The organism is Shewanella subflava, from assembly GCF_025971955.1.
Taxonomy (GTDB): Bacteria; Pseudomonadota; Gammaproteobacteria; order Enterobacterales; family Shewanellaceae; genus Shewanella; species Shewanella subflava.
Genome location: NZ_JAPDMX010000025.1, coordinates 57,672 through 103,387 on the forward strand (window position 1 = coordinate 57,672; position 45,716 = coordinate 103,387).

Here is a 45,716-nt window from a genome sequence, read left to right on the forward strand (position 1 = left end):
CTCAAGGTGAGATAAACCCTGCTGCACTGCGTTTAGCGGCCAAGCAGCAGCAAAGTGCTTTGTCGGTTGTCGAATTAGTCGATTATTTGGATCAGCCTATCTCTGCGGCCCATTGGCATAATATTGCTGATTTACTCGATGCTCAGCGTGAACAGCATAAAATGACTTGGCGAGATGAAATTGTGCATCAGATTAGTCAGTTTTGTGCCGCTTATTATCAAAATAAAAGTCATCAGTCAGCGAGTTCAATTGATATTAATCAACAGGTTAAAGCCTCTAGTCTTTACTCTCATTGGCTTGAGATAACTCGTTATGACAAGGGATTGAGCATTTTGATGGATGAACCTGGGTTAAATCAATGGTTTGCCCAGCTACCCCAAGAGCCTGAATTATTATTGGCACAAGCCCTTGATGAATTGCACATCACTGATGAGTTGGTTGAGCCCTATGCCCATGCGTTACTGCTTGATATTAATGGTTGGGCATCCTGGATTGCATATTTGCGTTGGCAAGGCGAGTTATATTCAACCCCAAATAATGACATGTTGCAGCTAATCGCCATCCGGATGGCCTGGGAGTTAGTGATTTGGCGCTATGTAAAAGCGCAGCAACATCATCGTTTCACTGCATTAGCTGCGGCCTGGTTAACTGAGAAAAACCAGTTACCACATTTGATTAGGCAGCATGAACAAATTAATAAGCCCCTTTGGGTATGGGCGAAGGCCGCCGAACTCAGTTATCAAAACTGTCTAAATACTCAATTAGTCAGTGCTGATAAGCAAACTGTTACCACTGCAAAATTACAAGCGGCGTTTTGTATCGATGTGCGTTCAGAGGTGATAAGGCGCGCATTGGAGGCTCAAAGTAATGATATTCAAACCATAGGTTTTGCAGGTTTTTTTGGATTGCCAATTGAATATCAGCCTAAGGGCAGAACCTTGGCAAGGCCACAATTACCAGGATTACTGAAACCCATAATCAGAGTATCTCAAATAGCAGATACTCCAGTGCAAACAATAAATACTAAAGCCCGCTGGCAAGCCTGGACTCAATCCGCACCGGCAGCTTTTTCAATGGTGGAGTCGATGGGGTGGTTGTATGCCTTTAATTTGCTTAAAAAGTCCTTTTTTGCAAGTGGATGTGCTCATCCCATAAATCGATTAACCCATCAAACCCATTGGCATTTAGAAAAAGAGTCGCAGCCATTATCCGTGAGTGATAAAGCTCAGTTAGCACAGGGGATTTTATTGGCCATGGGCTTAACTGAATTTGCTACAACCGTGCTATTAGTGGGGCACGGTAGTCACACAACCAACAATTTACATGCCGCGGGGTTAGATTGCGGCGCCTGTGGCGGCCAAACCGGCGAGGTCAATGTGCGCGTTTTAGCCCAGCTACTAAACGATGTTGAAGTGAGGGTTGAGCTAGAGCGGTTAGGAATTCAGCTTCCTACCACCACCCGTTTTGTGGCCGCACTGCATAATACCACAACCGATCGTATTGAGTGTTTTGCCTCTGAGTTAGAGAGTGAAGTGGTTTTATGGTTACAAGGTGCAACGGCTTTGGCGCAACGTGAACGGATAGTGAATATCGCACCGCAGATGCAAAAGCGTTCTGCCCAAGCATTAGATAAATTTTATCAAAAGCTAAGCCGTGATTGGTCGGAAGTTCGCCCTGAATGGGGGCTGGCCAACAATGCGGCGTTTATTGTTGCTCCACGCAGTTGGACGCGTAACATTGACCTAAAAGGTCGTTGCTTTTTGCATGATTATCAATGGCAAAACGATCAAAAATTTGCATTGCTGACATTAATCATCACCGCACCTATGATTGTGACACATTGGATTAACATGCAATATAACGCTTCGGTTGCCGATAATCACAAATATGGCAGTGGCAATAAATTACTCCATAATGCTGTTGCTGGTCATATTGGTGTATTTGAAGGAAATGGCGGCGATTTGCGCATAGGCTTGCCTATGCAGTCGGTGCATGATGGTAAAAAGTGGATGCATCAACCACAACGCTTGAGCGTATATGTTGCCGCGCCAAGGCAAGCTATCGAACAGATTGTCGCAAAACATGACAATGTGCGTTGGCTAGTGGATAACGAATGGTTGTATTTACTTCGCTGGGCTGATGATGCGGTTATTGAGCGTTATTATCAGGGGCGGTGGCAGGTTCAAGAGGTTAACACTCACGAATCTTTGTACTAGGTTGCATCAGTTTGGTGAGTGAGTGTCCCTTGCTCACCTTTAATTCTATAAGGTGAAATAGTCGATTTATTTTTATAGTGACATGTTAAATTAATCGCGCCAGTAAAAAGTGATAAGTCATCTACATCCCTAACGGCATGCTGATTTAGGGCTAAAAGGCGGCCAAATTGACTCGATAATTCCAAAATATCTGTTTTCTGATTTTCACTTCAATGCCAGATTATCAAATAACGCCACTTAAATTGCGCGCAAAAATGAACCGTAATAAGTGATTAAGTTTCAGTTTTGTTATAAATTAACCATCATTTTTAGATGCCGCTCTGTTTACCTCAATGAATATCAAAGGGGTTATTAGCGCCCATATTGCGGGCGTTTTAAGCGAATTTACTCAAGATTTATTTATCAATTACTGCGATGATAAATCTTTTGCAGGGTAAAACATCGCGCCAGAGTGCTTAATGGATTCACCACATATTGAATGAGCCATTTAAGTCAAAAAATATCGAGTTGAATTAATTTCACCAGCATGGATGGGCAATGCAGAGCTTTTTGCCGTTTGAATTTATGCTAATATGCCAGAGTCTTTGATTAACGTTCATTATTGTTTTTTTATTGGGATAGTTATGCAAATTATTATTTTAGAAAATGCTCAGCAAGTTGCGAGCAATGCAGCGCAATGGGTTGCAGAAGTCATCAAACAAAAAACAAATCCGGTTCTAGGTCTTGCAACGGGTAGCACGCCGATTAGTTTATACAAATTGCTTGTTGAACAGCATCAACAAGCGCAATTAAGCTTCGAAAATGTGACTACATTTAATCTGGATGAATATCATAATATTGAAGCGGAAAATGCCCAAAGCTACCGTAGCTTTATGAAAGAAAATTTGTTTGATCATGTCAATATTGATCAAGAAAAGACATTTTTACCAACTTGTCGCAGCGATCAAAATCCTCGTGTTCAAGGTCTTGCATACGAAGAGCAAATTAAAAATGCTGGTGGCATAGATTTACAAATTTTAGGTATTGGTGCCAATGGGCACATCGGCTTTAACGAACCGACATCAAGCCTTGCGTCGCGTACACGCATTAAAACCTTAACCAAGCAAACGTTACAGGATAACAGCCGCTTATTTAAAAAAGATGAATACCAACCGACTATGGCAATGACCATGGGGATCGCAACGATTCTTGATGCGCGATATGTGTTGCTTATGGCAACGGGTAAAAATAAAGCTGCAGCGGTTAAGCAAATGATCACAGGTCCAGTTACGGCCATGTGTCCAGCGTCTGCCTTACAAATGCATGAAAATGCAATTATTCTTATCGATAAAGACGCTGCGAGCGAATTAACCGAGCAAGAATACTTCCAATGGGCAAACCAAGAGCACCAAAAAATTAATCAAACCTTTGGATTATTCATTTAATCGGTTTGACTGAATGTCAGGGTTAACCTGGCAAATCGCTTTCTAAAAAGTCATGTTGAATAACATGGCTTTTTTTTGGGGAAAATTTAATCGCTTTTATGCGTATTGCATCGTCTGCTTGGTAATTTTCGTTGCGGGCTTTCGGGCTTGATGGTTTAGACATTTAAGCATTGTTATTGAGCTTGCACCCTGAGTTATGAGTTCATCGCTACTTCAGAGGGGCTGATTGGCGTTACGATATCACGCATTCAATCGCAACAGATTAATAGTGTTTAACCCAACGCTTTGAACATGGGGTAGGAAATGAGGATTTTTGCCTTTGGCTTTCCCTCATCCTCGCTTACCTGATATTCTTAGCACACAATGGGTTTTTAGGCAGTGAACATGGAAAAATCAGCATTTCTTGATGCGATGAACATTACTCGTTGGCGCAGTGCCGATAAACCGGGTAAACCTTTTTTAGTATTGCATGATATTGATGCTGATTTGTCTGCGCAGTCGTTTATTGAACAGGTGCTTGGCCTGATCAATGTCACGCTTGAGCAATGTGATTTTGACTGTGAAATGCATAAAGGCCCACAGGTTGTTTGGGATATGCGTAAAACCAAACGTCGTCCACGGGTCGCTTGGCTTGTGAGTGCACCGCTTGATGATGTGATGCAAAATGGCGATGAAAAACGTCAACTTTGGCAGCAAATATGTCAGGTGGTAAATAAACAGCAAAATGACGGTTAAGTGGCAGGCACTTATATTACGACATACTCGTTAACCTTGGTGTTCATATTCTTTCATATTTATTTCTTGTCAGTTCATATCCATCCTAATAGCCATTCATAAGTTTTCCCTATAGTCATCCTATCAATAATAAGTAGTAAACATAGGGTGATAATTATGAACAAAATACATCAACTGACTCAATCGGTTTTAGTTGGCAGCTTACTATTATCAGCTGTGCCATTTGCATTTGCCGCAGATGATGCCGAGGTGTTTGGCGGTAAAATTAGCGGTAACATGACTTTCGCGTCTGATTATGTGTTCCGTGGTGAATCTGAAACCATGGACGGCGATGTTCCCGTGGTGCAAGGCACATTAGGTTGGGCTAATGATGATGGTTGGTACACGGGCGTTTTTGCTTCAAATATTAAGTTTGCCGATCCTAATTTGGAAATTGTGACCGCGCCATACATTGGTAAGGCTGGCGAGTTTGGTGAGAGTGGTATTACCTATGACGTGATGGTGTTTTCTTACCTTTACCCAGGGGCGTCGTACTCAAATTATACCGAATTATGGATTAAAGTCGGCAAGCAGTTTGGTCGTGCCAATGTGCAACTAGAAGTGACGCCAACGGTGGATGACTGGTTTGGTGTTGATGGTTGGCAAGGGGTGAATTACGCGATACACCCAAGCTATCAATTTGACAGTGGCTGGAAAGTATCTGGCAGCGTGGGTTATCAGGATTTAGATGGCGAGGGAGCAGAAGGTTGGGGGCATTGGAACCTAGGTGTCAGTAAAGCCTATGCAGGGATTAATTTCGATGTGCGCTACCATGGCAGTAACGTTGAGGCTGATCATAAAGTGTATGGCACCCAAACCGACATTTTTGATGATCGCTTGGTGTTAGGCATTAGCAAAAGCTTCTAAATCTAAATGGGTTTTATCTTAGGATCTGCTAGGCGCTGTAGTGTGTGCTGAACAGGTCCTTTTTTATCGTCATTTTATGGTTTTCCCCGCATTAGTTGATTATCGCTATATCCATATATGAAAAATTATGAATAATAACGGGTATCAATTTCACCCAATCTGGAAAATGAAATGGCACAAACTGGGTTAGCAAGTACTGTACTCGTTGTTGATGATGAAGCCGTGATCCGTGCACGCTTAAAAGGATACTTTGAGCGTGAGGGTTACCGTGTACTTGAGGCCGCAGATGGCGAGCAAATGTGGCAACAGTTTGCTAAACAACACATAGATTTAGTGATGTTAGACGTGAATTTGCCCGGGGTTGATGGGTTAAGCTTAGCTCGGGATTTACGTAGCCGCTCTGATGTCGGCATTATTTTGGTCACTGGCAGAGATGAAACCATAGATAAAATTGTTGGTCTTGAAATGGGGGCCGATGATTATGTGACTAAACCCTTTGAACTCAGAGAGTTGCTCGTTAGGGTGAAAAACTTACTGTGGCGGATTTCGTTAGTGAAAAAAGCCCAGCAGGAAGTGGTTGAGCAATTTGAAAAATGTGACGATTTAATTGTGTTCGACCAGTACGTTTTAGCATTAAATAGCCGCAAATTAACACGCGGCGATGAAGTAATTAAACTCACCAAAGCAGAATTTGAACTACTGACGGCTTTTGCTTTACACCCACAACAAGTTTTATCTCGCGAACGTTTAATGCAGCAAACTAGTCATCGCAATGAAGGGGTTAATGATAGAACCATAGACGTGATTATTCGTCGTTTACGCAATAAGCTGCAAGCCGATTTATTTGTTACTGTCCACGGTGAAGGATATTTATTTGCCACTAAGGTTGAAGACTAGGCGAAACTACGCGATAGACGGGATAGAAGTCAGCAGGCGCTAAACTATTTTCAAGCGCTTTAAAGGATATTTGACCTTGAAATCGCTGTTGTATTTGTGGACCTATGTCACCAAAGGGGCCGGCGCCTTCAAGCTCTTTGACAACAACATCAACGGCTAACTTACCTTGTAATACGACTTGATCATCTGTGCTAAAAGCCACTTTGTTTCGATATAATCCCCGTAACGTAGCCGGAGATAAATAGCTACTGACGAGCTTGACCTGTTTGGTGAGTTGTTTATGTTGCAAAGCGCCTATCGCAGCCTCAATCGCCACCGCACTTCCTAAAATATAGTCAGGAACATGATCATTGAGCAAGTGATGCAATTGGTCTCGGTAAAGATTACGATTATTATCCGTGTGGCGAATAGATGACACGGCTATCGAACTGTTTGCTATGGCATCAAGAATACCCAGTTCAACCCAACTGCTACCGCCCACACCTTCAGGGCCGGTTAATAGCGCCACTTTGACTGGTTTATCTGCCGAAGCCTTTGGTTGCGATTGGTGAATATAATTGCCAGCAATCCAGCCCATTTGATACCAATTGACACCAACGCGGGTAGTAATGATAGGGCTATTGAGCTGATTAACCAGTGCGATAATCGGTTTATTGATAGTACCTTTATAATGTTTGAGTAAATCAGGGCTAACAGTGCCCAGCAAAATTGCATCAAAAGGTGCTGTTAAACAGTGTTCTAGTTGTTTTCGTTGTTGGTCTTTGCGGTAATAACTGCCTGCCTCAAATAACTCTAGGTTTATCCCTAATTTTTTGGCATGTGATACCAATCCATAATTGATCCCTATCCAATAAGCATCTTTAAGGTGGGGAACTAAAGCACAAATGCGCCAGTTTTTTTGAACAGCGGTTAAGGCGTTATAGTGAATTTTTTCAGTGGTTTGAATTTTATGATTAAACGGTGTTCGTTGCTCTAATGACCAATGGGTGTCATTTTGGGCTTTAACTGGCGATGAAATTGTCCCTAAACAACAAATGAGTATATAAATGAGTTGTCGCATCTTATTGTCTCTATTAGGGTGTCTAAGCCGTTAAGTCAAACACGGTGATTTTTGTCGAGTAGATTGTAACAGTTTAAGGAATGAATGTGAGTGCTTTATCACTATCAGGTAAGAGCTTAGTTGGTCGCCTCATGTTGGCATTTAGCCTGTTAGGACTGCTATTACTGTTATTAGTGAGCTTAGGCAGTTTATCCTTGTATTGGGTAAAGTTAGCCGATCAGTATTTATACGAAGAAGCCTTACCAGCCTCGGAAGCTGCCAGGCAACTTATGCAGTCGTCTAATGCATTACTTGACAATGCTCAAGGGCTTGAGCGAGTTGAAGAAGAAGCCCAGCGAGCGTTTTTAGGGCGCAAACTCTCCTTAGAAAGCACTAATTTATTAGCGGCTATTGAACGGCTTAATGGGTTAAATTTGCAAGATAATCATAGCCGTAAAGATAATAATTTGGCCTTACTCGCGGCTGACATTATTCATGACCTATCTGTTTTAGGGCGTCAAGTCGGTGCACGTTTAGCATTAACCGCACTATTAGATGATCAAGGCCGTGACCTTGCCGAAGCGGCCAGTCGGAGCAGCGTATTACTTGAAGCCGAGCTCGCGGTAGTCGACTCGGCTATTTTAGCCAAATTAAGCTTAGCTTACCCGCAAGTGGCAGGTGAAGCGCAAAGTGCCCACTTGCTCGACACTATCATAGAACAAGATTTAGATATCAGAGAGCGCTTAAATAGGGCGTTAGCCCTGATCCACCATATTGCATTAGTGGGCCAACTCTTGCAGTCACCTGAGCAACAACTTGGATTGAATAAAGTTTTAGACAGCATGACGCGGGTGCTGTATCAGTCTGAGTTTCGCCCTCAAACCCGTGGTCAAAATCTGTCGGGTGAATCTCCCCATTCCGCCCCAGGATTTGATGTTTCAAATAATGCGATAGATAAGCAAATTGATTTGATGCCGCTTGAATTACTTAAGGGACTGATCCGCGATCCGGTAAGGGCGACAGAGCTTCAGCAAGAATTAATTGCGTTAAGGGAAGTGAATATTGGTTTAGGTTTACAACAACAATATGCCGTGGTTCTTGCAAAGCAAAATGCTCAGCTAATGCAGCTAACCGACAAATTAAGCCAATTGAATAAGTCGGTCGATGGGGCGCTGAAAGCCCAGCAAACCCAAGCTGATAATGCTCGGCGAGATTTTTTGCAACAGTTGTTTTGGGCAAAGTCCGGCCTGTGGGCAACGGGTGTATTGATGTTTATCATCATGATGCTGGTGGTATATCGGGTGATTTACAAGGGGATTGCCCTGCGATTGAATGAAGCGACCGTGGCCTTATCACAATTAAGCTTAGGGAATACTGAGGTTGTGCTTGATCCCCATGGTGATGACGAACTCACCGCAATGGCTTCTGCTATCGAAGCATTCAAGCAAAAAACCACCCAAAATCAAGTGCTGCAAGCCGAGTTGCAAACTACCGCTTCAGAATTGATCGTGCATAAAGCCTCATTAGAAAATACCGTTCAGGCACGTACCATTGAGTTAGCCGAAACCAATCGCCAGCTGGATGCTGAAGCAAAAGGACATTCGGCCGCAAGGGAAATGGCTGAACAGGCCAGTAATGCTAAATCATTGTTTTTAGCCACCATGAGCCATGAAATTCGCACCCCATTAAATGGGTTGTTAGGCACGTTAACCTTATTAAGTCATTCACCTTTACCGCCAGCCCAAAAGCAAATGCTGGCCTTGTCGCAATATAGCGGCACATTACTGCAAACCGTGTTAAACGATATTTTAGATTTTTCGCGTTTAGAACAAGGCAAGTTAACGAATGAGCCGCGACCTGTCGCCATCAATGATCTGTTAGATGAAGTGATGGCCGTGATGATGTCAGGCGCGGGCTTGGCCGGATTATCTTTAAAGTTAACCCGTCAAAACTTGCCGCACTGGATCCATGTCGATGGCCCTAAACTGCGTCAGGTGCTGTTTAATTTATTGGGCAATGCCATTAAGTTTACTGTAAAGGGGGGCGTTGAATTACAGGTTGCCGTGGTAGAAAAACAGCTCACTTTCGCCGTAATTGATACTGGTGTTGGTATAAGTGAATCGGCAATGGAGCAATTATTCATTGCTTACAGTGCTCAGCCTAATCAAGGGCGCACCCGTGGTACGGGGTTGGGGCTGGCAATATGTAAAGAATTGGTCGCCTTGATGAACGATTTTGACAACAACAGCCAAAACAAACTCGACAATACCGGCCAATCTATTCGCGTGGACAGCCAAGTGGGTATGGGCTCAACATTTAGCTTTAGCTTACCACTGATTATTTGTAATCAAGCCGATGAATTACACCGTATCGAGTTGCCCAAAGTGGCACCTAAAAATCTGCTGGTAATTGAAGATAACAAAGTCAACGCCATGGTTGCTCAGGGTTTTTTAGCGCACCTTGGGCATCAATCGATATTGGTTGAAAGCTGTGCGCAGGCAAGAGCGGTTTATCGCCAGGATAACGCTGCACAGTTTGATGCGATTATGCTGGATATTCAATTGGGCGATGGTTCGGGCATTGAGTTGTTAGCTGAGTTAATCCAGATTGCACAATCGGCACGGGTTGTGACGAATATTGCTGCGTTTACCGCACAAGTGCAGGATGATGATTTGCAAATCTATAAAGCCGCAGGGTTTGATTCGGTACTTGAAAAACCACTGAATATGCAGGCTTTAGCGGCATGGATTGGCGTGGCTAGTGAAGCGTTTAAAACCGAGACCCACAGTGTGGAAGTGGGATTTACGAGTACCGCCACAACGCCTGAACATAATGAGAAAAACCGCAATAGTAGCGCAGTAGATGCAGGCAGCTTTGTTAAAGATAGCCTTCTTAAAGACAGTTTGGTTGAAGAGAGCCCAATTGCAGGTAAGCCAATTAACGCAGAAACGAATGACTCCCCGATAGACAAAGCACAGACAAGTTTGCTTAATGAACAACAAATTGCTGAGGATTTAGCCTACCTAGGGGCTGATGCGTTAAACGAAATGCTCAGCTTGTTTAAAGCAAGCAGCAGCGCTCAATTAGCGGCATTAGTGCAATTGCCAGCGAACAGCAGTGAATTATTACATGGACTTAAAGGCAGCAGCGCCAGCATGGGGTTAGTGGCGTTAACTCAGCTATGTCAACAGCTTGAATCTTGTACGCTAACTATTGAAGAGTATCAAGCATTGCAACAGCTATGGCAGGACTCAATTGATGCAGTGTCGCTTAAGTTAGCTGAAACTGCCGGTTAATCCAATTTGCCACTAGTATCTTGTTGAGCCAAGCCGTTGTTTATTATTGTTGATTTAAACCTCAGGGTAAGCTTTAACTTAACAATCATCTCCTGTCATCCTTTCGATTCATCGTGAGTAAAGACATTAATTTCACCGATTGCGTGAATAAAAAAACACCGAGGTAGCTCGGTGTTTTGGTCTTTGGGGGGAAGGGTAAAACTAACTTGCTTGTAGAGCATCACAATCACTGGCAACCCAGGCTTGGGTCAGGCGGGCTAAGGCAGCATAAAAATTCCCGCTATCAACCGTCACTACCTTAGCGGTAAACTGAGGTAACCAAGCATTCAAATATTGGGCGATAAAGGCATGTTGTGTTTTATCGTCACAGCAACAGGCTTGGTGGGCAATATAAGCTAGAATGACTGCGATATGATCCGCAGGTTCAGGAAACTCACTTTGCACCATCAATTGACTTTGTTGTAAAAAAGTCTTCATTTGCTGATGTTGTTCACCAAATAACAAGACTTCATCTGTGGCGTCATTATTCCCTATATATAAGCTGGCATAGGGACTTGCGCTATGTTTGGTGCCGACTAAAAACAAGCCACAATAATCCGCGGCAAGTTCTAATAACGCCCTGTCAGTATTGAGTGTATTTAACACTGAATTTAGGCGAGTGATATCTTGTGCCAATAAGGGATCGCTGGCCAGTTGAGTAAAGAAGGCTTGAGCCTGACTGGATGTCAGTTCATGCAATAGTTGATGATCAAGCTCTTTAGCAAAAAGCGATGAGAGCAGTTTGTATACCATCGCGCGCCCCTGGTTCATTGGGGTGGCATATTTTTGCTTATCAGTCATCTATGTGATCTCCTTTGACCCAATTCAGGTCGATTTTATCTTGATGGTTATTTAGCGCGAGCGGAGCATGGCGCTAAATAACCGCAGTTAACTGCTAACTGGGTGAATTACAGTTTCGTTTCAATTGGGCCAGTAAACGAGCTGACTTCTGGCACTTTGCCCTGATACTTTTCAAAGTTAACTAAACAAGTATAGGCAGCACAGGCTTGGGCCAGCTTGGAGGTGCCGATATCTTGAGTCAAGGTATTGGGATCGCCATAACTGCATAACGCCCCTATTTCATTGCCGCCTTGTTTACTGCCATCTTTGCCAACAGGGCCGTACCAGGCACCTTCGTGGATACGAATAACGCCGCGTGGAAAGCTGTCTGACACAACGGCGCCAGCAAGCAATTGACCTCGGTCGTTAAATACCCGCACTATGTCACCGTCTTTAATGCCACGTTGCTGGGCATCGGTTGGGTTTAGGTAAACTGGCTCACGCCCTTTTATTGTGTAAGTTGCACGATATTCTTCAGACTCACACATTTGCGAATGTAAACGTTTATCTGGGTGACAAGATTGCATCCAAACAGGGTATTTATCTGAGCCGGGGCCGCCATGGCTGCGTTCAGATTTTTCCATCCAAGTAGGATGGCCGGGGCAATCATCATAGTTAAACTGCGCAATCTTACGACTGAATATCTCAATCAAACCCGATGGTGTACCCAGTGGTGCCATTTCGGGATCGTTTCTGAAATCAGCGTGACGCGTCCAAGGTTGACCTTCGCCAAAGTGAACATAACCGTCTTTCCAGAAGGTATCGAAATCTGGCATATCAAACTTGCCAGCATTATCGGCTTTACAGTCGTTATATAGCTTTTTAAGCCAATCAAACTCAGACATGCCGCGGGTGTATTCTTGCTCTTTACCCAAAATTTTGGCAAATCGAGTAAAGATTTCAAAGTCAGATAAGCTTTCAAATAATGGCTCAACCATCTTTTGCATCGCTAATACACCACGGTTAGCGTAACTGCCGTAGACGTCAATATCATTGCGCTCAAACGTGGTACATGCGGGTAACACAATATCAGAGAATCGGCATGTTGCCGTCCAGTTCATATCAATGGTGACCACACATTCAAGCTTTTTGAATGCTTGCTTCATTTTGTTTCTATCTTGATGGTGGTTCCAAGGGTTATTCCCCGAAAACACCATCATTTTGACATCTGGATAGGTGACTTTTGTGCCATTAGCATCGATGGTTTTCCCCGGCTCTAATATGGCATCAATCCAGCGGGCAACTGGTATAGTGCTGCTTGCGCCTTTGAAATCATTATTATCAAACAGCGGCTTTTGGCCCTCATCTAAATTACGTGGAAATGCCCCAGGTGCAGCAGCACCTGATGAGGGGACGCCAATACTTGAGTAGTGGTGACCATAGCTGATCCCGCCGCCGGGTAAACCTATTTGGCCAATCATAGTAGCCAATACCGCGGCCATCCAATAAGGTTGTTCACCGTGTTGTTGACGCTGAATACACCAGCCCATCATGATTTGGGTACGGCCTTTAGTCATTACCTTGGCTAAATCACGAATGATCTCAGGCGTGACGCCAGTAATCTTGCTTGCCCATTCTGGTGTTTTGGCAATGCCATCAGACTCACCTAATAGGTAAGGTAAAAAGTGTTCAAAGCCTAGGCTGTAACCTTCGATAAACTTTTTATCATGCAGGTTTTGGTTAACCATTTCATGGGCGATACCCAGCATTAATGCCACGTCAGTTTGTGGATTGACATACAGTTGCTCACAACCCAAATATTTCTGCGTTTTGGTGACCACAGGGTCGATGCTGATCACGCGGATTTTACCTTGTTTAACCTTTTCTTTTAGCTTGGCAAGGTAGCCATATGATTCATGGGTTTCTGCGTTCCAACCCACCTGCAGGTTTTTATAGGGGTCGTTAGACCATAAGATAATGGTGTCTGACTGTTCAAGGATTAATGGCCATGATGTGCCCTGAGCATAGACCTCAGTTGATCCTAAAATATACGGTAAAATGGTTTGCCCTGCGCCAGTCGAGTAATCACCAATTTTTTTAACAAAATTACCGTGCATGCCAACAGCGCGTTGCATATGGCTAGTGCTTGAGTGTAATTGTCCCGTAGCGCGCCAGCCTGTTTGCCCAGCATGTAAGCCAGATGGACCATAGTTGGTTTGTATTTCGTCTAATGAATCTTTGAACAGGTTCAGTGCCTTGTCCCAGGTGACACGAACAAAGCGGAAATCACCGCGCTGTGAAGTATCACTTTTATGGCCATTTAATAAAAAATCTAAACGCACCATAGGATAACGAACGCGTGATGGGTTATACACTAACCCTTTTACGCCGTTAATCATGTCGGTTGGATACTTGTCTAAATCAAATGGGATCACCTGATCGATAACACCATTTTTACGCTTCATTTTGAATGCGCCAAAATGCGAGCCGGTTGTTAACCAATCATCATTCGCCATAGTTCCCGCTGCAGCCAAGGCTCTAAATGGCGCTAGCACTGATGCACTGCTTAGGCTAACAAATGAGGTTGCTGCTAAGCCTTTAAGAAAGTCTCTTCTGTTCATAATGATGTCCTATTAGTGCGCTGACTTGTCGAAAGTAGATGAATGTTCCTGCAGGTACTTCTGCACAAGTGCTTGGGTATCTTGGTCCATGTTGACGAACGCTATCATGCCTTGAAACATTCCTGGCCAGCTGTTGGCATCGAAGTGCGCTTCAGCTGGTTGGGTATGACACACACTACAACTGTTGGTATATGTGTCTCTTGCATAGTCCCAAAGTGGCTGTAGGTCTTTCACTAAGTAATCGGAGTCGGTCCAAATTTGGGCTTCAACACGTTGCCAAATAAGCCCTGTCATTGGATCTTCTTTTTGCTCAAATACTTGCATTACACCATCTTCAAGGGCGGCATCTTTTGACAATTGAGCCGATAAAATGTTGAGGCCAAAATCGTAGTAAATCACTCGACCCGCACCGACTTTTTTGCGCCAGCCATCAATGCCAATTTTAACGCGATTCCCTTTGGTTTCTAACACAGTCACTTTGGTGGCAATGTTTAAGGTACCGGCTTCAACGTCAGTTTTTTCGTTAAAGTAAAGTGGCTTGGTCAAGGCGGTAAAGTAACTGCTGTTTATTTCAAGGCTAGATTCACCAGCACCGACTTGGGCAATTAATTCAGGTGCACGTGAGGTGCCCATATCAGGTAGCTTGTGGGCAATGCCTTTGTGACAATCGATACAGCTTTGGTCTGTTTCCGCAGCACGTTTCATTTGTTTCTGCGCCAGTTTTGACATGTCTTCCCACTTCATTGAGTCGTAGTTATGACAGTTTTTACAGGCTAATGAATTATCACGGTCAAAACGTTTCCACTCACGGCTGGCCATTTCAAGACGTTTTGCTTCAAACTTTTCTTCGGTATTCACGGTTTGCATTAACCAGCCCCACATATCATGTGATGCTTCAATTTTACGGCCGATTTTACGGCTCCAATTATGCGGCACGTGACAATCAGGACATGTCGCTCGCACACCAGAGTGATTAGACCAATGCACGGTTTGCTGTAACTCTTGGTAGGGTTTGCTTTCCATACTGTGGCAACTAATACAAAACTCTTCAGTGTTAGTCAGTTCTAAAGCCGTATTAAAACCACCCCAAAAAATAATGCCCATCAAAAAGGCTGAAAGACTAATAGTGCCTAAGGTGAGATATTTAGCTGGCTGGTTGAGTGTGCGCCAGGTGTTGATAAACCATTTCATAACGACATCCTTAATAAGATTGACCCTGAGTGAGAAGGATTAGTGAGCGACCACGCCACCAAAAGCTTGGATCATCCAAATAACAAAGCCATAGGCACTAATGCTGGTGGCTGTGATAATGGGGAATAATAAAAAAATGATAAATCCCAGTGCTTTAAGCTCATTGAATTTCACTTTTTTAGCTGTTTCAGATAAATCTTTTGCGGTCATGATTTGCTCTCTTGATGATGACTTCTACCGATGAAGCCCATATTAGATAAGAGTTGTGAATGACAGTCAGACTGTGGATGAATGAATTTAGACAACTTATGAAAGAATATGAACAAATCCGCAGATGACATTTGAAATCTGATAACAATTGTTTTAACTAGCTGATATGATTTGGGTATATCTGCTTGCTATCTCAGGTAGCATCAACCGGTAATTGCCCATTTTGTGGAAATATTTATGACTTATTCCTTGGTTGCGTTAACTGAAGATCACCTTGCTGACATGTCAGTCATTGAGCAGTCGTGCCATCATTCGCCAATGTCCCCTGCCACATTAGCCAGTTGTTTTGGGCATTTGTATCGTGTTGAAGGCGTGATGTCAGAGGGGAAGTTATTGGGGTTTAGCATTGTTCAGCAGGTGATTGATGAAGTCACCTTAATGGATATTTGCATTGCCCCCTCAGCACAGGGTTTAGGCTTAGGTAAGCGCTTATTAACTTCGTTAGTTGCACAGGCAAAGGCATTAAATGCCATGGTAATTATGTTAGAGGTTCGCCAATCAAATCTCATTGCGATTGGGCTGTATGAAAAAGCAGGCTTTGTTGAAACCAGTCGTCGTAAGGGGTATTACCCCACGGACGATGGACATGAAGATGCGGTGTTGATGGATTTAGTATTGAGTTAATTATCCTCGCTATCGAAAGTTAAATTCGAGGGCATATCCGCTATTAGTATTCGACTGCCACTAGATACATAGGCATTCGATATTCGCAGTTGTTATTTATTCCTACTCTTTATACGACAATAATATCGTTTGATAAAAAACTTAAGATTGTCATCAACGGTAATGAAGTAATAGTTTGATCACTTTGAAACTCAGTTTTGGACAAAAACGATTTAGAACACTGCCTGCAGCAGGCCTATGTGCAAGCACGACCGTGACACGCTGCGAGTTCGTCCCTGAAAGCTCGGCCATGACGTCCATGTCATGGACGGTCACGGCCGCGCTTACACTGGAATTATTATCTCTTCGATTTGACTGTATTTGGGCAATTATAAAAAGCAAAAAAATAAGTAACTAATCAGCTAAAAGGCTCAATATGAATAGAGGTCATCGAGAAAAGGCCGTGAGCTTGGCATGGATGCCAAGCTAGCTTTCGTTAGGCCACGGATGGCCTATCGGAAGCGTTAGGGCTTTTCGACAATGGCCGAAGTAAGCTAAAAATGAAGTTTAATGCTGAATCAAACCCCATCGAAAAAATGCGTTTTTCAGCATTTTTCGTCTGGGGCGCTGAGGGTTTCCAAAGGGGCGCAAGCGTTTTGCCCCTTTGGTCTGGTGTGGGCGAAGCGCCACGACGTTTGTGGCCGCAGGCCATCTACTAAACTCATTTTGGGGCATAAGCATGCCAGAAGCAATCCGACCAAGAGTAGGATGGACAAAAGTGTGTTGGAAGGTTTGAAAATTTAGTAAAAGACATGCTCCCGTTAGTTCTTCATAATCTTGAAAATAACAATCGATTAAAAGAATGGATGACATGAGTAAAATTGAGGATAAACAAATAATCAATTGGATTAAAAACCAAGAATTTTCGAAGCTAACTTTTTTAGATAGCAGTTGGCAGTTCGATGAGAATGAATGGTATCTAGGGTTTTATTACTTTATCCAATATCTAAAGCAAGAATGTTTAGATGATGTTATTGCCGAAGTAACTTTACGACACGGAGATGAATCGTCCGCCTACCGCTACCTTGGGGATACTGCCAATAAGATTTACAGCTCATTCAATGAACAACACATACCAGCCGGCTTCTATCGACACGCTATAAAACTAAACCCAAATAACGCTCACGCCCATTGGGGGCTTTTCATAACAGATGATGATATGAATTCATGCATCACATCTTTAAAACTCAATTATGAAAACAATGAATTTGAGCACTTAGACAGCGCAATAAATAAACTAATAAGCTACCGAAGCAATCGTCTCTCAGACTTTACATTTCAAGACTGGCAGTTTATCAAATCTTTAATTCAAGACAGTAAAGTTACTTGCAGGAGAGATATGCTTGTTTTTGTGCTTTTCTATCTTGATGAAGTTGAGGAGTGTTTAACTCAAATAGAGTCAATGGAGACCGTAAGCGTTGAAATCATCAAGGCGTATTTAAATCGCAACCTAATCAGTAAAGAGTTAGCACTAAGCAAGCTTAATTACTGGGAGGTCGATAAGCTTTTGGAGGACGACGACAAAGCAATTTACCAAGCTTATATTAAAGAATCAGAGAAAGGCGAAGTTAACCCTTCCAGGCAGGTGCTAATACAAAAGGCTTTTCAGGCTGGAGAATTTAAAGACGTCGTCACTTACCACGAAGGATCTCCAACAGACGATTTGCATTACCGGAACGATATAAACGGACGCCTGTATTATTTGCTAGCTTTATCGTACCTAAAACAACCAGTGAACAAGCAAATTTTGGCATTTATTAATGACAAGGCAGATACCTTGCGTGATGAATCTAAAATTCTATATCAAGCTGTTAGATGCAAACACAAAATCGATGAGCTAGAGCGACTGTTCCTAGAAAATACACATTTCAACGGTACGATTGATAGTTTGGGAATATATGAAGAAGTGACTAAGGCATTCGACTCCCAAGACCTAATCAATCATCAAATCTATGAACATTTGAGTGGCGAGTTAAAGTCATTAAAAACCAAGTGGAATGACGCATACTACAATACACAGCTAGTAGAGATGAAAGCTAAACTATCTAACGGAGATATGAGTAGCAACGACTTCCTACGTTTATACAATTTTGGCATAGCTTGCAATGAATTTGATTTCGTAATTGAAAATGTCACCAAGTTTCATGCTAGTAACAAACCAACCATGTCATCATACTATTGCATTGGCGTATGTCATGAGCGCAAAAACGAACTCGATCATGCATTTGAATACTACAAGCTTGCTGTACAGTTGATGCACTCATCAAAAGACTACAATCACATTATCATTGGTAATTATATTAGCTGTGCAGAAAGATTGCCCGACGTAGAAATAGCAGAAAAAGAATATAACGACTTGCGACGCAAGTATAATGCTGACCTAGTCAACCAGTTCAAATGGCACATCTTTACAGCAAAATCAGGCCGGCTTTTTAAGTACTCACCTTTTAATGTTAATAGTATTGATGCACTTACAAACCAGTATTTCTATTTGGCGTCAAAAAACCAGTTAAATGACCCTATTGAACTACCAACATTAAGTAAGCTTGATTCTAATTACCTCATAGAAACCAACTATCGAATCTGCTCACTATCGAACAACAATAACTCTATATTGATGTGGTCTCACTACGCCCAAGAGCACCAAGGCATAATGGTCGAGTATTGGTTTGGAGGGGAATTCCCCTGCGGGGTTGGCATAGAAAAAGTGAGCTACATAGATGAATCTAAAAGAAACTTAGAAAAAAATTTATATGTTTTTAATCAGTATCTTCTAACTAAAAACAATGATTGGTCTTATGAAGATGAAGTTAGAATATTCACTAATGTTACAGAAAAAATCAACTTTGAGAGCTTTGATTACCCGAATACTGATCGCAGCAAAATCAACGCTAGGATTTGCAGTATTACGCTAGGGTGTGAATTCCCTAACGATAAGAGAAAACTAATAGCAAATTTAGCTAACACTATAAATTTAAAAAGAAAAAATCATGTTCCTAAAATAACTTTGCGAGAAGCTTTTATCTCACAAAATAACTGTTTCACACTAGAATATCGGGATATAGACATTTCAAAAATCTAATGAAGAACCGCAGGGGGTGAGCGTCACTCGGTGTCTATCATTAGAAATAATTAGATCTTTTACGATAGCTTGAAACTCATAATGGGGCAAAACCAAGTCAGTGTTTTAAAATAATCTTATTCGACTCAATCTTTAAAACCTGCAGGTTGAGAAAATACTGTCGCAGTTCATTATGGTGATTTGCGAGCCGACCATCCGACCCAGGGATGGGTCGGTTGAGCTACAAGGATGTACTTGCTGCGTGTCGGTGAGTTAATGCCATGTTGAACCTATAAAGTACACCTCAAGATACATTCATTAGCTATGAATGCAGCGCCATATTCCAAATAAACTTTGAGGGCAGAAATATCTTAGTCCTTAACTTGCTTCCTCAGTAAAAAAACAAAAATATCAAACTAGAATATTCTTTACTCAAAAAAAACGGCGCTATCAGCGCCGTTTCTGTTCAAACTCTAAAGGCAAAAAGTTATTTCACTTCTTTACCTTGAGCTTGTAAGTCCGCATGGTAGCTTGAGCGAACAAGCGGGCCACATGCTGCGTGAGTAAAGCCAATTTCATCAGCCAAAGCTTTAAGCTCGTCAAACTCAGCGGGTGGCACGTAACGCTCAACCGGTAAGTGGAACTTACTAGGCTGCAAATATTGACCTAATGTCAGCATTTCAACGTTGTGCGCGCGTAAGTCACGTAGAACTTCGGCAATTTCTTCGTTGGTTTCACCTAGGCCCATCATCAAACCTGATTTGGTCGGCACATTCGGATGACGTTCTTTAAACTTCTTCAATAGGTCTAGCGACCATTGATAATTAGCACCTGGGCGCGCTTTACGGTAATGTTTTGGCGCGGTTTCAAGATTGTGGTTAAACACATCTGGTGGCTCAGTGGCTAAGATGTCTAATGCGGCATCAATACGACCACGGAAATCAGGCACTAAAATCTCGATTTTGATTTCAGGATTAAGCAGTCGAATTTCTCGAATACAATCAGCAAAGTGCTGTGCGCCGCCATCACGCAAATCATCACGGTCTACAGAGGTGATAACCACGTATTTAAGCTTCATATCCGCAATGGTTTGAGCCAATTTTTTAGGCTCATCAGCATCAGGTTGTAACGGACGACCATGGGCAACATCACAAAATGGGCAACGACGGGTACAAATCGCGCCGAGGATCATAAAGGTGGCGGTGCCGTGGTTGAAACATTCAGCAAGATTAGGGCAAGAGGCTTCTTCACAGACTGAATGCAGGCCATTTTTACGTAGCGCTGATTTAATATCAAGAATACGTTGGTTAGATGCTGGCAGTTTTACCCGTAACCAATCAGGCTTGCGCAGCATGGTTTCGCGCTCTGAGGGTACAATTTTGATAGGGATGCGTGAGACTTTATCGGCGTCACGTAGTTTAACTCCCGGTTGTAATCTTTCAGGCCTATTCATTATTCTGCTAATCCTTGGTGATGTACAAGTTGTTGATAGCCCATAACCTGGCTAAATGTTTGAATGAGTTTGTCGCCAGCTTCTTTAACGGTTTGTGGCCCGCCAAGTGCTTTACATTGCACCATTTCAAGTCCGGCATAGCCACAGGGGTTAATGCGCTGGAATGGCGCTAAATCCATGTCGACATTTAATGCTAAGCCGTGGAATGAACAGCCTTTGCGAATACGTAAGCCCAATGAGGCTACTTTTCGTTCTTGCACATAAACGCCTGGTGCGTCCGCTTTGGCATAAGCTTCAACATCGTATTGGGCCAGCATATCGACAATACTTTGCTCGATGTTGTTTACTAGCTGTCTCACGCCCATTTTATTACGTTTTATGTCGATAAGTGGATAAACCACTAATTGCCCAGGGCCGTGATAGGTGACTTGCCCCCCGCGATCAACCTGAATAACCGGAATATCACCAGGGTTTAGAATATGCTCGCTTTTACCCGCTTGACCTTGAGTAAATACCGGTGGATGCTCAACAACCCAAAGTTCATCTTGGCTGTTGTTATCGCGCGTGTCTGTGTATAACTGCATGGCATGCCAAACAGACTCGTAGTCTTGCATGCCAAGGTGGCGTATGTGCAAAGTTGATGCTGACAAGGGCAACGTCTCCCCAAAGGTTGGACTGTTCAAGCACGGTTAAATAATTCCCGAGTATTATACTCAAGTTTTATCTATTTATCGTACTTATTTAACCATTAGAGAACGCGTTTTACGCCTTCGATAGCGGCAAGATCCATATAGGCTTTTTCAATATGTTCTTTGCTATTAACAGTAATGCGAATAGTGACTGAATAATAACTGCCTTTGCTTGATGCTTTAACGGTAGGTACGTAGTCGCCTGGCGCTAATTGCTGTGCAACAGCAACAACGCGATCCGCTAGGGTATCATCGGCATCGCCGATCACTTTAAACGGACAAGCATTAGGGAAGGTCATGACTTCATCAAAAGTGGTATTTAACATCGGATTACTCTTTGGTGATTGTTAACACTAAATATGGTGACAATTATACCTGATTCAAGTGTGTTGTGATCTGAAATAATAAAGCCGCTGTAAAAGCGGCTTTAATGTATTGATTATTATGTCATTATTTATGACTATTCAAACCAGCTTGCAAACATCTGTTTGAAATAATCCATTAGTTTGCTTATCCAGCTGCCTTCTTCTACGGCATTTAGCGTCACGAGTGGGAACTGGGCAATGTCTTTACCGTCAAGCTGGAAGAACACACGCCCTACGGTTTCACCTTTTTCTAGCGGCGCAGCAAGTGGCTTGGTTAATTCAAAATTTGCTTGTAAGTCTTTCGCTTTACCACGGCTGATGGTGATAGGGGTGTCTGTCATTACACCTAGGTCAACGTTATCAACGTCACCGTACCAAATTTTTTGGCTAACAAAAGTATCACCAGCTTTATACGGGGTGATGGTTTCAAAAAAGCGGAAACCATAGTTAAGCAGCTTTTTACTTTCGGCTTTTCGAGCCGATTCGCTGCTTGTGCCCATGACAACAGTAATTAAGCGCATACCTTCATCATTGGTTGCCGATGACACTAAATTGTAACCAGCACCTGACGTATGGCCCGTTTTAATGCCGTCTACTTTTAGGCTGTTGTCCCACAGTAAACCGTTACGGTTATATTGGGTGATGCCATTAAAGGTGAAAGATTTTTCAGCATACACGCGATACTCTTCTGGCACATCACGGATAAGCGCCGCGCCTAAAATAGCCATGTCATAGGCGGTGGTTTTGTGATTGTCAGAATCTAAACCGTGTGAGTTTTCAAAGTAGCTGTCATTCATCCCCAACTGCTTGGCCCACGAATTCATTAAATCAACGAATGCGCCTTCAGTGCCCGCTATGTGTTCAGCCATCGCCACACAAGCATCATTACCCGATTGAATAATAATCCCGCGGTTCAAATCAGCCACTTTGACTGTTTTACCGACTTCAATGAACATTTTTGAGGAATCTGGGAAGTTTTTTGACCAAGCGTTTTGGGTGATAAGGACATCATCATCCAATGAAATGTTGCCCACTTTGACTTCATGGCCAATGACATAGCTGGTTAACATTTTAGTTAAACTTGCTGGGTTTGAGCTGTCATATGCATTTTGCTCGGCGATCACTCTTCCCGAATAATAGTCCATTAATACATAGGATTTTGCAGCAACACTGGGTGCGTCTGGTGTCACCATAGGTGCACGATTGGGTGTTGGTCGAGCATCTGGCTGCGGTGTGTTTGCTAAAGTCGTAAACGACACAAAAGAAAGCAGCAGGGCAGTAGCGATTGGGGCTTTGGCAATATTCATCATGAAATTAGCAAGTCTCTATTTAATTCGAAGATAAGACAATAAGAAATCGATTATAACATTAGTCACATCATTAATAGGCAATGAAATCGCATTAAGGTTCCTTCATTGCCTAAAAAAATGCTTAGGGCACAATAAAACTCTGAGGATAACCGCTGCTATGCAGGTTATCTAATAGTTTATTGGTTAAGTATATTTTACCAATAGGGCCTAATTGGATCCTGTGCAGCCCGTTTCCAGAAACAATACGCGATGAAACACCGTATTTGCGCTCAAGCTCTTTGGCTAAGGTGTTTATTCTTAACTTGTCTTTAGAGGCGACAACTTGAATGTAGTGGTTTTCTACATCGGTCACTTCATTGATCGCACGTTGTTCATTTGACTCAACATGAATCACTTCTAAGTGTACCTTTGCCGTTCCTTTGCCTAGCATGCCAAGGTGGTAGGCACCTGCATAGGATAAATCGATTACACGGCCATGATGAAAGGGGCCACGATCGTTTACTCTGACAATAATTTGCTTATTGTTTTCAAGATTGGTGACTTTCACGTAACTGGGTAGCGGTAAGTTTTTATGGGCGGCGGACATGGTATACATGTCATAGGTTTCGCCATTTGAGGTTAAATGCCCATGAAACTTTGCCCCATACCATGATGCATGACCTGTCTCAGTAAACCCTTTTCCCGTTGGTAATACTTTATAACTTTTTCCTAATACAGTGTAATTGCGATTACCTTGACGACTGTAATGTTCAAATTTGGGAACAGCGTTTTGCACTTTGCTGACATCTGGCGCATTTTCAGGATATTTGTCATCAGCCATATGGTAGCGGCCAAATTGGTTTTTCGATTTATTGGCTGCATTTTTATCATTGGTTTGTGGCTTGGATGAGCAAGCCGCCATTAGCATAATAAGTATTAGGCTAATGGCACTGAAGAGTATTTTATTTTGCATTGTATTGGGCTTTTAATTGCTCACTAAATTGATAAACGGCCATGGCATATAACGGACTGCGGTTATATCGAGTAATCACATAAAAATTGTTTAATCCTAACCAGTATTCGTCTGCGTTAGGTTGTTCTAATTTTACCAGCATTGCCTTTTGTGACACATCGATATCTTTTGCCGAAGCCAGGCTTAGGTCTGTAGATAAAATATCCGATGCTTTGTAATGCAGTCTTTCGTTAGTCCAGACTTTGGCTTTAGGGGCTTTATTGCTTTTGTTGTTTAAGGCGAGCACTACAGGCTCATGTCTTTTCCAGCCATGTTGATGAAAATAATTAGCCACACTGCCAATCGCGTCGGCTTTGCTGGTGAGTAAGTCGCGTCGGCCATCACCACTGAAGTCGACCGAGTAATGACGGTAACTTGATGGAATGAACTGACCATAACCCATTGCACCAGCATACGAACCTTTCAAGGTATCATTATCGAGTTTTTCTTCTTTAATCAGTGACATTAAATTGCCATATTCACTTCTAAAAAAGGTGGCACGTGGCGCGTAATAAAAGCCTAGGGTATAGAGGGCATCCTGAACACGGTAGTTACCCATGTAACCACCATAAAAGGTTTCAATGCCGATAATCGCCACGATGATTTGTGGGTCGACATTAAATTTATCGGCAGCTTTTGCTATGGTGTCGGCATTTTCTTGCCAAAACTCTATGCCTTTGGCTAAGCGTTTTTCTGTCAAAAATATCGGATAATACTGGTGCCAGGGTTTGGCTTCCCAAGGCTTGGTGATAGCGTCGATCACTTCTTGGGTGTAAGTCGATTGGTTTAAGAATGCTTCGACTTCCTGCTGGCTAAAACCTTGTTTAATTTGGTCAGCCATAAATTGCTTTTTCAGGGCCTCAACATCTGTGGTAGCGGAAGCGGAGCCAATATGCGCTGAAACAATTAATGCGATTGTGCTAAACAAGCGGGTAGATAATTTCATCAATGAATCCTATCGATCTATAAATCGTCTATGAGTTTGGATACTCATCAAAATGCCGAAGCCTATCATTAGTGTCATCATTGACGTCCCTCCATAACTGATAAGGGGTAATGGCACACCAACCACAGGCAATATACCTGAAACCATGCCAATGTTAACGAAGATATACACAAAAAATGTCAAGGTGATACTGCCTGCAAGCAGACGAGCAAAGCTGGTCTGTGCGCGAGACGCAATAACCAAACCGCGACCGATAATATACAGGTAAATGGTTAATAGAAATAAGCTGCCGATTAGGCCAAATTCTTCACCGATAACAGCAAAGATAAAATCCGTATGTCTTTCGGGTAAAAACTCCAGTTGAGATTGAGTCCCATCTAACCAACCTTTACCCCATACGCCACCTGAGCCGATAGCAATTTTTGACTGAATAATATGGTAACCCGCGCCGAGGGGATCTTTTTCCGGGTCAAATAATGTCAGCACGCGCGTGCGTTGATAATCGTGCATTAAAAAGAACCACAGAATAGGAAGGAAAATTAATCCCGCTATGACGATGCCGCCGACAATCAACCAGCTCATTCCTGATAAAAACAGCACAAATACCCCTGATGCTGCGACTAAAATCGAGGTACCTAAGTCAGGTTGTTTTGCTATTAGTAACGTTGGAATTAATAAAATGACCGCCCCGCCTGCCAGATAACGCTTTTTAGGCGGTAAGGGGAACTTACTGATATACCATGCCATCATAATAGGGAAGGCCAGTTTCATTAACTCTGACGGCTGAAACTCCATGAAACCAAGGTTCAACCAACGCTGAGCCCCTTTATTGATAGTGCCAAAAAAGTGCACCCCAAGCAGTAAGATAATACCAGCAACATAAATGGGTAATGCCCAGCGCTTTAGTACTTCAGGATTGATTTGGGCAACTGAAATCATGATCACTAAAGACAAGCCAATGCGGGTTAATTGGCGTTCCATCATTGCGATGCTTTCACCACTGGCGGAGTAAATGACAAACAGGCCAAAGGCCATTAATACCAAAATACCCGATAACAAGGGTAAATCGATGTGCAGCCTTTGCCAGATATTTTTTTTCTGATGATGAGTATTACTATGCATCTGGTTATTCATTCGGGAGTACCCATTCATCTCTAAGCATATATTCGTCTAATAATGCACGCGCGAGTGGCCCTGCATTTGCGCCCCCCCAACCGGCATTTTCTAGCACCACTGCTAGTACGATACGCGGATTTTCATATGGTGCGTAAGCGACTATTAATGCATTGTCTCTTAAATGTTCGGCCACAGTGTTGGCATCGTATTTTTCATCCTGACCAACAGAGAACACCTGAGCTGTACCGGTTTTCATGGCCGCGGTATAGGTGGCATCGGTGAAGCGCGATTTGTCAGCGGTTTGGCGCATAGCTTCGTTAATGATGTCCCAGTTTTTAGGGTTTTTCAGAATAATGGGTTCATGTTCATCTACCGGCGCATCAATTTTTACCGTATCGTCTTTGAACGTTTTAAGTAAATGGGGGGTAAAGCGACGCCCTTTATTGGCTAAAATAGCCGTCGAGTTAGCCAGTTGAAGTGGGGTACTTGTCCAATAGCCCTGACCAATGCCGACTGAAATGGTGTCACCAATATACCAGGCTTGGTTATACCGTAATCGTTTCCAGTCCCGAGAGGGCATAATGCCAGCGACTTCTTCATAGATGTCGACGTTGGTGCGTTCACCAAAGCCAAATTTGCCCATAAAATTGGCCATTTTATCAATGCCGATCTTATAGACTAAGTCGTAAAAGAAAATATCACAGGAGTCGACAATGGCATGGTAAACATCTACCCAACCATGACCCCATCTTTTCCAATCTCGCCATTTCCGTTCAACCCCCGGGATCTGCCAAAAACCAGGGTCCCAGACTCGCGTCTTGTCGTTAATGGCGCGTTCTTCTAACCCCAATAACGCCACTAAAGGTTTAATGGTCGACGCGGGAGAATATTGTCCTTGGGTGGCGCGATTAATCAGTGGACGAGATTTATCATTGAGAAGATCGCTATAGCCTTTGCTACTGATACCATGCACAAATAAGTTTGCATCATAACTCGGGCTCGATACCATAGCTAAAATACCGCCGTCGCGAGGGTCCATCGCGACCACTGAGCCACGCCTACCTGCCAGCAGTTCCATGGCTTTTTGCTGCAGTTTTAAGTCTAAGGTCAAATAAATATCTTTTCCCGGCGTGGGCGGGGTGACTTTTAATGTGCGTATTACCCGGCCACGGTTGTTAACTTCTTCTTCTAAGTGCCCTGGTAAGCCATGTAACAAGCCCTCGTAAAACTTTTCAATGCCTTGCTTGCCGATGTCTTTAGTGGCAGCGTAGGTTTTCCAGTTGTTACTCTGTTCTAATTGGGTTTTGTCGCGAGTGTTAATTTTGCCAACATAGCCCAGTACATGGGTCATTAATTCTGCATAAGGGTAATGACGTTTTAAACCTGCTTCAACGTAGATACCGGGGAAACGATGTTGGTTTACCGAAAATGTCGCCACTTGCTCTTCGGTTAATTTGCCTTTAATGGTCAGTGGTTTAAAACGGCGATGAAATTTGAGCGTTTCTTTTATCTGTTCGCGCTCATCGGCGTCGATTTCGATAATGCTATTAAGCTCATCAAAGGTTTCATCGAGGTTTTTTATCTTTTCAGGGATCATTTCTAACGAATGATATGGCTGATTTTCTGCCAAAAGTTGACCATGACGGTCGAAGATAAGTCCACGACTTGGCGCAGTTGGAACAACTCGAATGCGGTTGTCATTTGAACGGGTTTCGTAGTCTTTATAGGAGACGACCTGTAATTGATACAGGTTAGAAAATAGCACGCTCAGTAAAATGAAGACGCAAATAAAAGTGAAAAATGCACGGCGTTTGAATAACGAGGCCTCGGCGGCATGGTCATGCATGGTGATGCGCTTCTTTGGCGGCACTTGGGTCTCCAGCGTTGGTAAAGCGAAACCTTAGCGTCGCTTTAATGGTGTTGTCATGTCAACAACCATGAAATTCTTTTAATGAATTTTCACCTTGATTACTCGCGGTGATAAGGGTGGTTATTATTGATACTCCATGCACGGTAGAGACTTTCACCGATCAGTACACGTACAAGTGGGTGTGGTAATGTGAGTGCTGACAAACACCAGCTTTGATTTGCTGCGGCTTTACAAGCAGGGGCAAGTCCTTCTGGCCCACCAATCAGCAAACTAACATCACGCCCATCTAATTGCCACTTTGTCATTTGCTCAGCTAAATCTGGGGTTGTCCAATTTTTACCGGGCAAATCTAAACTTACAATATGATTGCCTTTTGCTATCGCAGCGAGCATTAACTCACCTTCTTTTTGCAAAATGCGTGCAATATCAGCATTTTTACCCCGTTTACCCGCAGGGATCTCGATAAGCTCAAGCGGCATATCCCGAGGGAAACGACGTTGATATTCTTCAAAACCTCGGGTAACCCAATCGGGCATTTTTGTGCCTACGGCAATCAGTTGTAACTTCATTAGGCGTTAGGATTCGCCCAAAGTTTTTCTAGGTCGTAGTATTCACGAGTCTGCTCTTGCATCACATGAACAATCACTTCACCTAAGTCTACTAATACCCATTCGCTGCTATCACGGCCTTCAACGCCTAATGGTTGCATGCCAGCTTTTTTTGCTTCAACCACAAGGTGTTCACCAATTGAGCGAACGTGGGTTTTAGATGTACCAGTACAAATCACCATAGTATCGGTGATAGTTGATTGATTTTTAACATCTAATACAACAATGTTTTTTGCTTTTAAGTCTTCGATTTTATCGACGACGAAATCTTTCAGTTCGGTGCTTTGCACTCGAATTACCTCACTAGTCAAAATTAACGGAGTATTATACTCAATTTCATCCCGCGGAAGCAATTAAGCAACGCGCTTTATGATAATCCTTTTAGATTCTGCATAGGGTGTAAATGAACAGAAGAGTTTGCGTTAGCTAAGGTAAAGCTGATGTTGCTGAATATAGGTTTCAGTACAAGGGGCGATTAACCCAGACACATCTTCATGGCGTTGCAGTTTTTTTCGCACCACAGTGGAAGAGATATCTTGCAGGTTAATATCAACCGGAATGATTGCCCCAGTGGTAGGCTGATGGTCAGTCGTTGGTAATTTTGCTATGTGGGCAGAGCAGCTGATTGCTTTTTGCTGCAGTATTGTGTGCATGGGGTGAGCAACGTCCAGTTGCCATCCTGGACGCTGGCACAGGACGATGTGACACAGTGCAAACAACTGTTGCCATAAATGCCAGCTAGGTAAACCGATAAATGAATCCATTCCCATGATGAAATAAAACTGATGCTGTGGGTAAGCTTGTTGCAATTGTTGCAGTGTCACCACAGTGTAAGAGGGTAAGTGGCGTTTAATTTCAATATCGCAGAGTTTGAGCTCATTATATTGCTGACAAATTTGCTCCACCATGGCTAGTCGGTGTTGGCTGTCAACATTAGTGGATTGCTTATGGGGCGGGATATGATTGGGCATTAGCCACACTTCATCCAGCTGTAACTGCTGTTTGATTTCGAGTGCGGGTCGGATATGGCCTAAATGGATGGGGTCGAAGGTGCCACCTAAAATACCGATGCGCATGGTCAATCCTTAACGGCTAGCCAAGCTCAATATGAGCTAGGCGATTGTGGGCACGCGGGTCAAATAAAATGCATAAGTGGCTCATACCCACCCAGTCTTCAATGCCATGTTGTTTTAAATTGAGTTCTAAGGTGGAGGCTAAGCTGAGCATGTGCTCAATATGATGCAACTCTAAACGTGTTAAGGCCGCTTGATACAATGGCTTACGTTTATCCCAAATGCGGTATTGCCCCCACAGTTTGGTTAACGGTTCCCCCTGATTTTGCGCCAATTTTAGATTAAGTAATAAGGTGATTTCTTTAAAAATGGCCCACATCAAAATGGGCATGGCAGTGCCTTCTCCCTGTAATTGGGCGAGCATGTGCTGGGCTTGTTTTTGGTGGTTACTTAAAATGGCATCAGTTAACTGAAACACACTAAATCGCGATTGGTCTTCAAAATAATCGCTAAGCTGCTCGGCGCTGATATTCTTATCGGGATTCACCAGTTGCAGGATTTGCATGGCTTGCTCTGCTGCTAATAAATTACCTTCAAACAGATTAAACATCATTGCTTTAGCGTCATGATGTAAGGTTAATTTATAAAGCTGAATGCGGTTATCTAACCAGCGTTCAAATTGTTTCCCTTCTGGTGTTGTACAGGGAATGTATAACCCTTGGCTATCTAATGACTTAAACCATTTGCTATTGGTTTGTTCTAGCCCTGCTTTAGGGCCTTGAATAATCAATACAATATCTGGGTTAGGTTGTTGTAATAAGGTTTGAAATGCATTGGCCCCGTCGGTGCCAGGTTTGCCATTAGGCAAATGCAGTTCGATGATACGTCTACTGGCAAACAAGCTCATTGATTGCCATTCTTGAATCAAATCATGCCAGTTAAAGTGCGGATCTTGAGTCAGTTGGACTCTTTCATCAAATCCTTGTTTTTTTGCTGCGCTAATCAGCTGTTTTTTGCAATCTTCAACTAGCCATAAATCATCACCAAACAACAAGCAGACTTGCGGTACTTTGGCTAAATTATTTTTAAGCTGGTCAGGATAAATCCGCATTTACTCGTTACCGATTGAAGCAAGGATTTGAATAATACTGTCAGCGGCTTGAACGCGCATTTCACGGGTTAACAATTCCATCTCGCGGCTTTTTGCGAGTGCGGTTCGCGGGTCGTCTTGATAATCTCGACGTACTTCAGTTTGGTATTCGACAGGCTCTTGCTTGGGCAGCGCAACAGTAAAAGTCACCAAGTAGATTAATTCATATTCAGCCACATTACCCGTTGGGTAAAGGGATAGGGTGGCGCGCTCTAATGAGTCACTGACCAGTCTGAGGGTTGGTGTATCTTCAGCTGCTGATGCTAAGGTGACACGGTTAATCCGTAATCTGTCTTTTACAAAGCGTGTTAATTCACTGTATTGATCGGTACTGCTTACATGCAGTTGTTGTAATTCAACGGGGATCGAATAACTGCGCTGCAATTTAAAACCACAGCCCGCAGTGGCAAGTAAAGTGAGAGAGAGTAATGCTAAGCCAATACGTTTTGCCAACATAAGTGTTATCGACGTCCTTTTACATCCATGAAAAACATGGCAATTAAAATCAATACCCATCTTGTGTTGCTTAACACAAGATGGGTAAAAACACTCAGCAGCCCATCTGCGACTAATGAGTGTTGTATATGCTAGTTAGCTACAATATTAAGTAGTTTACCAGGAACATAAATCACTTTGCGGATGGTGAGTCCTTCAGAGTGTTTTTGAACGTGTTCATCGTCCATTGCAAGGGCTTGAACTTGTTCTTGACTAGCATCGGCTGCAACAGTGATTTTTGCACGTAACTTACCGTTAATTTGCACAATAATCAGTTTACTGTCTTCAACTAGGGCTGACTCATCCACTTCAGGCCAGCGGCTATCTTCAATATCGCTATCATTGCCTAGCTCTTTCCAAAGGTTAAAGCTGATGTGTGGCACGATAGGGTACAGTAAACGGGTTACTGCTGATAATGCTTCTGCCATCAAGGCGCGGTCTTGAGCAGACTCCTGCGGCGCTTTAAGCAAGTGGTTCATTAATTCCATTACCGCAGCAACAGCCGTGTTAAACATTTGGCGGCGGCCAATGTCATCGCTGACTTTAGCAATCGTCTTATGCAATTCACGACGCAGCGCTTTTTGGTTACCGTTTAACGCTTTGACATCTAACGCTTCTGTTTTGCCTGTTGCAATATGATCGCTAGCCAGTTTCCAGAAACGTTTGATAAAGCGATGAGCCCCTTCAACGCCAGACTCCTGCCACTCAAGGGTTAATTCTGGTGGTGAAGCAAACATCATGAATAAGCGAACAGTATCGGCACCGTATTTTTCTACCATCACTTGCGGGTCGATACCGTTGTTTTTAGACTTCGACATTTTGCACATGCCGGTATAAACCAACTCGTTACCATTTTTGTCGACAGCTTTTATTACACGGCCTTTGTCATCTTTTTCAACGTTAGCGACATCCAGTGGTGAAACCCACACGCGTGCGCCTTTATCGTTGGTGTAGTAGTAAGCGTCTGCTAATACCATGCCTTGGGTTAATAATTGCTTAGCTGGCTCGTTTGAGTTAACTAAATCCATGTCACGTAGCAATTTATGGAAGAAACGGAAATACAATAAATGCATACAAGCATGCTCAATACCGCCAATGTACTGATCCACCGGTAGCCAATAGTTGGCTTTAGCGGGATCTAACATTTGGTCAGCATGTGGGCTACAGTAACGTGCGTAATACCACGATGATTCCATGAAGGTGTCAAAGGTATCTGTTTCGCGAAACGCTATTTGGCCATTTACTGTGGTTTCTGCCCAGGCTTTATCTGCTTTAATTGGACTTTGAATACCATCCATTACCACGTCTTCAGGCAAAATAACCGGAAGTTGGTCTTCAGGCGTAGGCATGACGGTGCCGTCTTCTAAGGTCACCATCGGGATTGGCGCGCCCCAGTAACGTTGACGAGAAACGCCCCAGTCACGTAAACGGAAGTTCACTTGACGCTTGCCTTTGCCTTCGGTGGTGAGTTTAGTGTTAATGGCTTCAAATGCAGCTTGAAAATCTAAACCGTCTAGTTCACCTGAGTTAAATAACACGCCTTTGTCAGTAAAGGCTTCTTCACTGATATCAACCTCGCCATCAACTGGCTTGATCACCGCTTGAATGGCTAAACCATACTTTTTAGCAAACTCATAATCGCGTTGATCATGTGCTGGAACAGACATGACTGCGCCAGTGCCGTAGTTCATCAAGACAAAGTTTGCGACCCAGATAGGAACAAGCTTGCCGCTGATAGGGTGCACTGCGTTTAAACCCGTTGCGACGCCTTTTTTCTCCATCGAAGCCATCGCAGCTTCAGTGGTGTCTGCATTCTTACATTCTTCAATAAACTTAGCTAAGGCAGGATTATTGGCCGCGGCTTGAACGGCTAAAGGGTGACCAGCAGCGATTGCCACATAGGTCACGCCCATCACGGTATCAGGTCGGGTCGTGTAAATATCGAAACTTTGTTGGCTATTTTCCACTTCGAAGGTCATTTCAATACCTTCGCTGCGACCAATCCAGTTACGCTGCATGGCTTTTACCTGTTCAGGCCAGCCCTCTAGAGTATCGATGTCGTTCAATAGCTCTTCTGCGTAATCAGTGATTTTAATAAACCACTGTGGAATTTCTTTTTGAACCACTTCAGTATCACAGCGCCAACAACAACCGTCTTGTACTTGCTCATTGGCCAGTACGGTTTCGTCATTTGGACACCAGTTAACCGATGAGGTTTTTTTGTAAACTAAGCCTTTTTCATACAGCTTAGTGAAAAACCATTGTTCCCAACGATAGTATTCAGGGGTACAAGTGGCAATTTCACGACTCCAGTCGTAACCAAAACCTAATAGTTTAAGTTGGTTCTTCATGTACTCAATATTTTCATAAGTCCATGGCGCTGGGGAGGTTTTATTATTGATTGCTGCGTTTTCTGCAGGCAGGCCAAATGAATCCCAGCCAATAGGCTGCAGGACATTTTTTCCTTGTAAACGTTGGTAACGAGCGACAACATCACCTATGGTGTAGTTACGGACGTGTCCCATATGAAGGCGGCCTGACGGATAAGGGAACATAGAGAGGCAGTAAAACTTCTCTTTGGTCTCATCTTCAGTCACTTCGAAGGTTTTTTGGTCTTGCCAGTGCTTTTGCACTAAGGCTTCAATCTCTAAAGGATTATATTGCTCTTGCATCAATCTATTTCCGGCCATGCCGCCCATTGTTGGATTTGCACGTATTGTTTGATCTAACGCGCATTCGCGTGATGAATAACTGCATAGAATAAACTAGAAGTGATGCTTTAAAAAGGTTCGTCTTAAGGAGTATTGAATATGAGTGGAAGAAGTTCAGCATTATTAGCCTTATATCAGGCATTAATTGAGCAAGTTAAGCAACAGTTTAATCAAGATAACTCATTGACTGCTAAAAGTTTGTTTAAGTCTATCACCCAAGGAAAAAACTATTTACAGCTCAAATCGCAGGCCAACGAACAAGAGCTCGCTTTAGTAGAAGAATTTTTAAAGCGTGACATCGCTAGCTATTTAAAACAACAAACTGCAGACGATATTAGCTTTAGCCCAACAGCTATCGCCTTAGAAAATACCTTATGGCAGTGGTTAAGTGAAATCACTGACAGGAGTCAAGTGCAGTGGCACGAGTTACAACAGGACTTCAAGCATCATGGGTGTTATAAGTCAGGGGAAATTATCAATCAGGGCATGCTGACCTGCGACCATTGTGGCCATCAAATGCAAATTGATTTCCCAGGGGTTATTCCCGACTGCCCACAATGTGACAGTGACACTTTTTCACGAGAGCCATTGTCACCCTAACCTCAGCCTACTAGAAATTAACGCGATAGCGGCAATGGTTGTTGTAGCTATTGCCAATCATTTCATCATAGGCGGTTTGCATTTCGATGATGGCGTAACGAATACCTTGTAACTTGAGTAACTCTTCTGCCTGTTTTATGGATTTAAGACTTAATAGTTTGCCATCTTTACAGCGGGCACTGCGAAAATTACCCTTATCATCTTTCACACCTAACAAGTAATGGTTTGAATCCGCATAGCTGATGATAGTCGGATGTAATGGCTGAACTTCGATGGCTTGCTTTATTTCTGATAATTGCATTTTGAGCTCCCACATATACTGGCTTGTTATCATCATGCATTACGTAGCAAACTAATGGCTGGTTCATTTTTATACAAAATAGGTCGAGTATAAATCGCGTTGTGGAAGATTGGGTTTAGTGTGTTGGTGTTGTCACTTAGCTTAAATTAACTTACTCAAATTAATTCAGCCCAGATTAACTCCGCTCAGGTTAACTCCGCTCAGGTTAACTCCGCTCAGGTTAACTCCGCTCAGGTTAACTTCGCTTAAGTTAACTGCCTGGGTTAGCCTTGGATGTAAATCCCTTGCCGCATTCTTAGTCATGTCTATTTACTTTAATAGCAAGGCTATTACAAGTAAATAGACGCAAAAAAGGGGCTTTTAAGGTCGCTGAGTTTCAGTCACTTGTTTAACAGCCACTGCTGACAATGGCATAGGCTGGCGGGGTAGTGGCATTAGCGGCTTGGGTATAGTGGAAGTAGCAATTGTCGTTGGTGACTTGACCATTTCCATCCTTATCGTAACCAATATAGGTGTTGGCTATACCTTGATATTGAACAGTAAAGCTGTCATCCAGTTCGATCCATTTTTCAATGTCGGTATTGTCTAAATAGCCCCATTTTAAACGGGTTTCAAAAATGCCATCGCCTTCTAAATCAATATCGATTAAATCATCACGTCCAGCAACGGCTTGCACTTGTAGGCTCGGCATTTGTGACTTTGCATACACTAATGAGTTAGCCGTTTTTACCGATGCGGATAAACCAGACAAAGTGCTAATACGGGCATCAGTACTTAAGTTTAAAAATTTAGGCGCTGCGATAACCGCCAAAATACCTAAAATAATAATCACAACAACCAGCTCGATTAAGGTAAATCCTTGCTGATTATGATGGCTTAAGCGTGTCGGTAAGTGAAGGTTAAACGGCACGGCGACCTCGGTATCCTAATGATATTGCAATAAAGATTAACAGTAAGCATAGAATTAATAAGGGAAGTTGTCCAATACGTTTAAACCAAGTTTCACCTTGATAAAGTGCCACTTCACTGACTAAAACCGCTGTTTCAAATTGTGGCAAACTGTCAATGATATTGCCATAGGGGTCAACAATAGCCGTTACGCCATTGTTAGTCGCGCGTAATAGAGGTTTGCCCATTTCAATTGCACGCATTTGGGCTATTTCCATATGCTGTAATGGGCCATTAGAGGTGCCAAACCAAGCGTCATTGGAAACCGTTAATAATAGGTCTGTATCGATTAGGGTGTTATCTCTGACCTGTTCTGGAAAGACGATTTCATAACAAATTGCCGGAGCCACTTTATATCCAGCGGCCGACAAATTCGGTTGAATAAAATCACCGCGTTGAAAAGAGCTCATGGGCAGATTGAAAAACGGGGCTAATGGTCTTAACAGTTCAGCAAAAGGCACGAATTCACCAATTGGCAATAAGTGGTGTTTTCTGAATTCATTATCGCCGTTTATTTGATAATCTGCGCTAGGTTGTTGCTTGCTGTGATGATTGCCTAGGACGATTAAAGAGTTATAAAAGTCATGTTCTTCACGGCTAATAATGCCTGTGATAATTGCGGTGTTGTTTAAGTTAGCGACTTGGTTGGCATTAAATAAAAAGTCTTCAACCATCGCTTCTGGGGCTGGGATGGCGGCTTCAGGCCAAATCACAATATCCACACTTGATTGTTCGTCAAAATGATTGCGGGTTAAATCCATAAATTTGAGCATGGTTGGCCATAATGCTTCGGGTTCCCACTTCATACTTTGGGCGATATTACCTTGGACTAATGCTACTTTTACCGATTTTCCAGTGGCGGTTACCGGGTTGATATGTGGGGTGATGAACGTCGCAATGATCACAACCGATAACACGGCTATCACAGGCAGTAAGCGTTTGTGTGTTACTAGCATGACCGCGCCTGCGATAATAGCTAACACAAAACTGAGTCCGAGCGCGCCAATGATGCTGGCCAATTCACTCAATGGACCATTGGTTTGACTGTAACCCACCCATAACCATGGGAATCCAGTTAACACCCAGCCGCGAAGCCACTCGGTGATTATCCATAACGCAGGGAAGAGACCTAAATATTTAAACGCTAATACCCCATAGGTGGACGAAGCCGATTGTGGGGGGATAATTTTATTGAGTAAGTAACCCGCTAATGCCGGATAAAGTCCTAAATATAAGGATAAAATAGCCATTAATGCTAATGATACCGCTAAGGGGAGACCGCCAAATGTGGCCATGCTCACGTGCACCCAACTGATCCCAACGGCGAAGGTACCAAAGCCGAAACTCAGCCAGTAGCGAAAGGCATGCTTGCCAATAAGTTGCTGACTTTGCCATAACGCAAATGCTAAGGCGATAGGCATAAGCAGCCATAAACCATAGGGGGCAAATGAAAGTGAAGTACTTGCACCAGCAGCAAATGCACTGATTAAACTGAGTAAGTTTGATTGAGAATGAGGTAATAATTTATTCAGCACAACTAGCCTTATTTATCGTGTGGTATTAATCATCATCTTGTTAGAGAATGCGTGTTTTCTGAATATGTCAGATTTGTTTTAGGCGAAATGACAACGTTGGCCAATTTTAAATGAGATCGTAATAAAAAAGCAGCTTCATTATCATTAAAGCTGCTTCATTGATGTCATTTTTTGGGTGATCGATTAATCGTCAGAATGATTTAGGCTGTCAGGTTCGGGCAGTTTGACTCTTAATTGGATCAAACGTCGCGTATCTGCATTGGTAACCTTAAACTCAATGTTATCGATCATGATGGTTTCGTTACGTTCAGGTAAATGACCAAATGCGTGTGACACTAACCCGCCGACGGTATCAAATTCTTCATCACTAAAGTGAGTACCACATGCTTCGTTAAAATCATCAATTTCAGTTAACGCTTTAACAATAAAGACGGTGTTGCTAATTTTTTTCACTTCAGTGTCTTCAACTGAGCTATGATCAAATTCGTCTTCAATTTCGCCAACGATCTCTTCAAGAATATCTTCAATGGTCACCAGACCAGACACACCACCATATTCATCTACAACGATAGCCATATGATAACGTTGTGAACGGAACTCTTTTAATAATACATCGACCCGCTTACTCTCAGGCACAACCACCGCAGGGCGGATAACTTGAGATAGCGTGAAAGGGACATCTGAATTTTTAAAACCATATTTCAACAGGTCTTTTGCCAGCAAAATACCTTCAATATGATCTTTGTCTTCATTGACCACAGGGAAACGAGAGTGAGCCGAGCTGATAACGGTTTCTAACAGCTCATCGACAGAGCAGTCGATTTGGAGAGTAACAATTTGTGAACGTGGGATCATAATGTCGCGCACGCGAAGGTCAGAGACCTCTAACACACCTTTGATCATTTCGCGGGTGTCTTCGGTGATCAAGTCGCGTTGTTCTGCGCCTGAAATCACGTCCACTAAGTCTTCGCGATTTTGAGGTTCGCCCTGGAATAATTGGTTAAATTTATCGAACCAACTTTTCTTATAGGCGTTTGTACTCGGGGGGATATCATCACTCATAATAGTTCCTAAATAGTTAACAGGGCAGGCAGTGGGCCATCGCCAGGCAAGCTATTTATTTATGCTTCCTTATAGGGGTCTGAAAAACCTAAATGTTCAAGGAGTTGGGTCTCTAAAGATTCCATTTCCTCTGCTTCTTCGTTGATAATATGGTCATAACCTAGCAAATGCAAGCAGCCATGTATGACCATGTGTGCCCAGTGGGCTTCTAACGATTTATTCTGCTCCAGTGCTTCTTTTTCTACCACATCCACACAGATGATTAAATCACCCAATAGTGGCAGGTCGATTTCAGCTGGGGCTTCAAAAGGAAAAGATAACACATTTGTGGGTTTGTCTTTTCCTCGATAAGTATGATTTAGCTGTTGGCTTTCACTTGATTCGACTAAACGAATCGTCAGTTCGACCTCAGGCATTGTACTGCCTACCGCTAAGCGTACCCATGACTCAAACTGAGCTTGGGTCGGTAAGTTGTTAGCTTCTACTGCAATTTGCAGATCTAAATCTAAACCAATCATACTCATTTGGCTTGGCTCGCATTATCAAGGGCTGCAAGTTGGCGTTTTTGTTCACGCTCTTGATACGCTTTCTCTTTTGCCGCTTTTTCAATTTGTTCTTTTTGTTCAAACGCTTCGTATGCTTCAACAATACGCGCCACCACTGGATGACGAACCACATCTTGTGACATGAAAAAGTTGAAGCTGATTTCAGGCACTTCGCTTAGCACTTCAATGGCATGACGTAAGCCGGATTTTTGACCACGAGGTAAGTCGGTTTGTGTAATGTCGCCGGTAATCACCGCACGGGAGTTAAAGCCAATACGGGTTAAGAACATTTTCATTTGCTCTACTGTGGTATTTTGGCTTTCATCTAAAATAATAAACGCATCATTTAACGTTCGGCCGCGCATGTAAGCTAATGGTGCTACTTCAATCACGCTACGCTCAATCAGTTTTTCAACTTTTTCAAAGCCCATCATTTCGAATAAAGCATCATAAAGCGGGCGTAAATAAGGGTCGACCTTCTGGCTTAAATCACCGGGTAAAAAACCCAATTTTTCTCCGGCTTCAACCGCTGGGCGGGTGAGTAAAATTCGACGAACTTCTTGGCGCTCATAGGCATCAACCGCTGCAGCTACCGCTAAATAGGTTTTACCTGTACCAGCGGGGCCAATACCAAAACTAATATCGTGGCGAGCAATGTTATGCATGTACACGCTTTGATTCGGGGTGCGAGGTTTAATGACACCGCGTTTGGTTTTGATATTAATGCCTGAATCATCCATGCCGTCATCAGCTTCAAGGGCTATGGCTTCTTGAATGGCCACATGCACCATGTCGGGTTCTAAATCTGGGGTACTGCCTTTTATCGTTTGCGTTTCAATATAAAGCTGCTTAAGTAAATTGTTCGTGCTTAAGGCGTTTCGCGGTAACCCTACAATGGTGAAATGATTATTTTTATGAATAATTTCCACACCTAAGCGACGTTCGATCTGTTTTATATTGTCGTCAAATGGGCCGCAGAGTGAAACTAAGCGGCGTGTATCTGATGGTTCAAGATACAAGTTCATGGTGGTCACTTTAGTGGACAAATAAGGCTCCGATAACAATTATTTTCTGTAATTAAAAACAGTTTACGTAGGTACTCAGATTTTTTCTAGCACCTGTTATTGATACGTAAAAAAATAAAAGGTGGACCAGCCACCTTTTTATCGTATTCCAATACGCTTAAACCATGCTTAAGGTTTAAATTGGGTCACACCTAATTCATCATCTTGCTTATGTTTTGCAAGAATTTCAGCAGGGCGTAAGCTACGGCGTAAATCCATTTCGGCTTCACCGCGAATATATTTACCGCGTAAAGAGTTGGTGTATACGTCAACAATTTCAACGTCTACAAAACCACCGATGCTTGAGTGTGGCGCTTCAAAGTTAACCACGCGGTTGTTTTCAGTGCGGCCGCGTAATTCCATGGGGTTTTTAACCGATGGACCTTCAACCAATACCCGCTGTACCGTTCCTAGCATCTGACGGCTATAGCGCATCGCTTGTTGGGTAATACGGTCTTGTAAAATGGCTAAACGCTGCTTTTTCTCTTCATCAGAGACATCATCGGGTAAGTCTGCAGCAGGTGTACCTGGACGGGCACTGTAAATAAAGCTGAAGCTGTGGTCAAAACTGACATCTTCAATCAACTTCATGGTGTCTTCAAAATCTTGCTGGGTTTCACCAGGGAAACCGATAATAAAGTCAGAGCTGATTTGAATATCCGGACGGGCTTTACGTAAACGACGAATAATGGATTTGTATTCAATCGCCATATGGCCACGCTTCATTTGGGTTAAGATACGGTCAGAACCCGATTGCACTGGTAAGTGCAAGAAGCTGACTAATTCCGGTGTGTCTTCATACACATCAATAATATCTTGTGTGAATTCAATCGGGTGACTTGTGGTAAAACGAATACGGTCAATGCCATCAATACTGGCAACTAAACGTAACAGTTCAGCAAAAGTACAAATTTGGTCATCATGGGTTGCACCACGGAACGCATTAACGTTTTGCCCCAAAAGGTTAACTTCACGTACACCTTGCTCTGCAAGTTGCGCGACTTCAAGAATCACGTCATCGACAGGACGACTGACTTCTTCTCCGCGGGTGTAAGGCACTACGCAGAATGAACAATACTTGCTGCAACCTTCCATGATTGATACGAACGCCGTCGGGCCTTCTGCTCGTGGCTCTGGTAAACGGTCAAACTTTTCAATTTCAGGGAAACTGATATCGATAACCGCTTTTTCGCCACGTTGAATTTGATCAATCATGTCAGGAAGGCGATGCAAGGTTTGTGGGCCAAAAATAATATCAACGCATTGGGCGCGATCTTTGATGGCTTTACCTTCTTGAGACGCCACACAGCCGCCCACACCGATAATTAAATTGGGTTTTTTATCTTTTAAGGTTTTCCATCTGCCTAATTGATGGAAAACCTTCTCCTGCGCTTTTTCGCGAATAGAACAAGTGTTAAGCAGCAATACGTCTGCTTCACTGGCATCCTCAGTTAAGGTGTAGCCTTGGTATTCGTCTAATAAATCAGCCATCTTTGAAGAGTCATACTCATTCATTTGACAGCCCCAGGTTTTAATATGAAGTTTTTTACTCATCACTGCTCGCCGGTAACCTATAGTAAAAATAGCGCGATATTTTACCTGTTGTCGGCCCCTGTGGCTAGCCTTTGTGCGAGTTTCGCTAATATTACTCTGGCTGAGACAATACCCTTGTTTTTGGTAGTGAATTAATCGCATCTTGATAAGCAGGCAATTTAGCTGTTGAGTTTGCAACAAACACGCCAAAGTCAGCCGCCATATCCTGTGACTGGCTGCGGGCTTCAAGGACGATTTTTTGCTCTAGATCGCGATTAAAGTTTGCCAGTATTTCCGTGGTTTGTTGATATAGGGCATAATCGAACGCATTGCGATACGTTACCGTAATGATTTCCATGTTTGGACTCGTTGCCGATGCTGTGGTTAGATTGCTGCTATTCTCTGCAATGGCAGTGCTTGCTAACATCATGCCTGTTGCGATAACGCAAACGTTTAAAGTAGTGGTAAATCGATTGATGCTATCTTGATAACGTTTCATGACTTCCTCGCTTAGCGCATCGCTTGTAAACTAAGGTTTGTAAGCTATCGCGCATTAATTTAGCCATCATTGGCTGATTGAACGTGGAACATTGGTTATCTACTTTGAGCATTTTGAGTACTCGTTTAAGTAAGACAGGTTAACTTTATGCCTAAAGTACGTGTTAAATATGTCACCTTTGTAACCAAGTGTGGCTAAACCCCGTAACAGCAATATTTGTTCACAATTTAGTCAGTATTGGCGCGGGTGAGCATATTTGGCTGAAGTTTTTTATTCAAGGAAGCGTTATGCCTCATACTCAATCTTCATCTGTCGAAGGTCGCTCTGATATTCATACCTCTGTTCATCACTATGATGTTGTGATTAATGGTGGTGGCATGGTGGGTGCGGCTGTTGCCATAGGCTTGGGGCAATTAGGATTGTCAGTGGCGGTTATTGAAGCAAGGCAGCCAAAAGCCTTTGATGGTGAGCAGCCTCTTGACGTACGGGTATCAGCTATTAGTGTCGCATCAGCACAATTATTATCACGCTTAGGTGTGATGGACGAATTGCTAACACTTCGCCATGTCCCTTATACCGGTCTGGAGACCTGGGAGATGGAAGGATGCATGACTCAGTTTACGGCAGAGCAGGTGGGCGAGCCACTTTTGGGCTACTTTTTTGAAAATCGACTCATTCAGTTATGTTTATGGCAGCAAATCGATGCGTTAAAGAATGTTACCCTTTTTTGCCCCGCGAAGGTGGCACAGTTTACCAGAGTAGCCGCGTCAAATGATCATCCTCATGCTATTGAAGTGTTACTCGATGACGGCACCATCTTAGGTACGTCATTGCTGGTTGGAGCCGATGGCGCAAACTCTCAGGTCAGAAAATGGGCAGGTATAGGTATCACCGGATGGGATTATGCTCAGTCAGCTATGCTGATAAATATTGTGACACAAACACCACAGCAATCCGTTACCTGGCAGCAATTTACCCCGCAAGGTCCACGAAGTTTACTCCCCCTTCCGGGGAACCATGCGTCTTTAGTTTGGTATGACTCAGCAGCCAAAATAAATCAATTGATGCAACTAAGTGATGTGCAACTAGCCGAGCAAATTAAAACGCATTTTCCCAAAAGGTTGGATCCAAACTTTAGCGTGCAAGCCAAGGGAAGCTTTGGGTTAACCCGCCGTCATGCACAGCAATATTATCAAGCTAACTTGGTTATCTTGGGGGATGCAGCTCACACCATTAACCCTTTAGCCGGGCAAGGGGTGAACATTGGTTTTAAAGATGTCGATGTATTGATTACTCAAATCGCCAGTGCAATCGGTAAGGGCGAAGTGTGGTGGGATGATATCGTGTTAAAACGTTATCAAAATGCCCGGTATGCAGATAATCAATTGATGATGAGTGCAATGGATATGTTTTATGCTGGGTTTAGTAATGATTTACTGCCGCTAAAATTACTGCGAAATGGGGCGTTAAAGTTAGCTAATCTAGAGAGTCCTTTAAAGCAAAAAGTGCTCAGGTATGCGTTAGGTTTAAACTAGATTTAATTGCTTTAAAAATGTTCAGGTGAATGGGTGTTTGTTGCAGACCAAATTGAGTGTTAAAATGCCGCGCTTTAAGGCTGCAGTGCGGCATACATTACAGGTTATTTATACAAAAATTTAGGTAGTCATGAGTCACATTAAATTAATTGTAGGGTTAGCAAACCCCGGTGCTGAGTATGCGCAAACCCGCCACAATGCTGGTGCCTGGTATGTTGAAGAGCTCGCGCGCGTTTATAATGTGCAACTGGTGGCTGAAAGCAAATATTTTGGATTAACCGCAAGGGTAACGATTAATCATCGTGATGTGCGCTTGTTAATTCCGACCACTTTTATGAATCTTAGCGGCAAGTCCGTATCGGCATTAGCGAACTTTTTTCGAATTTTGCCTGAAGAGATTTTAGTCGCCCATGATGAGTTAGACATGCCTCCTGGCGTGGCAAAATTTAAATTAGGTGGCGGGCATGGTGGTCATAATGGTCTTAAGGACATTATTTCTAGCTTAGCTAACGACAAAGGCTTTCACCGTTTACGGATTGGCATTGGTCATCCTGGTGATAAAAACCGAGTCAGCGGTTATGTGTTAGGCAAAGCGCCCGCAAATGAGCAAGAGTTAATCACTGCGGCAATAGATGAAGCTGTACGTGCAACTGATATTTTATACAAAGAAAATATGGTGAAAGCCATGACCAGACTACATTCGTTTAAAGCTGAATAGCTTAACGATCATAATTCGAACGTCATTATCAATGTGATAATTTTACATATAAAGGTATGCATATGGGTTTTAAATGCGGCATTGTTGGTTTGCCAAACGTCGGTAAGTCAACGCTGTTTAATGCACTTACACAAGCAGGTATTGAAGCGGCAAACTTCCCGTTTTGTACTATTGAGCCAAACACAGGTGTTGTGCCAGTGCCGGATCCGCGTCTTGATGCGTTAGCCGCCATTGTTAAACCGCAGCGTATACTACCAACTACAATGGAATTTGTTGACATTGCTGGTTTGGTTGCAGGTGCATCGAAAGGTGAAGGCTTAGGTAATAAGTTTTTAGCTAACATCCGCGAAACCGATGCTATTGGTCATGTGGTACGTTGTTTTGAAGATCCTAACATTGTCCATGTAGCGAACAAAATTGATCCCGCTGGCGATATTGACGTGATCAATACCGAGTTAGCATTAGCAGATTTAGACAGTTTAGAACGTGCGATATTCCGTCAGCAAAAGAAAGCTAAAGGTGGCGATAAAGACGCTAAGTTTGAAGTGGAAGTATTAGAAAAAATGCGTCCAACTTTAGATGAAGGCCATATGCTACGTTCGTTAGACTTGGCAAAAGAAGAGTTAGCAGCCATTGCATACTTAAACTTTTTGACCTTAAAGCCTACCATGTATATTGCTAACGTGTCGGAAGATGGTTTTGAAAACAACCCGCATTTAGATGTTGTTAAAGCGATTGCTGCAAAAGAAAACGCTGTGGTTGTAGCAGTATGTGCTGCGATTGAGTCCGAGCTGGCAGAAATGGAAGCGGATGAGCGTGAAGAGTTTATGGCTGATTTAGGTATTGAAGAGCCAGGTCTTGACCGTGTTATTCGTGGTGGTTACAGTTTACTTAATTTACAAACTTACTTTACCGCTGGTGTAAAAGAAGTGCGTGCCTGGACTGTGCCTGTAGGGGCATCAGCGCCACAAGCTGCTGGCGTGATCCACACCGACTTTGAAAAAGGTTTTATTCGTGCGCAAGTGATGGCTTACGAAGATTTTATTACCTACAAAGGTGAAGCTGGTGCCAAAGAAGCGGGTAAATTACGTGTAGAAGGTAAAACATACGTCGTTAAAGATGGCGATGTTATGCATTTCTTATTCAACGTATAAAGATATTTGGCGTAGCTTATCCCTTAATTTACCTGTTTGTATAGATTTTATACATCGTAAGTTGGCTTGAATAGCTACGCCACAATATCAAATCTAGCCGTTATATTTTGTGGTCGTATACAAAAGTGGTTTTTAGGGCAGAAATTCGTTGGAACATTATTCAGTTTGGTGAAGTAATAGCCGAATAAGCAAGAATGATGAAAATAGCGAAAAAAAGCAGTTGACCTAGATACATCGAATAAGCATAATACGCCCCGTTCCTCGCTAAGAGGGCAGCGAAAATATAGTGGCAATGTAGCTCAGCTGGTTAGAGCACAGCACTCATAATGCTGGGGTCGCAGGTTCAAGTCCCGCCATTGCTACCATA

At 43.0% G+C, this 45,716-nt stretch carries 41 protein-coding genes and 1 tRNA gene (1 of these 42 only partly in view); 13 read left to right on the forward strand and 29 right to left on the reverse strand.

Annotated elements, in window-relative coordinates; all coding sequences use genetic code 11:
- A protein-coding gene (locus tag OHT75_RS10610) for a YbcC family protein (protein WP_264726450.1) crosses the window boundary here: on the forward strand, window positions 1-2,216 show its 3' portion. It extends 232 nt beyond the left edge of the window; the window shows 2,216 of its 2,448 coding nt (coding positions 233-2,448); its start codon lies beyond the left edge, outside the window; the stop codon is at window positions 2,214-2,216.
- On the opposite strand, the gene OHT75_RS10615 is transcribed toward OHT75_RS10610, so the two are convergent.
- Window positions 2,213-2,401 carry a hypothetical protein gene (locus OHT75_RS10615; RefSeq protein WP_264726451.1) on the reverse strand — a complete coding sequence of 63 codons (189 nt, stop codon included), beginning with the start codon at window positions 2,399-2,401 and terminating at the stop codon, window positions 2,213-2,215. The two genes, OHT75_RS10610 and OHT75_RS10615, sit on opposite strands and share 4 nt — an antisense overlap.
- A gap of 438 nt (window positions 2,402-2,839) precedes the next feature.
- On the opposite strand from OHT75_RS10615, the gene nagB reads away from it, so the two are divergent.
- The 4 genes from nagB (at window position 2,840) to torR (ending at window position 6,178) form a co-directional block, all read left to right on the forward strand.
- Window positions 2,840-3,640: a glucosamine-6-phosphate deaminase gene (gene nagB, locus OHT75_RS10620; protein WP_264726452.1), complete on the forward strand. Its 801-nt coding sequence runs from the start codon at window positions 2,840-2,842 to the stop codon at window positions 3,638-3,640.
- Between the two features lie 384 nt (window positions 3,641-4,024).
- Window positions 4,025-4,375 (forward strand): DNA polymerase III subunit psi, encoded by a 351-nt coding sequence (locus OHT75_RS10625; RefSeq protein WP_264726453.1) that lies wholly within the window; start codon window positions 4,025-4,027, stop codon window positions 4,373-4,375.
- A 156-nt stretch (window positions 4,376-4,531) separates the two neighbouring features.
- Complete coding sequence (locus tag OHT75_RS10630) at window positions 4,532-5,281, forward strand: TorF family putative porin (RefSeq protein WP_264726454.1); 750 nt, start codon at window positions 4,532-4,534, stop codon at window positions 5,279-5,281.
- 171 nt (window positions 5,282-5,452) lie between these two features.
- Window positions 5,453-6,178 carry a two-component system response regulator TorR gene (torR, locus tag OHT75_RS10635; protein ID WP_264726455.1) on the forward strand — a complete coding sequence of 242 codons (726 nt, stop codon included), beginning with the start codon at window positions 5,453-5,455 and terminating at the stop codon, window positions 6,176-6,178.
- Here the strand turns inward: torR and torT are convergent.
- Window positions 6,162-7,238 (reverse strand): TMAO reductase system periplasmic protein TorT, encoded by a 1,077-nt coding sequence (gene torT / locus OHT75_RS10640; protein ID WP_264726456.1) that lies wholly within the window; start codon window positions 7,236-7,238, stop codon window positions 6,162-6,164. The genes torR and torT overlap by 17 nt on opposite strands.
- Before the next feature lie 131 nt (window positions 7,239-7,369).
- Between torT and torS the strand changes: the two genes are divergently transcribed.
- Window positions 7,370-10,513, forward strand: a complete 3,144-nt coding sequence (gene torS, locus OHT75_RS10645) for a TMAO reductase system sensor histidine kinase/response regulator TorS (protein ID WP_406682012.1) — start codon at window positions 7,370-7,372, stop codon at window positions 10,511-10,513.
- A gap of 201 nt (window positions 10,514-10,714) precedes the next feature.
- Here torS and torD read toward each other — a convergent pair whose 3' ends face one another.
- From torD to OHT75_RS10665, 4 genes are all read right to left on the reverse strand, one after another.
- Entirely contained in the window at window positions 10,715-11,353 is a 639-nt protein-coding gene (gene torD / locus OHT75_RS10650) for a molecular chaperone TorD (RefSeq protein WP_264726458.1), read from the reverse strand.
- A gap of 107 nt (window positions 11,354-11,460) precedes the next feature.
- The gene (gene torA / locus OHT75_RS10655; RefSeq protein ID WP_264726459.1) at window positions 11,461-13,953 is read right to left on the reverse strand and encodes a trimethylamine-N-oxide reductase TorA; all 2,493 of its coding nucleotides are present in this window, start codon (window positions 13,951-13,953) and stop codon (window positions 11,461-11,463) included.
- A 12-nt stretch (window positions 13,954-13,965) separates the two neighbouring features.
- Window positions 13,966-15,144 carry a pentaheme c-type cytochrome TorC gene (gene torC / locus OHT75_RS10660; protein WP_264726460.1) on the reverse strand — a complete coding sequence of 393 codons (1,179 nt, stop codon included), beginning with the start codon at window positions 15,142-15,144 and terminating at the stop codon, window positions 13,966-13,968.
- Window positions 15,145-15,183: 39 nt separating this feature from the next.
- Window positions 15,184-15,354: a periplasmic nitrate reductase, NapE protein gene (locus tag OHT75_RS10665; RefSeq protein ID WP_264726461.1), complete on the reverse strand. Its 171-nt coding sequence runs from the start codon at window positions 15,352-15,354 to the stop codon at window positions 15,184-15,186.
- Between the two features lie 237 nt (window positions 15,355-15,591).
- Between OHT75_RS10665 and rimI the strand changes: the two genes are divergently transcribed.
- Together rimI and OHT75_RS10675 are read left to right on the forward strand one after the other, a co-directional pair.
- The gene (gene rimI, locus OHT75_RS10670; protein ID WP_264726462.1) at window positions 15,592-16,038 is read left to right on the forward strand and encodes a ribosomal protein S18-alanine N-acetyltransferase; all 447 of its coding nucleotides are present in this window, start codon (window positions 15,592-15,594) and stop codon (window positions 16,036-16,038) included.
- Between the two features lie 850 nt (window positions 16,039-16,888).
- Window positions 16,889-19,159, forward strand: a complete 2,271-nt coding sequence (locus tag OHT75_RS10675) for a DUF2971 domain-containing protein (protein ID WP_264726463.1) — start codon at window positions 16,889-16,891, stop codon at window positions 19,157-19,159.
- Between the two features lie 466 nt (window positions 19,160-19,625).
- Here the strand turns inward: OHT75_RS10675 and lipA are convergent, their stop codons facing one another.
- The 14 genes from lipA to leuS form a co-directional block, all read right to left on the reverse strand.
- Window positions 19,626-20,591, reverse strand: coding sequence for a lipoyl synthase (lipA, locus tag OHT75_RS10680; protein WP_264726464.1), 966 nt, complete (start codon window positions 20,589-20,591; stop codon window positions 19,626-19,628).
- On the reverse strand, window positions 20,591-21,241 hold the full coding sequence (gene lipB, locus OHT75_RS10685; RefSeq protein WP_264726465.1) for a lipoyl(octanoyl) transferase LipB: 651 nt from the start codon (window positions 21,239-21,241) through the stop codon (window positions 20,591-20,593). Before lipB ends, lipA begins: the two co-directional genes overlap by 1 nt.
- Window positions 21,242-21,339: 98 nt before the next feature.
- Window positions 21,340-21,606: a DUF493 family protein YbeD gene (gene ybeD, locus OHT75_RS10690; protein ID WP_264726466.1), complete on the reverse strand. Its 267-nt coding sequence runs from the start codon at window positions 21,604-21,606 to the stop codon at window positions 21,340-21,342.
- Window positions 21,607-21,740: 134 nt separating this feature from the next.
- Window positions 21,741-22,955: a serine hydrolase gene (locus OHT75_RS10695; RefSeq protein WP_264726467.1), complete on the reverse strand. Its 1,215-nt coding sequence runs from the start codon at window positions 22,953-22,955 to the stop codon at window positions 21,741-21,743.
- A gap of 121 nt (window positions 22,956-23,076) precedes the next feature.
- Window positions 23,077-23,907: a septal ring lytic transglycosylase RlpA family protein gene (locus OHT75_RS10700; RefSeq protein WP_264726468.1), complete on the reverse strand. Its 831-nt coding sequence runs from the start codon at window positions 23,905-23,907 to the stop codon at window positions 23,077-23,079.
- Window positions 23,897-24,892, reverse strand: a complete 996-nt coding sequence (mltB, locus tag OHT75_RS10705; protein ID WP_264726469.1) for a lytic murein transglycosylase B — start codon at window positions 24,890-24,892, stop codon at window positions 23,897-23,899. The genes OHT75_RS10700 and mltB overlap by 11 nt, the downstream gene beginning before the upstream one ends.
- 9 nt (window positions 24,893-24,901) lie before the next feature.
- Window positions 24,902-26,014, reverse strand: coding sequence for a rod shape-determining protein RodA (gene rodA / locus OHT75_RS10710; protein ID WP_264726470.1), 1,113 nt, complete (start codon window positions 26,012-26,014; stop codon window positions 24,902-24,904).
- Between the two features lie 4 nt (window positions 26,015-26,018).
- Window positions 26,019-27,878, reverse strand: coding sequence for a penicillin-binding protein 2 (gene mrdA, locus OHT75_RS10715; RefSeq protein WP_264726471.1), 1,860 nt, complete (start codon window positions 27,876-27,878; stop codon window positions 26,019-26,021).
- 98 nt (window positions 27,879-27,976) lie between these two features.
- Window positions 27,977-28,447, reverse strand: a complete 471-nt coding sequence (rlmH, locus tag OHT75_RS10720) for a 23S rRNA (pseudouridine(1915)-N(3))-methyltransferase RlmH (protein ID WP_188840474.1) — start codon at window positions 28,445-28,447, stop codon at window positions 27,977-27,979.
- Complete coding sequence (gene rsfS, locus OHT75_RS10725; protein ID WP_188840475.1) at window positions 28,447-28,776, reverse strand: ribosome silencing factor; 330 nt, start codon at window positions 28,774-28,776, stop codon at window positions 28,447-28,449. The genes rlmH and rsfS overlap by 1 nt, the downstream gene beginning before the upstream one ends.
- 132 nt (window positions 28,777-28,908) lie before the next feature.
- Window positions 28,909-29,562, reverse strand: coding sequence for a nicotinate-nucleotide adenylyltransferase (gene nadD / locus OHT75_RS10730; RefSeq protein WP_264726472.1), 654 nt, complete (start codon window positions 29,560-29,562; stop codon window positions 28,909-28,911).
- 16 nt (window positions 29,563-29,578) lie between these two features.
- Entirely contained in the window at window positions 29,579-30,610 is a 1,032-nt protein-coding gene (gene holA, locus OHT75_RS10735; RefSeq protein ID WP_264726473.1) for a DNA polymerase III subunit delta, read from the reverse strand.
- Window positions 30,611-31,105: an LPS-assembly lipoprotein LptE gene (locus tag OHT75_RS10740; protein ID WP_264726474.1), complete on the reverse strand. Its 495-nt coding sequence runs from the start codon at window positions 31,103-31,105 to the stop codon at window positions 30,611-30,613.
- A gap of 131 nt (window positions 31,106-31,236) precedes the next feature.
- Window positions 31,237-33,816, reverse strand: coding sequence for a leucine--tRNA ligase (leuS, locus tag OHT75_RS10745; protein ID WP_264726604.1), 2,580 nt, complete (start codon window positions 33,814-33,816; stop codon window positions 31,237-31,239).
- Window positions 33,817-33,954: 138 nt separating this feature from the next.
- Between leuS and OHT75_RS10750 the strand changes: the two genes are divergently transcribed.
- Window positions 33,955-34,455, forward strand: a complete 501-nt coding sequence (locus OHT75_RS10750; RefSeq protein WP_264726475.1) for a zinc ribbon-containing protein — start codon at window positions 33,955-33,957, stop codon at window positions 34,453-34,455.
- A 10-nt stretch (window positions 34,456-34,465) separates the two neighbouring features.
- Here OHT75_RS10750 and OHT75_RS10755 read toward each other — a convergent pair whose 3' ends face one another.
- From OHT75_RS10755 to OHT75_RS10790, 9 genes are all read right to left on the reverse strand, one after another.
- Window positions 34,466-34,756 (reverse strand): DUF6482 family protein, encoded by a 291-nt coding sequence (locus OHT75_RS10755; RefSeq protein WP_264726476.1) that lies wholly within the window; start codon window positions 34,754-34,756, stop codon window positions 34,466-34,468.
- 165 nt (window positions 34,757-34,921) lie between these two features.
- Window positions 34,922-35,059 (reverse strand): pentapeptide repeat-containing protein, encoded by a 138-nt coding sequence (locus OHT75_RS18005; RefSeq protein ID WP_406682009.1) that lies wholly within the window; start codon window positions 35,057-35,059, stop codon window positions 34,922-34,924.
- An 85-nt stretch (window positions 35,060-35,144) separates the two neighbouring features.
- Window positions 35,145-35,666 (reverse strand): pilus assembly FimT family protein, encoded by a 522-nt coding sequence (locus OHT75_RS10760; RefSeq protein WP_264726477.1) that lies wholly within the window; start codon window positions 35,664-35,666, stop codon window positions 35,145-35,147.
- Window positions 35,656-37,239 carry an apolipoprotein N-acyltransferase gene (gene lnt, locus OHT75_RS10765; RefSeq protein WP_406682010.1) on the reverse strand — a complete coding sequence of 528 codons (1,584 nt, stop codon included), beginning with the start codon at window positions 37,237-37,239 and terminating at the stop codon, window positions 35,656-35,658. Before lnt ends, OHT75_RS10760 begins: the two co-directional genes overlap by 11 nt.
- A gap of 183 nt (window positions 37,240-37,422) precedes the next feature.
- Complete coding sequence (corC, locus tag OHT75_RS10770; RefSeq protein ID WP_264726478.1) at window positions 37,423-38,301, reverse strand: CNNM family magnesium/cobalt transport protein CorC; 879 nt, start codon at window positions 38,299-38,301, stop codon at window positions 37,423-37,425.
- Between the two features lie 59 nt (window positions 38,302-38,360).
- Complete coding sequence (gene ybeY / locus OHT75_RS10775) at window positions 38,361-38,819, reverse strand: rRNA maturation RNase YbeY (protein ID WP_406682013.1); 459 nt, start codon at window positions 38,817-38,819, stop codon at window positions 38,361-38,363.
- A 2-nt stretch (window positions 38,820-38,821) separates the two neighbouring features.
- Window positions 38,822-39,892, reverse strand: a complete 1,071-nt coding sequence (locus tag OHT75_RS10780; protein ID WP_264726480.1) for a PhoH family protein — start codon at window positions 39,890-39,892, stop codon at window positions 38,822-38,824.
- 147 nt (window positions 39,893-40,039) lie between these two features.
- Window positions 40,040-41,464 carry a tRNA (N6-isopentenyl adenosine(37)-C2)-methylthiotransferase MiaB gene (gene miaB, locus OHT75_RS10785; protein WP_264726481.1) on the reverse strand — a complete coding sequence of 475 codons (1,425 nt, stop codon included), beginning with the start codon at window positions 41,462-41,464 and terminating at the stop codon, window positions 40,040-40,042.
- A 91-nt stretch (window positions 41,465-41,555) separates the two neighbouring features.
- The gene (locus tag OHT75_RS10790) at window positions 41,556-41,942 is read right to left on the reverse strand and encodes a hypothetical protein (protein WP_264726482.1); all 387 of its coding nucleotides are present in this window, start codon (window positions 41,940-41,942) and stop codon (window positions 41,556-41,558) included.
- A 287-nt stretch (window positions 41,943-42,229) separates the two neighbouring features.
- On the opposite strand from OHT75_RS10790, the gene OHT75_RS10795 reads away from it, so the two are divergent.
- From OHT75_RS10795 to OHT75_RS10810, 4 genes are all read left to right on the forward strand, one after another.
- Window positions 42,230-43,477, forward strand: coding sequence for an FAD-dependent monooxygenase (locus tag OHT75_RS10795; RefSeq protein WP_264726483.1), 1,248 nt, complete (start codon window positions 42,230-42,232; stop codon window positions 43,475-43,477).
- A 130-nt stretch (window positions 43,478-43,607) separates the two neighbouring features.
- The gene (pth, locus tag OHT75_RS10800) at window positions 43,608-44,195 is read left to right on the forward strand and encodes an aminoacyl-tRNA hydrolase (RefSeq protein ID WP_264726484.1); all 588 of its coding nucleotides are present in this window, start codon (window positions 43,608-43,610) and stop codon (window positions 44,193-44,195) included.
- A gap of 62 nt (window positions 44,196-44,257) precedes the next feature.
- Window positions 44,258-45,349 (forward strand): redox-regulated ATPase YchF, encoded by a 1,092-nt coding sequence (ychF, locus tag OHT75_RS10805; RefSeq protein ID WP_264726485.1) that lies wholly within the window; start codon window positions 44,258-44,260, stop codon window positions 45,347-45,349.
- 288 nt (window positions 45,350-45,637) lie between these two features.
- Window positions 45,638-45,714 (forward strand) — tRNA-Met (locus OHT75_RS10810).
- Window positions 45,715-45,716: the final 2 nt, after the last annotated feature.

Excerpts from the sequence above, each read along its gene's own strand:
- OHT75_RS10675 (WP_264726463.1), top strand. The coding sequence starts at position 16,889 with ATGAGTAAAATTGAGGATAAACAAATAATCAATTGGATTAAAAACCAA.
- holA (WP_264726473.1), bottom strand. The coding sequence starts at position 30,610 with ATGCGGATTTATCCTGACCAGCTTAAAAATAATTTAGCCAAAGTACCG.
- ybeY (WP_406682013.1), bottom strand. The coding sequence starts at position 38,819 with ATGATTGGTTTAGATTTAGATCTGCAAATTGCAGTAGAAGCTAACAAC.
- OHT75_RS10625 (WP_264726453.1), top strand. The coding sequence starts at position 4,025 with ATGGAAAAATCAGCATTTCTTGATGCGATGAACATTACTCGTTGGCGC.
- OHT75_RS10750 (WP_264726475.1), top strand. The coding sequence starts at position 33,955 with ATGAGTGGAAGAAGTTCAGCATTATTAGCCTTATATCAGGCATTAATT.
- nadD (WP_264726472.1), bottom strand. The coding sequence starts at position 29,562 with ATGCGCATCGGTATTTTAGGTGGCACCTTCGACCCCATCCATTTAGGC.
- torT (WP_264726456.1), bottom strand. The coding sequence starts at position 7,238 with ATGCGACAACTCATTTATATACTCATTTGTTGTTTAGGGACAATTTCA.
- OHT75_RS10740 (WP_264726474.1), bottom strand. The coding sequence starts at position 31,105 with ATGTTGGCAAAACGTATTGGCTTAGCATTACTCTCTCTCACTTTACTT.
- torC (WP_264726460.1), bottom strand. The coding sequence starts at position 15,144 with ATGAAATGGTTTATCAACACCTGGCGCACACTCAACCAGCCAGCTAAA.
- OHT75_RS18005 (WP_406682009.1), bottom strand. The coding sequence starts at position 35,059 with ATGACTAAGAATGCGGCAAGGGATTTACATCCAAGGCTAACCCAGGCA.
- leuS (WP_264726604.1), bottom strand. The coding sequence starts at position 33,816 with ATGCAAGAGCAATATAATCCTTTAGAGATTGAAGCCTTAGTGCAAAAG.
- torR (WP_264726455.1), top strand. The coding sequence starts at position 5,453 with ATGGCACAAACTGGGTTAGCAAGTACTGTACTCGTTGTTGATGATGAA.
- miaB (WP_264726481.1), bottom strand. The coding sequence starts at position 41,464 with ATGAGTAAAAAACTTCATATTAAAACCTGGGGCTGTCAAATGAATGAG.
- torD (WP_264726458.1), bottom strand. The coding sequence starts at position 11,353 with ATGACTGATAAGCAAAAATATGCCACCCCAATGAACCAGGGGCGCGCG.
- nagB (WP_264726452.1), top strand. The coding sequence starts at position 2,840 with ATGCAAATTATTATTTTAGAAAATGCTCAGCAAGTTGCGAGCAATGCA.
- OHT75_RS10630 (WP_264726454.1), top strand. The coding sequence starts at position 4,532 with ATGAACAAAATACATCAACTGACTCAATCGGTTTTAGTTGGCAGCTTA.
- corC (WP_264726478.1), bottom strand. The coding sequence starts at position 38,301 with ATGAGTGATGATATCCCCCCGAGTACAAACGCCTATAAGAAAAGTTGG.
- ybeD (WP_264726466.1), bottom strand. The coding sequence starts at position 21,606 with ATGTTAAATACCACTTTTGATGAAGTCATGACCTTCCCTAATGCTTGT.
- OHT75_RS10755 (WP_264726476.1), bottom strand. The coding sequence starts at position 34,756 with ATGCAATTATCAGAAATAAAGCAAGCCATCGAAGTTCAGCCATTACAT.
- mltB (WP_264726469.1), bottom strand. The coding sequence starts at position 24,892 with ATGAAATTATCTACCCGCTTGTTTAGCACAATCGCATTAATTGTTTCA.
- OHT75_RS10695 (WP_264726467.1), bottom strand. The coding sequence starts at position 22,955 with ATGATGAATATTGCCAAAGCCCCAATCGCTACTGCCCTGCTGCTTTCT.
- lipA (WP_264726464.1), bottom strand. The coding sequence starts at position 20,591 with ATGAATAGGCCTGAAAGATTACAACCGGGAGTTAAACTACGTGACGCC.
- rlmH (WP_188840474.1), bottom strand. The coding sequence starts at position 28,447 with ATGAAGTTACAACTGATTGCCGTAGGCACAAAAATGCCCGATTGGGTT.
- rodA (WP_264726470.1), bottom strand. The coding sequence starts at position 26,014 with ATGCATAGTAATACTCATCATCAGAAAAAAAATATCTGGCAAAGGCTG.
- OHT75_RS10795 (WP_264726483.1), top strand. The coding sequence starts at position 42,230 with ATGCCTCATACTCAATCTTCATCTGTCGAAGGTCGCTCTGATATTCAT.
- ychF (WP_264726485.1), top strand. The coding sequence starts at position 44,258 with ATGGGTTTTAAATGCGGCATTGTTGGTTTGCCAAACGTCGGTAAGTCA.
- OHT75_RS10790 (WP_264726482.1), bottom strand. The coding sequence starts at position 41,942 with ATGAAACGTTATCAAGATAGCATCAATCGATTTACCACTACTTTAAAC.
- OHT75_RS10665 (WP_264726461.1), bottom strand. The coding sequence starts at position 15,354 with ATGACCGCAAAAGATTTATCTGAAACAGCTAAAAAAGTGAAATTCAAT.
- torA (WP_264726459.1), bottom strand. The coding sequence starts at position 13,953 with ATGAACAGAAGAGACTTTCTTAAAGGCTTAGCAGCAACCTCATTTGTT.
- pth (WP_264726484.1), top strand. The coding sequence starts at position 43,608 with ATGAGTCACATTAAATTAATTGTAGGGTTAGCAAACCCCGGTGCTGAG.
- OHT75_RS10700 (WP_264726468.1), bottom strand. The coding sequence starts at position 23,907 with ATGCAAAATAAAATACTCTTCAGTGCCATTAGCCTAATACTTATTATG.
- rimI (WP_264726462.1), top strand. The coding sequence starts at position 15,592 with ATGACTTATTCCTTGGTTGCGTTAACTGAAGATCACCTTGCTGACATG.
- torS (WP_406682012.1), top strand. The coding sequence starts at position 7,370 with ATGTTGGCATTTAGCCTGTTAGGACTGCTATTACTGTTATTAGTGAGC.